Origin of the sequence: Streptomyces sp. SID14478 (assembly GCF_010548525.1) — a bacterium.
In the GTDB taxonomy this organism is placed as follows: Bacteria; Actinomycetota; Actinomycetes; order Streptomycetales; family Streptomycetaceae; genus Streptomyces.
In genome coordinates, this window is the sequence record NZ_JAAGMG010000627.1 from 56,987 (window position 1) to 102,505 (window position 45,519).

The 45,519-nt window shown below is 68.1% G+C and carries 38 protein-coding genes and 5 pseudogenes (1 of these 43 running past the window's edge); 26 read left to right on the top strand and 17 right to left on the bottom strand.

All coding sequences use genetic code 11. The annotated features are described in order from the left end of the window. Positions 1-517, top strand: a pseudogene (locus G3I40_RS20720) (SDR family oxidoreductase); it begins 266 nt to the left of the window's first position. A 187-nt stretch (positions 518-704) separates the two neighbouring features. On the opposite strand, the gene G3I40_RS20725 reads toward G3I40_RS20720, so the two are convergent. After that, positions 705-1,058: a YidB family protein gene (locus G3I40_RS20725; RefSeq protein ID WP_164303621.1), complete on the bottom strand. Its 354-nt coding sequence runs from the start codon at positions 1,056-1,058 to the stop codon at positions 705-707. Between the two features lie 324 nt (positions 1,059-1,382). After that, a complete protein-coding gene (locus G3I40_RS20730) occupies positions 1,383-2,504 on the bottom strand; it encodes a C45 family peptidase (RefSeq protein WP_164303622.1) in 1,122 nt (373 codons plus the stop codon). A gap of 1,009 nt (positions 2,505-3,513) precedes the next feature. Between G3I40_RS20730 and G3I40_RS20735 the strand changes: the two genes are divergently transcribed. The 5 genes from G3I40_RS20735 (at position 3,514) to G3I40_RS20755 (ending at position 7,956) form a co-directional block, all read left to right on the top strand. Then, the gene (locus G3I40_RS20735) at positions 3,514-4,614 is read left to right on the top strand and encodes a 3-oxoacyl-[acyl-carrier-protein] synthase III C-terminal domain-containing protein (RefSeq protein WP_164303652.1); all 1,101 of its coding nucleotides are present in this window, start codon (positions 3,514-3,516) and stop codon (positions 4,612-4,614) included. A gap of 85 nt (positions 4,615-4,699) precedes the next feature. Next, the gene (locus G3I40_RS20740) at positions 4,700-5,020 is read left to right on the top strand and encodes an acyl carrier protein (RefSeq protein ID WP_164303623.1); all 321 of its coding nucleotides are present in this window, start codon (positions 4,700-4,702) and stop codon (positions 5,018-5,020) included. A 58-nt stretch (positions 5,021-5,078) separates the two neighbouring features. After that, positions 5,079-6,299, top strand: a complete 1,221-nt coding sequence (locus tag G3I40_RS20745) for a beta-ketoacyl-[acyl-carrier-protein] synthase family protein (RefSeq protein ID WP_164303653.1) — start codon at positions 5,079-5,081, stop codon at positions 6,297-6,299. A 59-nt stretch (positions 6,300-6,358) separates the two neighbouring features. Then, the gene (locus G3I40_RS20750; RefSeq protein ID WP_164303624.1) at positions 6,359-6,892 is read left to right on the top strand and encodes an isoprenylcysteine carboxyl methyltransferase family protein; all 534 of its coding nucleotides are present in this window, start codon (positions 6,359-6,361) and stop codon (positions 6,890-6,892) included. Beyond that, positions 6,889-7,956, top strand: coding sequence for an NAD(P)/FAD-dependent oxidoreductase (locus G3I40_RS20755; RefSeq protein WP_164303625.1), 1,068 nt, complete (start codon positions 6,889-6,891; stop codon positions 7,954-7,956). The genes G3I40_RS20750 and G3I40_RS20755 overlap by 4 nt, the downstream gene beginning before the upstream one ends. Before the next feature lie 278 nt (positions 7,957-8,234). On the opposite strand, the pseudogene G3I40_RS47235 reads toward G3I40_RS20755, so the two are convergent. Next, a pseudogene (locus tag G3I40_RS47235) lies at positions 8,235-8,468 on the bottom strand (hypothetical protein); the annotation flags it as partial. 123 nt (positions 8,469-8,591) lie between these two features. After that, entirely contained in the window at positions 8,592-9,338 is a 747-nt protein-coding gene (locus G3I40_RS20760; protein WP_164303626.1) for a class I SAM-dependent methyltransferase, read from the bottom strand. A gap of 142 nt (positions 9,339-9,480) precedes the next feature. Between G3I40_RS20760 and G3I40_RS20765 the strand changes: the two are divergent. Further along, positions 9,481-10,300, top strand: a pseudogene (locus tag G3I40_RS20765) (transposase). On the opposite strand, the gene G3I40_RS20770 reads toward G3I40_RS20765, so the two are convergent. Then, the gene (locus tag G3I40_RS20770; RefSeq protein WP_239091845.1) at positions 10,294-10,602 is read right to left on the bottom strand and encodes a hypothetical protein; all 309 of its coding nucleotides are present in this window, start codon (positions 10,600-10,602) and stop codon (positions 10,294-10,296) included. The pseudogene G3I40_RS20765 and the gene G3I40_RS20770 overlap by 7 nt on opposite strands. Before the next feature lie 388 nt (positions 10,603-10,990). Between G3I40_RS20770 and G3I40_RS20775 the strand changes: the two genes are divergently transcribed. Further along, positions 10,991-12,622, top strand: coding sequence for a hypothetical protein (locus G3I40_RS20775; RefSeq protein ID WP_164303627.1), 1,632 nt, complete (start codon positions 10,991-10,993; stop codon positions 12,620-12,622). Between the two features lie 793 nt (positions 12,623-13,415). On the opposite strand, the gene G3I40_RS20780 is transcribed toward G3I40_RS20775, so the two are convergent. Both G3I40_RS20780 and G3I40_RS20785 read right to left on the bottom strand, forming a co-directional pair. Further along, complete coding sequence (locus tag G3I40_RS20780; RefSeq protein ID WP_164303628.1) at positions 13,416-14,048, bottom strand: uridine kinase; 633 nt, start codon at positions 14,046-14,048, stop codon at positions 13,416-13,418. 252 nt (positions 14,049-14,300) lie between these two features. Beyond that, positions 14,301-17,108, bottom strand: a complete 2,808-nt coding sequence (locus G3I40_RS20785; RefSeq protein WP_203644471.1) for a BTAD domain-containing putative transcriptional regulator — start codon at positions 17,106-17,108, stop codon at positions 14,301-14,303. 166 nt (positions 17,109-17,274) lie between these two features. Here G3I40_RS20785 and G3I40_RS20790 point away from each other — a divergent pair, with 166 nt between their 5' ends. The 8 genes and pseudogenes from G3I40_RS20790 to G3I40_RS20820 all read left to right on the top strand — a co-directional run bounded on the left by G3I40_RS20790 (position 17,275) and on the right by G3I40_RS20820 (position 22,882). Continuing rightward, a complete protein-coding gene (locus tag G3I40_RS20790; protein ID WP_164303629.1) occupies positions 17,275-17,646 on the top strand; it encodes a hypothetical protein in 372 nt (123 codons plus the stop codon). An 18-nt stretch (positions 17,647-17,664) separates the two neighbouring features. Then, positions 17,665-18,066: a hypothetical protein gene (locus G3I40_RS20795; RefSeq protein ID WP_164303630.1), complete on the top strand. Its 402-nt coding sequence runs from the start codon at positions 17,665-17,667 to the stop codon at positions 18,064-18,066. 553 nt (positions 18,067-18,619) lie between these two features. Beyond that, on the top strand, positions 18,620-19,090 hold the full coding sequence (locus tag G3I40_RS20800) for a hypothetical protein (RefSeq protein ID WP_164303631.1): 471 nt from the start codon (positions 18,620-18,622) through the stop codon (positions 19,088-19,090). Positions 19,091-19,192: 102 nt separating this feature from the next. Beyond that, positions 19,193-19,709 (top strand): annotated as a pseudogene (locus G3I40_RS20805) (transposase); the annotation flags it as partial. Between the two features lie 88 nt (positions 19,710-19,797). Next, positions 19,798-20,115, top strand: coding sequence for a hypothetical protein (locus tag G3I40_RS20810; protein ID WP_164303578.1), 318 nt, complete (start codon positions 19,798-19,800; stop codon positions 20,113-20,115). 86 nt (positions 20,116-20,201) lie between these two features. Continuing rightward, positions 20,202-20,471 (top strand): hypothetical protein, encoded by a 270-nt coding sequence (locus G3I40_RS47240; RefSeq protein WP_239091846.1) that lies wholly within the window; start codon positions 20,202-20,204, stop codon positions 20,469-20,471. A 104-nt stretch (positions 20,472-20,575) separates the two neighbouring features. Further along, the gene (locus G3I40_RS20815; RefSeq protein ID WP_164303632.1) at positions 20,576-22,078 is read left to right on the top strand and encodes a metallophosphoesterase; all 1,503 of its coding nucleotides are present in this window, start codon (positions 20,576-20,578) and stop codon (positions 22,076-22,078) included. 93 nt (positions 22,079-22,171) lie between these two features. Next, positions 22,172-22,882 (top strand): ATP-binding protein, encoded by a 711-nt coding sequence (locus tag G3I40_RS20820; protein WP_343244974.1) that lies wholly within the window; start codon positions 22,172-22,174, stop codon positions 22,880-22,882. 1,059 nt (positions 22,883-23,941) lie between these two features. Here G3I40_RS20820 and G3I40_RS47245 read toward each other — a convergent pair. Further along, on the bottom strand, positions 23,942-24,508 hold the full coding sequence (locus G3I40_RS47245) for a hypothetical protein (RefSeq protein ID WP_343244975.1): 567 nt from the start codon (positions 24,506-24,508) through the stop codon (positions 23,942-23,944). 341 nt (positions 24,509-24,849) lie between these two features. On the opposite strand from G3I40_RS47245, the gene G3I40_RS20835 reads away from it, so the two are divergent. Then, a complete protein-coding gene (locus G3I40_RS20835) occupies positions 24,850-26,574 on the top strand; it encodes a RecQ family ATP-dependent DNA helicase (RefSeq protein ID WP_164303633.1) in 1,725 nt (574 codons plus the stop codon). A 698-nt stretch (positions 26,575-27,272) separates the two neighbouring features. On the opposite strand, the gene abc-f is transcribed toward G3I40_RS20835, so the two are convergent. Beyond that, positions 27,273-28,898 (bottom strand): ribosomal protection-like ABC-F family protein, encoded by a 1,626-nt coding sequence (gene abc-f / locus G3I40_RS20840; RefSeq protein ID WP_239091849.1) that lies wholly within the window; start codon positions 28,896-28,898, stop codon positions 27,273-27,275. Between the two features lie 375 nt (positions 28,899-29,273). Between abc-f and G3I40_RS20845 the strand changes: the two genes are divergently transcribed. The 3 genes from G3I40_RS20845 (at position 29,274) to G3I40_RS20855 (ending at position 31,358) form a co-directional block, all read left to right on the top strand. Continuing rightward, positions 29,274-29,612 (top strand): hypothetical protein, encoded by a 339-nt coding sequence (locus G3I40_RS20845; protein ID WP_164303634.1) that lies wholly within the window; start codon positions 29,274-29,276, stop codon positions 29,610-29,612. A gap of 223 nt (positions 29,613-29,835) precedes the next feature. Beyond that, positions 29,836-30,171: a hypothetical protein gene (locus G3I40_RS20850; RefSeq protein ID WP_164303658.1), complete on the top strand. Its 336-nt coding sequence runs from the start codon at positions 29,836-29,838 to the stop codon at positions 30,169-30,171. A 5-nt stretch (positions 30,172-30,176) separates the two neighbouring features. Further along, positions 30,177-31,358 (top strand): glutathionylspermidine synthase family protein, encoded by a 1,182-nt coding sequence (locus G3I40_RS20855; RefSeq protein ID WP_164303635.1) that lies wholly within the window; start codon positions 30,177-30,179, stop codon positions 31,356-31,358. A 385-nt stretch (positions 31,359-31,743) separates the two neighbouring features. Here the strand turns inward: G3I40_RS20855 and G3I40_RS20860 are convergent, their stop codons facing one another. Together G3I40_RS20860 and G3I40_RS20865 are read right to left on the bottom strand one after the other, a co-directional pair. Continuing rightward, on the bottom strand, positions 31,744-32,793 hold the full coding sequence (locus G3I40_RS20860; protein ID WP_164303636.1) for a prevent-host-death family protein: 1,050 nt from the start codon (positions 32,791-32,793) through the stop codon (positions 31,744-31,746). 305 nt (positions 32,794-33,098) lie between these two features. Further along, the gene (locus tag G3I40_RS20865) at positions 33,099-33,599 is read right to left on the bottom strand and encodes an NUDIX hydrolase (protein ID WP_164303637.1); all 501 of its coding nucleotides are present in this window, start codon (positions 33,597-33,599) and stop codon (positions 33,099-33,101) included. Positions 33,600-33,724: 125 nt separating this feature from the next. Between G3I40_RS20865 and G3I40_RS48150 the strand changes: the two are divergent. After that, positions 33,725-33,811 (top strand): annotated as a pseudogene (locus G3I40_RS48150) (IS5/IS1182 family transposase); the annotation flags it as partial. Between the two features lie 368 nt (positions 33,812-34,179). Here G3I40_RS48150 and G3I40_RS20870 read toward each other — a convergent pair. The 5 genes from G3I40_RS20870 to G3I40_RS20890 all read right to left on the bottom strand — a co-directional run bounded on the left by G3I40_RS20870 (position 34,180) and on the right by G3I40_RS20890 (position 40,711). After that, positions 34,180-34,860: a restriction endonuclease gene (locus G3I40_RS20870; RefSeq protein ID WP_343244976.1), complete on the bottom strand. Its 681-nt coding sequence runs from the start codon at positions 34,858-34,860 to the stop codon at positions 34,180-34,182. A 1,220-nt stretch (positions 34,861-36,080) separates the two neighbouring features. Next, the gene (locus tag G3I40_RS20875) at positions 36,081-36,908 is read right to left on the bottom strand and encodes a sugar nucleotide-binding protein (RefSeq protein WP_164303638.1); all 828 of its coding nucleotides are present in this window, start codon (positions 36,906-36,908) and stop codon (positions 36,081-36,083) included. Between the two features lie 278 nt (positions 36,909-37,186). Further along, entirely contained in the window at positions 37,187-38,206 is a 1,020-nt protein-coding gene (locus G3I40_RS20880; RefSeq protein ID WP_164303639.1) for an aldo/keto reductase, read from the bottom strand. 36 nt (positions 38,207-38,242) lie between these two features. Next, entirely contained in the window at positions 38,243-39,142 is a 900-nt protein-coding gene (locus G3I40_RS20885) for a helix-turn-helix transcriptional regulator (protein WP_343244977.1), read from the bottom strand. A 369-nt stretch (positions 39,143-39,511) separates the two neighbouring features. After that, on the bottom strand, positions 39,512-40,711 hold the full coding sequence (locus G3I40_RS20890) for an MFS transporter (RefSeq protein WP_343244978.1): 1,200 nt from the start codon (positions 40,709-40,711) through the stop codon (positions 39,512-39,514). A gap of 138 nt (positions 40,712-40,849) precedes the next feature. Here G3I40_RS20890 and G3I40_RS20895 point away from each other — a divergent pair, with 138 nt between their 5' ends. Then, a complete protein-coding gene (locus tag G3I40_RS20895; RefSeq protein ID WP_343244979.1) occupies positions 40,850-41,407 on the top strand; it encodes a CGNR zinc finger domain-containing protein in 558 nt (185 codons plus the stop codon). 43 nt (positions 41,408-41,450) lie between these two features. Here the strand turns inward: G3I40_RS20895 and G3I40_RS20900 are convergent, their stop codons facing one another. Beyond that, positions 41,451-42,191, bottom strand: a complete 741-nt coding sequence (locus G3I40_RS20900; protein ID WP_164303641.1) for a dienelactone hydrolase family protein — start codon at positions 42,189-42,191, stop codon at positions 41,451-41,453. Positions 42,192-42,505: 314 nt separating this feature from the next. Here G3I40_RS20900 and G3I40_RS20905 point away from each other — a divergent pair, with 314 nt between their 5' ends. The 4 genes from G3I40_RS20905 to G3I40_RS20920 all read left to right on the top strand — a co-directional run. Further along, positions 42,506-43,267, top strand: coding sequence for a maleylpyruvate isomerase family mycothiol-dependent enzyme (locus G3I40_RS20905; RefSeq protein WP_164303642.1), 762 nt, complete (start codon positions 42,506-42,508; stop codon positions 43,265-43,267). Positions 43,268-43,374: 107 nt separating this feature from the next. Then, positions 43,375-44,058, top strand: a complete 684-nt coding sequence (locus G3I40_RS20910; protein WP_164303643.1) for a 2-phosphosulfolactate phosphatase — start codon at positions 43,375-43,377, stop codon at positions 44,056-44,058. A gap of 147 nt (positions 44,059-44,205) precedes the next feature. Continuing rightward, the gene (locus tag G3I40_RS20915; RefSeq protein WP_164303662.1) at positions 44,206-44,694 is read left to right on the top strand and encodes a hypothetical protein; all 489 of its coding nucleotides are present in this window, start codon (positions 44,206-44,208) and stop codon (positions 44,692-44,694) included. Between the two features lie 569 nt (positions 44,695-45,263). Beyond that, positions 45,264-45,519 (top strand): transposase (locus G3I40_RS20920; RefSeq protein ID WP_343244980.1); only part of this gene is annotated, 256 nt, incomplete at its 3' end.

Consider the following 45,519-nt stretch of genomic DNA (forward strand, 5'->3'; position numbering starts at 1 on the left):
CCACCTCCACGGCGCGTTCAACAACGCTGGTGGAGTCCTCGCACCGGGGCCGCTCGCCCAGATCTCCGATCGCGCCTGGCACGAGGAGCTGGAGCTGAACCTGACCACCGCGTTCTACGGCCTCAAACACCAGATCCCGGCGATCGGCGCGAGCAGCGGCGGGGCCGTCGTCACCAATGCTTCGACCGCCGGCGTAGCCGCGGTACCGGGCCTGGGCCCCTACACCGCCGCCAAGCACGGGGTCGTCGGTCTGAGCAGATCCGCGGCGCTGGAGTGGGCCGACCGCGGCGTACGGGTCAACACCTTGGTGACGGGCAACGTCGACACGCCGCTGTACCGCCAACTGCTCGGCGCATCCCCGCAACAACCCATCGGCGACCTCGATGCACCCAACCCCACGGGCCGCGTCGCCACCCCGGACGAGATCGCCGGACTCGTCGCCTTTCTGCTCAGCGATGACGCCTCCTTCATCACAGGTGCCGCGGTGCCCATCGACGGCGGGTCAACGGCCCAATAGCGCCGCCCGCACCGAGCGGCTCGCGGCGCCGGCACGACGCCCCGGGGGCCGCCCTCGACGTTCAAGGCGTCACAGACGATGTCGGCTGGAGAACGTGCGAGTCCCCCGGCGCCACGGGGCGCCGGAGGACGGTCCATTCCCGTTCCCCCGGCATCGTGACGGGCGACGGGTCAGACGGTTCGATCGTTCAGGCCGTGAGCTCTTCTTCGAGGGAATCGAAGAAGGCCTCGAAGGCGGCCTCGTAGTCGTCCTCGTCGTCCGTCAGTTCGCCCTGGGGGGTGACCGTGTCCACCAGGCCGGGCAGAGTCCGCGCCATCCCGGCTGTGTACTCGTCGACCGACAGGCCGGACGCCGCCGCCGCTTCCTCCAGGTCCCCCTCGTCGAGGACGGAACGCAGCTGCGTGCCGGTGGTGGGCTTGTTGGTCACGCTTGCAGTGACCCGGGAGCCGACTTCGTCGGCGAACCCCTGTTCCGCCAGGTAGACCAGGAACTCGGTCAGGTCGTCTCCCGATACCGACACCGCGGGCTGTTCCGTCGTCATCCCCCTTCCTTCTTCCCGTTCTTCCCGGCACGAGCCGCGAGATCCTTCAGCTTGGCGTGGTGGTGATCCGCTGTTCGGCCCCGTCGAGTGGACTCATACTCGTCTTTTCCAAGAGTCCCCTGACTGGAGGCTGAGCTCGCCCGTGGAGATCCGAACAAGCACGGTTGCGATCTGGACCTCAGGGTGGTCGGTCTTCTCCCATAGCCGCACCCGGGCGCCCGGTTGTAGCGTCGCGCGTCCGAGGACCTGCTCAGTCGTCCTCGCTCATCAGGCGCGTGTCCCGTGCCGCCGGGCCGGGGAAGAACACACATTGGCTGAACAGCTTCAGGCGCTCGTGTGCCTGCCGTGAGCGAACTCGTCCAGCAACAGTGCGACGGCCTTCCCCTCCGGCCCCCGCACGGTCAGGATTCGCGCCGAGAGGTCGGCGACGACAGAGCATACGGTCCGCAGCGGGTCGCCACCGACGGCCGTTCGCAGTACTCCGCCGGACGGCGCCGGTGACGTCAGGATGCGTAGGAACCACTCTGTGGACGGCTCCTGGCCGGGAACGGGAAGAGCAGCCAGCACTCTGCCTCGTGTGTGACTCTCCGTACGTGAGGTCCCGGTGCCTGACGCCGGAGTTCCGCCGTTGGGGACGGGCAGGTCAGGGGGATCGGGGAGGTGCCGCAGGTGGTTGGTGTGCCAGTGCAGCGGATGGTCTGCCCTCGCCTCGACCTCCGCGACCTGACCGGCGGCCGCCTCGACCACCCGCACGGGCCCCTGAGGTCCGCTGCCGATGGTGTGCGCATAGCCGCCCGCACTGGCATGCCGATGCAGATGGGTCACCGCTTCCTGTGGACTCGCTGCCTGCTGCATGGCCCGGGCAACGAAATGCCGGCCCGATCCCGACAGGTCCGGCCGTAAGACGGGAATGTGGTTCACGCCCCAGACGAGTCCGTGTCCGTTGACCGCGAAGGCATTCGCGGTCAACAGCCCCGGATACCACAACGCCGTGACCGGCACTTCTCCGTCAATGGCGAGTGTGACCACTCTCAGGCGGGCCACGGCGTGGGGAAAGGCGTCCTCGTTGTGCGCCAGGAATACGCCCCGGCGCCGCCAGGCAAGGGTGGAACATCCGCCGTCATCCTGCGCTCCCAAGTCCCCGCGGAGATTGAGCAGCACGAGTTCCTCTTCCGGGACGCCCGCGCCGCCCGCCATCGCGGCGAGCTCTGCCCACGGCCGGGCAAAACGGCGCCGCGTAGCGGCCGCCAACCGTGCCAGCCTCTCAGCTCCGGAACCGTCGTTCACCCACGCACGGAACTCCTCGTCGTCGGCGTCCGGTTCCGCCGCGGCCCGCGCCTCACTGCGCGTGACGTCACCCAGGCGATGGAACACCTGGTCGCGAGAGCCTGCGACGACCAACCAGGGCAGGCCTGCCAACTCCTGCTCTTGCACATGAGCTTTCATACCGTCACCTTCCCGCACGGCAAGATGCAAAGAACGCTCTGCCACGCCGCCTGACTCGCCTGCCCCCGCTCCCTCTTGCGGATCTCCTGAGTCTCCTGGCTCAGCAGATTGCGGGCGTAGTGCGACCGCACCGACCGAGACGGCCGGACGTTCGGCTTCTCAGCCGACCCGGTCCGATGTGAGAGAACCCTGCCTCGTCGTCTCCAGGGACCTGGTCCAGGGCCGTATCGAGCCGGTCGCGTTCCTCCCGGCGCCGACGACCGCAGGGCCGCAGCCTGATACAGGCCACCGACGCCCTCTGCGCTTCCTGACGGGTCCTGTCCGGCCAACTCCGCTACCGTCGCCGGACCCAACACACGCGATGATGACGTCTATCGTTGGGGCGTCAGGCAATTCTGGCCTTGGCTCCTCTGCGGCAGCGTGACGCCTACACCAGCTCGCCGCGGGTTTCGGCATCGGCACCGCTACGGCCCGATCTCGGCGGCCGTCGCATCGGTCACGCGGACATCACAGCCCCCGCCTGAGCCAACGCGGTACTCGTCGCCCCACGCAGCCGGATCGACGCGCTGGCGAACGTCGCCGGCCTGATGGACGAGGACGTCCCCGTGTACGAGATCGACAACGCGATCTGCAAGTGCGTCGTGCGGATCAACGTCGACGGACCATTGCGCCTATCGGTCAAGCACCTTCTGGAAGTCGAGTTGTGCCGCTCAGCTCTCCAGAGGAGACGAACACGAATGTGCTCAGTACTACAAGCCTGCGATGCCGACCTGGTACAGGCCTCCGGTGAAGGGAGGCTCCGGGCATCCCGCTCCCCCGCCCCAACACGGCCTGCCAAAAGCGCTGTTCCGCCTCCTCCTATGACGACGTGCGCCTTCGAGTCCGGCCTTCCCCAACTTGAATAGCGAGGCGTGTAAGGACTAGGAATACGCCGCCTCGGTGTTTTGCCAGGATTAGCGGAAGCTACGTCGTACAGTGCCCGGGACAGCATGCGAGCGTGGAGGTCAGGATGAGTCGTGGACTGGATCAGAATCCGCCGACGAACGATGCCGGACCTCGTATCGCGTCGACTGAATTGGTCGTGCCTGCGCACCAGTACAAGCAGGATCGGGTCACCTCGGCGTTCGCTGCCGGTGTTCTGGCAGACCGGCCCGAGTCGGGACGGGTTTTGTCGAAAATCTCGGCCAATGCAGGGGTGGGTACACGCAATTTGGGGCTGCGGCTGGAGGACTATCCCGCGCTGGACGGATTTACCGGCAGCAACCAGGCATGGTTGGAGTGCGCCATTGAGCTGGGGGAACAGGCGGTAAAGGGCGCACTGGACAGTGCGGGGATCGCTCCTGACGAGGTGGACGTTGTCTTCAGCACGTCGGTGACCGGCCTGACCGTTCCGTCCTTGGAAGCGCGCCTGGCTCAGCGGGTCGGCTTCCGGGAAGACGTCAAGAGGGTCCCGTTGTTCGGTCTGGGGTGCGCCGCCGGTGCCGCGGGGATCGCTCGCTTGCATGACTATCTGCGCGCCTTTCCTCGCCAGGTCGGGGTCCTGCTCGCCGTTGAACTCTGCTCCCTGACGGTGCAGCGTGAAGACCGGTCCATGGCTGGCCTGGTGGCCGCCAGCCTCTTCGGTGACGGCGCGGCGGCAGTCGTGGCGGTCGGCGCGCAGCACGCTCTTGACGCGTCGGGGCCGGAAGTGATGTCCACGCGCAGCCGTCTGTACCCCGACAGTACGGATGTCATGGGCTGGCGTATCGGGGGTGACGGGTTCCGCATCGTCCTGTCCCCTGAGGTTCCGCAGGTGGCGGAGCGGGAGCTACCCAAGGACGTCGTGGGTTTCCTGGCAGATCACGGCCTGGTCCCGGCCGAGGTAGAGCGGTGGGTGTGTCATCCCGGCGGTCCGAAAGTGATCGAGGCGGTCGAGCGGGCTTTCACTCTGCCGCCCGAGGCCCTCGCCCACACCCGGGAATCATTGCGCGCCTACGGCAACATGTCTTCCGTCTCCGTGCTCGACGTTCTGCGCAGAACACTGTCCTCTCCGCCGCCGGCGGGAGCCGTGGGTCTGATGACCGCGATGGGCCCCGGATTCTCCAGCGAACTCGTGCTATTGAAATGGTAGTTGGAGCGCAGAGCCCTAAGCGATCGTTGTTACTGCAGAACCGCTTTATAGAGATCACCCAGCAGTCCTGTTCTTGGAGGCACACGTGGACATTCCCGCCGCAGATCTGCAGAAGCGCTTGATCCAGGTGCTGGCGCAACAGATCGCCTGCGAGCCCGATTCGCTCACCCCGGAGATGACTCTTCGTGAGCTGGAGGTGGATTCGCTGGCGCTGATCGAGACGATCGTCATTCTTGAAGCAGAATTCGGCATCGACCTTCCGCCAGAACTCGACGGTGTCAACCTGGACACCACGCTCAGCCAGGCAGCCGAGGCCATTCGGTGCATGGCCGCCCAGGACAGCGAGAGCACTCAAGGCCCACTCGGCGTGGACAAGGTGACGACGCAACAGGTTGCAGCGTCATGAACACATCGGCCGGCCCGTGCCAGTCGCCGAGCAGCGACGCCCACAGGTGGTGAGCGGTGTGTCCCTTACACGCGACGTTGCTGTCACAGGCGTAGGTCTGATCACCGCGCCGGGCAGCGGAGCGGACGAGTTCTGGGACGGGTTGTGCGCGGCTCGCCCGCGCGTGACCGAGGACCCCATGCTCGCGGGTCTGCCCGTCAGCCATTCGTGCCGCAGCAGCACCTTCGAGCCCGAGCTGACACTGGGCGGTCGTCTCAGCAGACGCCTGGACCGCTTCACCCAATTGGCGCTGGTCGCTGCCGACCAAGCCCTCGCCGACGCCCGGCTCGACGCGGCTCAATGGCAGGCGCCCCGGGTAGGAGTCGTCCTGGGGGTGGGCAGCAACAGCATTGAGGGGTACGGCGATCAGTTCCGCCACCTGCACGCGGGGCGGCCCAAGCATGTCTCCTCCCTGGCCCTGCCACGCAGCGTACCGAACATGGCCGCAGGTGAAGTGGCCATGCGCGTGAACGCACAAGGCCCCAATTTCGTCACCAGCAGTGCCTGCGCCTCAGGTGCCACCGCCATCGGCGTGGCCCGGGACCTGCTGCGCTCGGGCACCTGTGACGTCGTCCTCACCGGCGGAAGCGAGACGGTGCGCACCGCCATGACCGCTGCTTGCTTTGCCCAATTGGGTGTTCTGTCCGACGGTCGACGCGGCCCCATCAGCTGTCGGCCCTTCGACCAGGACCGGACCGGGTTCGTCCTGGGCGACGGAGCCGCCGTACTTGTGTTGGAAACCCTGGAACACGCGCGGCGGCGGGACGCGCGCGTCCGGGCCAAACTGTGCGGCTACGGTGCCTCCGGCGACGCCCACCATCCCACGTCACCCCACCCCGAGGGGCGTGGTGCGGAAGCAGCCGTACGCAGCGCCCTGCTGGACGCCGGCAGTGACCCCGCTGACATCCACCACGTCAACGCGCACGGCACCGGCACGAAGGTAGGAGACCTCGTAGAAGCCTCCATGCTGGGCCGGGTGTTCGGCACCGTCCCGCCGCTCACCGCCACCAAGGCCATGACCGGCCACTGCATGGGCGCCTCGGCCGCCATCGAAGCGGCGGCCACGGTGCTGGCACTGGAGCACCAGGTGGTGCCCCCGGTCGCGAACACCAGCAGCGTCGACCCTCACATCGACGTGGACGTCGTGCTGGGCGCGCCCCGGGCCGTCCCGATGCAACGTGCCTTGACCACGTCATTCGGTTTCGGAGGGCAAAATGCCGCGCTGGTCTTCTCTGTCTGAGCCCTCACCAGACGCACGAGCGCGCACCAGGTTCACGATCATGCGCGGAAGGGACGACGATGCACGCTGATCTGTGGGACGTGCCCGTCTGGCTCGTCCTCGTCGTAGGCGCGGTTGCCGGCGAGCGGATGCTGGAACTTGTGGTGTCGAGTCGGCACGCCCGGTGGGCCCGGGCCCACGGCGGGATCGAGTTCGGCAACCGCCATTACCCTGTCATGGTCGCGATCCACACTGCTCTGCTCGCCGGGATGCTCCTTGAAGTCGCCCTGAGGGACCGGCCGTTCGTCCCTGCAGTGGGGCTCAGTGCCCTTGCCGTCGTCGTACTCCTGCAGGGACTTCGCTGGTGGTGCATCCGGTGCCTGGGCCCACGCTGGAACACCCGCGTCATCGTCGTTCCTGGGCTTCCTCTCGTGCGACGCGGCCCCTACCGCTGGCTGCGCCATCCCAACTATGCCGTGGTCGTCGCGGAAGGCATCGCACTCCCCTTGGTCCACGGCGCATGGCTCACTTCACTTCTGTTCACGCTCGCCAACAGTGCCGTGCTGGCCGTGCGTCTGCGTGTGGAGAACACTGCGCTGGGCATCGCGACATGAACCGCCGCCGCTATGACGCCGACCTCATCGTCGTGGGAGCCGGTCCGGCGGGTCTCGCCACCGCGCTGCACGCCGCCCGCGCAGGACTGGCAGTCACCCTCTTCGAACAGCGGTCGGGACCCGTCGACAAAGCCTGCGGGGAAGGGATCATGCCGGCGGGTGTTCGCCGCCTGCACGCCCTCGGTGTCCGACCGCCCGGTATGCCCCTGGCCGGTATCGACTACCTCGATCTGGCAGGTCGCCGCGCCCAGGCCCGTTTCACATACGGCACCGGCATGGGCGTGCGCCGTACGGACCTGCACCTCGCGTTGCGCACCGAAGCCCAAGAGGCTGGAATGCACAGCGAACAGACCCGGATTACCGAGGTCTCCCAGGACTGCGAGTCCGTCTCCGTACACGGCCTGCGAGCCCGGTGGCTCGTGGCGGCGGACGGCCTCCACTCCCCCATCCGCCGCCAACTTGCCCTGCCCACCCGGGCTGGCTCACCACGCCGGTTCGGCCTGCGCCGCCACTGGCGTGTCGCCCCCTGGAGCAACCGCGTCGAAGTGACCTGGGGGCCGCACGCCGAGGCCTACGTCACGCCGGTCTCGCACGACCTGGTCGGCGTAGCCTTCCTCTACTGCCCGGATGCTCTTCCCCACGGCGCCCAGTCGCTCGGCACATACGCCGCCCTGCTGGCTGGTTTTCCCGAGCTCAACCGGCGACTTGCCCGGGCCGCCCCCGCCTCTGCCGTGCGGGGGGCAGGACCACTACGGCAGACGACATCGTGCCGTACCAGTGGCCGGGTCCTTTTGGTGGGCGACGCCGCCGGCTATGAGGACGCCCTCACCGGCGAAGGCATCAGTCTCGCCCTCGCTCAAGCAGAAGCAGCCGTCGACGCCTTGGTGATGGATCGCCCAGCTCACTACGAGGAAAGCTGGCGTCGCCTGACTCGTCGCTACCGCCTGATGACACGCACCTTGGTGACGGCTACGACGGTGCCCCTCGCCCGGTCCTTGCTAGTCCCCGTCTGCTCGGCCCTACCTGCCGCCTTCCGGGCTGGTGTAGCTCAGCTGAGCCACTGAGGGGGGAACCGGCCGAGAGGAATCCGCGGCGTCAGGCGTGCGTAGCGGGCGGTCACGCGAGCCGGCCCCTCCGTTCAGAATGGCGGCACGGCGAACGGCTTGTGTCGGCTACGCGTGCCGATGGCGAAGCTTCAGCTCGCTCGTGGACACCTGGACACAGCGGCGTGAGAGCCCCGAGGAAGTAGCACCGGGCGGGAATCGCGGACAGCCGCATGGAGCGGTACACCGAGGAGTTCAAACGGGACGCAATCGCGCTTATGGACTTCACGGCAGCAAAGCCGCAGGTTCGGGCTCTCGGCATCCGCAGGACGGGCCCGCACGACCCCCGTACGAGGCACCGAAAGCACCGCCTCGCCCACGGAATGCTGGCTCTTCCAGCCCCTCTCAACTGCAAGATCGGGGACCGACTGCCAGTCCTCCACCGAGGCACCTGGGACACGAACATCCGGCGGCGACCCCATCAAGTCCGGATCACAGAAACAGCTCACGTCGTCCCACAGCAGATCAGCCATGCCGCCATGCTGCCCGCCTACCCGAGCCAACGCAGCCTGGTTTCCCTTGACCAAAGAGATAGGGGCACCCCTCGGGCGAATCCCCTGACGAGGCGAACAGACGCGCCAGCGAGCAGGACTGCGTCAGCTGACAGGATCGGACTCGCGTGCACGCCGGATGGCGATCGTCTCTTTCGTGGCATCGGCGATCTCCAGGCCAGCCACGTCCCATTCGTCGTGCAGGAGCGTCAAGGGCAGCGGGTGCAGTGTGAACGTCTCGCGGTGGCGCCGTAGGACGACTTCGTCGCGTGTGACGGTGTAGGTGAAGTGACAGGCGATGTGGTCACCGGCCGGTTCGGTCGTCCGCACCGCGCTGTAGGTGTCCTGGCCAACCCGTACCGGGACCAGTCGTTCGTCCTCGGCCTCCTCAGGCAGGGCCGTCGGCGGTCTCTGGAGCATCGCGTAACCGTCGGTCTGCAGGGTGCGGGCCAGCGCCTCCCATAGGGCGCGTCTGTCGACGTCGGACAAGGTAGCGATGATGTTGTGGCAGACAATCAGGTCGGCGGTGCCGGTGAGTGGGCACTGGTCCAACGGTCGGTCGTGCACGGTTACGCGAGCGCGCTGGTCGCTGCCCGCCGTGGCGAGGCGGGTTATCAGCAAGGCGCGCATCGGAGCGGCCGGTTCGACGGCGTGGACAAGCGCTCCCGTGGTGGCGAGCGCGAGCAGAGTGATCAGTCCGCTGCCTGCTCCGAGATCGACGACCACGCGGGCGCGATCGAGATGGGGGCCGTATAGCCGGGCGGTCCTACGGCGGTCGAATTCGGCGTGCAGGAGATCGTAGAACTCCGCGGTGACAGTGTACGGAGCGCTAGGTGAGCTGGAATCGATCATGCGGGGAAGATGCCCGCACCGAGCGCGAGCCCACGCATCGTCACACCGATGGCGCATCGTGCACTGCTGATGTGAAGGGCGATACTGAGTATTTGGGCTGGTTGTCGTGAGGTTGAGTCCGGTTGCGGCGAGGCATCCGTCGATGGCCAAGGGCAGTGTCGTGAGCGATCTTGCTCTGCTGATCTTGCCCGTCTCGGGTGTGATCACAGTGTCCGAGCCGTCCCGGATAGCCCCGTTTGCCGAGCTGAGCCCGCACGCCTTCGGCAAGTGGGTGACTGCGCTGCGTCGCGCAGAGTGCCGACTCCCCGAGCCGGGGGCGGCCGTGGAAGCTGTCGCTAGAGGACCGAGGGTTGCTGGTCGTCACGTTCTGGCGGACGAAATTGACGATGCGACAACTGGCCCCGCTGTACGGGGTGTCGAAGTCGGCCGCAGACCGAGTGATCGACGACCTCGGCCCGAGGCTCACGCTGCACCCCGCCAGCGGTTCGCCAAGGACGCGGCGCTGATCGTGGACGGCCACCTGGCGCCTACGCGGGACCACAAGGTGGCCGGGCAGTCGAAGAGCTATCGCTATTCCACCAACCCATCAGGTGGTCAGCGACGCTGACACCCGCCTGACCGTAGTGGTCGGCCGACCACTGCCGGGCAATCGCAACGACTGCAGGGCCTGGGCGGAGTCCGGCGCGAAGGCCGCCGTCGGTAACACGATGACCATCGCCGACGGCGGCCACCCGGGTACCGGGCTCGTGATGCCGCACCGTCGCCGCAAGGGGGAGGATCTGCCCGACTGGAAGCATGTCCACAAGAGGTCCCACAAGCAGGTTCGTGCACGCGTCGAGCATGCCTCCGCTCGGATGAAGACCTGGAAGGTCCTGTGCGACTGCCGCCTACGAGGCGACGGCGTGCACCACACGATGCATGGCATCGCCCGCCTGTACGACTTCGCCCTTACCGGTCAATAGAGTTGGCATTCCCACGGCTCGATGTCCGGCTCTCCTGGGGGTAGCTCCCCGGTGCAGCATCGGTAGAGCCAGGCTGCGGCCCTGCGCTCCGCGTGCTTCTCGTTGACCGGTTCTCCCTGCTCATCCAGTTCGAGGACGTTGGCGAAGATCGCGACGCAGATCTCCATCTGGGAGGGTGACTCGCGCAACTCTTCCCAATAGTCGACCCCTTCCAGCAGCGGGTGGCCTACCGACCCCCGGGCGAGCCATCCAGCGAAGCGTCGGAGGGCTCCGGAAGCACCATGGCTGAGATGCGAAGGCATGCGAAGAATCTAACCCCAGCCTGCCCCGGCCCTCCCGCCGGAAGGAATTGCATCGAGGGCATCGTTCTCCGTGCCGCCCCGGACGACGGCGGGCCGGTCGCGGGCCATCCCTCGGCATGCCAATCACACACAGACACCTATGTCGTATGGGTGTACGAAGTATCCGGGTGATCCTCACTCACCACCCCGGGAAGGGCACCCGGCCGCGCAACTGCCCTGACCTGCAGGGGTTATGGATTGCGTGCCTTCATCTCTCCAGCCGAGTCAGACGTCCGCTGCCTCTCTCGTTCCCAAACCCGCTGGGAGCCCCAGAGACGCTCCTCTCACCCCACGGAATCGTCTACGGTTGTGGTGGAACACCGGGGCGGTCGTAGCACCCGCCGCCGCGATGGCCGTACTCGGCTGGCGCCACCGCTGGCTCGGCGATGACGGGCTGATCTACAGCCGGGTCGTCCGGCAGATCACAGCCGGCAACGGCCCCGTCTTCAACATCGGTGAACGGGTCGAGACCTCGACGGGCACCCTGTGGCAATGGCTGCTGACAATCTGCGCCCTGGCCACAAACAGCGACCCAGCCATGATCGCGGTGGTCGCGGGATGTGTGTTCACCACTGCGGGCGTGGTCGTGGCCCTCGATGCGGCTCGTACCCTTCACCGCCCCACACATCTACTCGTACCGGCCGGGGTACTGGTGCTCCTGCCCGTGCAGGCCATGTGGGACTACAGCACATCTGGCCTGGAGACCGGACTGGCCTTCTTCTGGCTGGCCCTGTGCTGGTGGCTGTTGGTCCGGGCCCGTCACGGTGCCTCGACGCGTGCCGGTGCGGCGACCGCGCTGTGCTTCGGACTCGGCCCCCTGGTGCGCCCAGATCTCGCACTTGTCACAGCCGTCTTCACCGTGGCGTTCTGGTGGTTGACGCGCCCGAAACTCAAAAGCGCCGTGACCTGGATCGCCATCGGCTCTGCCCTCCCCGTGGCATACGAGATCTTCCGTGCCGGCTACTACGGACTGTTGGTGCCGCAGCCCGCCATCACGAAGGAGGCCTCATGGACGCTGTGGAGCCGGGGCCTGTTCTACCTGAAGAACTTCGTGGAGCCCTACCACCTGTGGATTCCCCTGATGCTGGTCGCCGTCCTCGCTGTCGAAGTCGCCGACCGCACCCGCCATCGGCCGGACCGCAGCCGCACGACAGTCGTGGCGGTCGCGCCCGTTGCGGCTGGGCTGTTGAGCAGCCTGTTCGTCACCAAAGTCGGTGGTGACTTCATGCACGGCCGAATGCTGCTTCCTTCACTTTTCCTCATTGTCCTGCCCGTCTTCCTGATCCCGCTCACCCGCACCACGCTCATGGCCACCACCGCCCTGGCCGTGTGGGCGACCATGTGCCTGCTGCTGTGGCGGCCTCCCTTCACCACAGCCGCCACCGGGCCGTTCGGCATTTACGACGAACACGGCGGTTACGGGGGCTTCGCGCTCTCGCAACAGGCACACAGCAGCAGGCGGATCCCCTTCACCCCGCCCGTCCGAGCAGCACAACAGCGCGGAGATCGGAGGCTGGTCATGGAGCTCAGATACAACCAGAAGTACCTTTCTCTCCCGCTGCGTTCACGGCTGAGCCCACATCTCGTGGGCGCGGAAGCCAGGCTGGGACATGCTGGAGCAGTGGTACCTCTCACCGACCACGCCATCGACACCCTGGGCCTGGCATACCCGGTAGGCGCTCACATTCACCCGACGAACTTCGTCAAGGCCGGGCACGAAAAGCACATCGACCCGGCCTGGATCATCGCCGACTACACCGCCCCGGCCAGCGATCGGGACCTCCCGTCGTCCATCGACCGTACGCAGGTCACCGCTGCACGCGCAGCGCTCCAATGCGGTCCCCTCGCCGAGCTCTTGGCCGCGACTCGCGAACCCCTGACCCCCCACCGCTTCTGGAAGAACCTCACCGGTTCCTGGCACCGGACCAGCCTGCGCATCCCCAACAATCCCACTGCGGCCGAGCGCTCCCTTTGCCGCTGACTGCGCGCCTTCACGGAACCCACAACGCACACCAGCCGAGGCAACCCTGGCGAGCAATTCCGCCATGCACCCTGGCCAGGGACGCCTCGACTGGCTGAACAACTTTCGGCAGAGCGGGGAGGTCTCGTCGGTGCCCTCTCTTCGCGCCACGGGCCGGGCGGCTGCCCTACCGCCGGTAAAGGCTGAAGTCGGCGCTGCCCCTTTTGCTTCGTCACCCCGGTGGTGATGCAGGCGTTGGGGGCCGCTTCGCTGGAGTTGGCATGCCACAGTGCGGGCGTCTCGCTCGGTTGAGGGTGCTTGAACAGCACCCTCCTTTACGTCCGCGCTATCCCTTTCTCGCTACGTAGAACAGGCACAGGATTATGCCGGGAAGTGCAGCAAGCGCACTGAAGATCCCAATTCTCCACTGCCCCAGTCCGAGAGCAGCAACTACGAGACATGCCATGAGCAACACGTACACGAGCATGAAGAGACGCAGCTTCGGGCCTGGTTTCCACTCACCGAGCATGATTCTCCTGAGCTTAGTTACGTACGGTGATAACAGTGATGGTGGTACCGATCACGTCGACTGCTCCACCGATCGCGGTACCCACAGCCGCTCCCGCGCCACAGCCGGGAAACGCTGCGACGAAGACCCCCACGCCGCCCCCGATCCCGGCCCCTACGGATGCAGCGGCACCGCCTCCGGCGGCAATGGTCCCGATGCCCGTTGTGAACCCGTCAGTTCCGTAGAAGCCGTGGAGGATGACGAGAACCGCGACACTGCGCGCGGCCAGCGGCGCCGTGCCGGAGTTCACGGCAGCTGCGTCGGTCGGAAGACGGGGCCTTCGGTGCCTGGTTCACCGGTGCCGTCGACGACGAGGTCCGCGTACGAGTACGGCTTCTCCGCCTCGGTGTAGCGGTCCTCCGCGGGCATCCATCCGTCCACCCACTGACTCTCCGCTTCCGCGCCGTCGCGCTCGAGCCCCCGGCTGAGCCGCAGTGCACGCGGGGTCTCGCAGTAGACCGTGAACGTGTACAGGTCGCGCACCGCGGCGCGTGTGCTGTAGACACCCTCGACGATCACCGGTACGCCGTCGGGCAGTTCGTGCCACTCGGCCAGTGCATCGGTGTCCCAGTCGAATCGCTGATAGCGGATCGGCCCGCCGTCGTGTGCCGGGCGCAGGACCTGCTCGTGCAGCCGCGTCAGGTCGAAGTCGGGGCCGAAGCCGTCGGCGGGACGCGGTTCGTCGCTGGGCCGGTAGAAGTCGTCCACGTGCACGATCCGCGCATCGGGCAGGCGCGCGGCGAGCAGTTCGGCGAAGGTGCTCTTGCCGCTGGCTCCCGGGCCGTCGATGCCGACCAGGACGCGGCGACCGGCGCCGGTCGCACGGGTCCGGATCTGCCGGGCGACCTCGTCGAGATCGAAGGGGGACTGTGTCTGCATGGTCGAGCCTTTCAGGTGCGGAACGACGGGCGGCTGCGGGCGGGGCATGCGGCGTCCTGACCGGTCCGGCGACGCGAGGCCAACCCCACCCTCGCGTCGGGGTGCTCGGTCTCGCATAGGTCGTCCCTGCGGTCAGTCATCGCCCCTGGTGCACAATGGGACAGTTCTGACGTCCGGCCGCGGCGGGCCGTCACGTCCTCGACGGCGAGCTGCCCCGCCAGGCCGGCGCGCGACAGTTGGGCGGAGCGACCGTCAAGTAGGCGTGCTGTTCGACAAGCGCTCTGTCATCTCGTGTGCTTCCGCCGTCCTCCCCTGTCCTCGGTACAACTCTCTTGCCGTTTTCCAGGCCTGGCGTGCTGCTTCGTCCTCGCCGGCTTCGGCGTGGGTGTCTGCCAGGGACGCCCATGTGTCTGCGGCGCGGTTGGCGTTGCCGATCAACTGGAAGTGGCTGAGGGCCTGTTGGTAGGCGTCGACCGCGCGGTCTGTACGGCCGGTGCGGCGGGCGATGTAGGCGAGCGTGTCCCACGTGGCCGCTTGGCCTTCCCCGTCCCCATGGGCCTGGAGCAGGGGCAGCGCCTGGAGACAGTGGGTCTCGCCGCTGGTGTAGCGGCCGAGTCGTGCCAGTGCCCAGCCGGTGCCGTTGAGGGTGTTCGACTCGCCTACCTTGTCGCCGAGTTCGCGGTATCCCGCCAGGGCTTGTGTGAAGTGCGGCAAGGCGTGCTCGTAGGCATTGATGCGGACGTGGACCTCGGCGAGCGAGTGGTGCGTACGGGTCAGGCCCGGGGCGTCGCCGTCGGCGCGGAAGTGGTGGAGGGTCTCGTCAAGGTGGGGCAGGGCTTCGGTGTAGCGCCCGGCCTGTGCCAGTGCGATGCCGAGCCGCTGGCGGGTGTGTGCCGCAAGTGAAGCATCGCCAAGGGCCGTGGCCGCCCGCAGCGCCGTCGACCAGGCCCTGATGCTCTCCTCGAACAGTCCGCGGCGCCAGCGATAGGTGTGCAGCGCCCAGGTCAGTCGGCATAACTCCAGGTGCATGCCGCGCTGTTCGGCGAGCGCGGTGATGTCGTTGAGGCAGACGTACTCGGCGTCGAACCAGGCCAGCGCGGCCTGCACGTCGGCGAAAGCGAGAGGGGCGGGCCCCGGGTCGTCGAGCGCGGGCGGGTCCTGTGCGGTGCGATGCGGCTCCAGCGTCCGGTGTGCTGCTCGCGCCGTACGTACGTAGAAGCCGACGAGGCGATGGGTATGGCGGTCGCGTTCCTCGACGCTCAGCGCCGCTGCCTGTTCCTCGGCGTAGAGGCGGACCAAATCGTGCATCTGGTGGCGTCCCGGCCGGTGCTGTCGGACCAGGCAGGCCTCTTCCAGGACGCGCAGGAGCCGTCGGGTCCGTGTCGGGTCGGCGTCGATGAGGTGGGCGAGGGCGGCGAGCGACACGTCCTGGTGCGGAACCAGGCCCAACAGCGTGAAGAACGCGGCCGGTTCGGCGTCCAGTGCGGCGTGCGACGCGGCGAACAGGACGCGGAGGCTGGCGGAGACATCACCCGCGTCCAGTACGTCCAGACGGGTCCTCGGGTTGCGCAGGTCCTGGGCGAGCTGGGCGAGCGTGGCGCCTGGCAGACCGTCCGCGTGCGCGGCCGCGATGTCGAGGGCGAGCGGCAGCCCGGCGCACCAGTGGACGATATCGCGCAGCGCTGGATCGGTCGCGGCCCGGTCCTTGCCCACCCGACGGGCGAAGAGCCGTGACGACTCCGCGGCGGGCAGCACACCCAGATCGACGATCTCCGCACTGGCCCGCACCTTGAGACTGCTCAACCGGTTTCTGCTGGTCACGAGGGTTCTACAGGTGGATGTTCCGGGAAGCAGCGGCATGACCTGCGTAGTGTCGCGGGCGTTGTCGAGCACCACCAGGAAACGGCGGCCGGCCATCAGCGTGCGGTACAGCGCCGCGCGGCCTTCCGTGTCCGCGGGCAGCTCGCTCTCGGCCGCGCCCAACGCCATGAGGAACAGATGCAGGATGTCGCCGGGATCTGCGGGCCGGGCACGGGGGTTGAAGCCGTTCATCTGGGCGTAGAGCTGGCCGTCGGGGAACTCGTCGACGTGCTGGTGCGCCCAGCGCAGCGCGAGCCACGACTTGCCGACCCCCGCCATCCCCGCGATCACGCTGACGTCCGCAGCCACGCGGTCCGCATGGCCTTCGCGCGCGTCGAGGAGGCGCAGAGCGTCCCCCCGGCCCACGAACCCCAAGGGGCTGATGGGGAGTTGGCGAGGTGTGCGGTGGTGGGATTCCGCCGGCGCCGGTGCGGCCAGCGCGTCGTCGGAGACGAGGATCTGCCGGTGGAGTTCACGCAGCCGGTGGCCGGGGTCGGCGCCCAGCTGTTCCACGAGTCGCTGCCGCAGTCCTGCGTACGCGGTGAGGGCGGCGGCCTGCTGTCCCGTGCGGTAGAGAGCCAGCATGTGCAGGCGTGCTACCTGCTCGTCGAGGGGTTCCTCGGCGGCCAGCTCAGTGAGGGATTGGACGACGTCGGCATGCCGGCCCTGTCGCAGCAGCAACTCGTAGTGGTCGAGGCGGGCACGACGGTGTTCCTCGCTCAGCGTGCGACGGTACGCGTCCAGCCACTCGGAGCGCAGCCCCGCGAACGGCTCGCCCCGCCACAGCGCCAGTGCTCGACCGTACGCGGCCTCGGCCTCCTGCAGGTCGCTCGCGCCGCGGGCCTGTTCGACCAGGGAGCGAAAGCGGAAGAGGTCCACGGCTTCCGCGTCGGCCCGCAATACGTATCCCGCCGAGGTCCGGACGATGTCCCACCGCTGCGCGTCGCCGGGGCCCGCACGCAAGGTGCGCAGCCGCGACACGTAGCTGTAGAGCGAGGCCATCGCGCGGGACGGGGCGTCGTCGCCCCACACGCGCGCGACGAGCGTCTGTGCGGACACCGGGCGGTTGACGTCGAGGAGGAGCAGGGCGAGAACGCAGCGCTGGCGCGGTGATCCAGGGGTGAAATCGACCCCCCGGGAGCGAATGGTCACCTCGCCGAGGAGAGTGAAGTCGATGCCGATGCCGATGCCGCTACTCATACCGGTCCCTCGTTCTGACGCGGTCCGCCAGGCCCGGGCCGACCTGTCCGACGCCGGCTCCGATGTCGGTCTGTGCGCCCCTGCAAGAAAATAGCAAGGTTCTTCCAGGGCGCGTACCGGACGCTGTGGGTGACCAGCACGTACCGCAAGGGGAAGGAACCTCATCGTGCCCCACCACGACGTACTGCTACGCGGACTGCTCGGCGTCACCGCCGCCGCGGCCCTTCTGGCGGCCGGGACGACGAGCGCCACGGCGCACAGCGCGCCCTCGGCCCACCCGGTCGCCGCACCGGCGAAGACGCTCGGCGCGCAGTCCTCCGCCGGTCACTATCTGGTGGACGGCGCCCGGATCCACACTCAGCCCAGCACCGGTTCCACCACGGTCGGTTACGGCTACACCAGCCACGATGTCACCGTCCAATGCCGACGGGTCGTCGCTGGTCAGGAGTGGTTCCACCACACCGACACCACCACCGGCGTGACCGGCTGGGGCCGGTGGGACGTCGTCGTTCCGTACATCGCTGTCGGCGACTGCTGACCCTGCCTCGGGAGAACCATGAACTTGCAGCTCTCTCACCGTTCCTCTTTCCGTCCCTACGCCGGTGCCGTCGCCGTCCTCGGCGCCACGGCCGCGCTGCTGATGTCCGCACCGGGCGCGGGCGCCGTCGAATCGGCTCCTGCCTCGCACAGCACCGCCCCGCGTACCACCGCCGCCTCCGCTCCGGGTGACTACCTGGGTACCGGGGTGCGGATCCGGGCCCAGGCCAACGGCGCGTCCACGATCAAGGGCCTCGGCTACGCGGGGCAGGGCGCGACCGTCTACTGCTGGCAGGACGGCCCCGCCGCCAACCCCAGCCTGACCATCAGCTGGTACTACCACCGCAATAACGCCACCGGGGTCACCGGTTGGTCGAGCTGGGACGTCTTCCGACCCTCCGGCGAGGTGCCGCACTGCTGACCCGACGCACAGCCGCGTCCGGCTCTTCTCCCACGGGGGTGGCGGAGGGCCGGACGCGGCCGTCGTGCAACGCTCGCTCGTGGCGCCGTCTTGCACTGTCGTGCGCCGCCATCCATCGGCCGCCTGCCGTACCAATGACGCACGGGTCCAGGCGGGCGGTTGCGCTGCGCCGGTGCAATCGGGCCCGTTGCGCCATCACCCCCGTCCGGAGGAAAGTGCAGAGCGGCCGGGGGGGCATAAGAACGCGGAGGGTGCGTCGCGGGCAGGTTCCATGTTGGCGCGGTGAAGCCGGCGTCCGTGCCACCCGCCTCGGCGGATTGGGGGCGGGCCAACTTCATGCCCCGCCCCGATCCCGAGTTCTCCAGGCCCATGTCGGCGGTCGGCACGTTCATGCGGGATCATGTTTCACCGCGCGCGCCGCACCGGCCGGCGGAGCGCCGGTGGCGGCCTGGCCGGTACTCGATCTGGGGGTTTCCTCCTCTTTTCAGGCATAGTTGGTGGGATTCGGGAATCCTGGCGAGGCACGTCTGACAGCCACTGCAAGGAGACCCAAGTGCGCCGCCCGACCCGGAAAGCTTTCGCCGCCCTCATGGCCGCAGCCAGCCTCGCCCTCCCCCTCCTCACCTCCACACCCGCCTCGGCTGCCACCACCAGCCGCCTCGCGAACTACCGCTACGGTGACTGCCTGCGCGAGGACTCCGAGACCGGCCTCCAGGGTGACCGCTGCACCACCGGACGCGGCAGCCTCCTGTGGCAGTGGAACGGGCGCCTCAACACCAGCACCACTTTGAAGAACAACTTCTGGGGCCGCTGCCTGGACAGCAATGACCGGGGCGACGTCTACCCCCTGCGCTGCAACGGCGGCTCGTACCAGAAGTGGCGCACTGTCCAGCCCGCTGCGCGCAGCGCCATCATGCTCCAAAGCGTCGGCACCGGCCGCTGCCTCTACCAGCAGGACGACGGCTACTACCGCACTGCCCGCTGTGACCGAGGAACCCAGAACCAGCGCTTCACCATCGGCTGAGCGGATCTCTCGGCCGCTTCGAGATGCCGCCAGGCAAGCAGCACTTCTCTTGTGTGCTCTTTGGAGGCCGGTGTTCACAGCACCGGTCGGGAAGGCACGCCCGTGCTCAGCGTAGTCAACGACGACGGCAGCATCGCCAACAGGTCCGCTTTGATCGACGAGGTCGTCCGGGAGGGGCGACGCGGATGCTCACGGCGGCCCTGTAGGCCGAAGTCAACGCCTAACTAGCCGAGTTCGCCGACCAACGGGACGCGACGGCTCGGCGGCTCGTGGTCCGCAACGGCTACCACCGGCCCAGGAGGGTCACTACCGCGGCCAGGGTGGTCGTCGAGGTGAAGGCGCCGCGGGTGAACGACAAACGCGTCGACCAGGCCAGAGGCGAGCACAAGCGGTTCACCTCGGCAATCCTGCCGCCCTGGTGCCGCAAGTCCCCGACGGTCAGTGAGGTGCTGCCACTGCTCTACCTGCACGGCCTGTCCTCGGGCGGCTTCGTCTCGGCACCGGAGCAGTTCCTCGGCTCGGCGGCAGGGCTTCCCCCGCGACGGTCACCCGGCTGACTCAGCAGTGGCAGGCCCACCATGCCGCGTTCATGGACCGCGACCTCGCGGAGGTCGACTACGCGAGCCCCGAATGTACGCGAATGCCGAGGGGCACCTGAAGTCCAACCCGCATGAAACGTCAGGAAGTCAACCAGGTTGGATAACTGCATGGCGAGACGGAAGCGGGAGAAGAAGAGGCGTCCGCCCTTCGGCATGCCGAAGGGCATCGTCCTGCTGGCGACATCGGAAGGCTGGCGCCACAGTGTCCTCACCGTGGACGGCGAGATGCACTGCGGGCGCCTCACCGACGTTCCGGTCAACGCCGTCCCAGCCGAGGCACGGGCCGCCGCTGCGGCCATGGTGGTGGGACTCGCGCACGACTTCCACCAAGCGCGCGTCGACGTGATCTGGGATCTGCCCCAGGACTCCGGGTCCTGGACCGCTCAGGTCACCGTTGCCGCGTCCCCGCCGAACGCCTTCGGTTAGCGGGACGCCAGGCTGCACTATGGCGCCGGCGAGCGGAAGGCTGCGATCCACACGCCTCGTTCCGGCCCTCGCGGCACCCTCGAGGTATGGCGAGCGCCGCATTGGTCGTGCACACGCCGTCGCGTTCCGGCGGTCGGCTAATGACTGCTAACGACTGCGCGGGGACAATCCTCGGCCTCGCACGCTCCGACCGGGATGTCGTGGAGTTCCTGCGGCAAGCCGGGCTGGAAGATGCGGAAGGGCTGCTTGATGCCCCGGCGTGGGTGACGTGGCGGGGTGGATGCGCCCACCATTACGAGGCTGCCTGCCTGCGGCAGTCGGCCTACTCGCGCGCCCCCTGCGCTGCCGGACGCTGAGGCGGTGGGGTAACCCGTCACTGTCGCGCTCGCACTCGCCGTATGAGTTCCGCCATGGGCCGCCCCCTGCTCCGGGTGCACGGACCGGTTGTTACCGTGCACCCGTGCCTCACTCCTCACGCGACACTCCAGAAGGCGCCGGCTGGGGCGACTCCCAACTCGGCACGTACAGAAGGCTGATGCCTGCACGGGTGAAGAAGCTCTCGTGGCTGGATCCGAGGACTCTGTGGCCCGCCCGCAACGGCGTTCTCGCCTCCTGGTTCGGGGACCCGACGGGCCAGACCCGCAGTCGCTGGGTGAAGCAGGCCGTGGCCGCGGGCGCGCCCACCGACGCGATCGTCCGCCGCACGGACGCCGACAACTTCTCATTCATGGTCATCGGTGACACCGGCGAAGGGGACGAACCCCAATACGCCGTAGTTCCAGGCTTCCTGAAGGTCAGTCAGGGAACGGACTTCGCGGTGCTCGCCAGTGACGTGATCTACCCCGTGGGCAGCACCGACGACTACGGCACGAAGTTCTTCCGCCCCTACCGCGACTACCCGGCACCCATCTACGCGATACCGGGCAACCACGACTGGTACGAAGGCCTCCAGGGCTTCATGCGGGTCTTTTGCGAGGCCCCACCACTGGCGCCCGAGGCGCAGCCGCGCCCCCTGACACGGGCCTGGTTCCGGTCGCTGCTCTGGCACTCTCCGGGCAGGACGGACGAGCAACGTCTCACCGAGGCACGGGCGTTGCGTTCGGAGTCGTCCCAACAGGCCGTCCAGCCGGGCCCGTACTGGGCCATCGACGCCGGGCCGGTGCGGATCATAGGCATCGACACGGGTCTGCTGGGCACGATCGACGCCGAACAGGGGCGCTGGCTCCGCGAGGTGTCGCGCGGCGACCGGCCCAAGATACTGGTGACCGGGTCCCCGCTCTACGTTGACGGCGAGCACCACCCGTGCGCCATCGAGGGCGGCGGCACAGTGGACGCCATAGTGCGTGACCCGGACCACCACTACGTCGCGGCGATCGGCGGCGACATCCACAACTACCAACGGTATCCGGTACGGGTGGACGGCGGGCGCACGATCCAGTACGTCGTCGCCGGTGGCGGCGGAGCGTTCATGCACGCCACGCACACCGTCCCGCGGGTCTCCGTCGCCAACGTCACGGAGGACGAGTTCCGCTGCTATCCGCTGCGCGGCGACTCGCTGGCTTTCTACAGCAGGCTGTACGGCCGCCGGCTGCGCATGACCCGTCTCTTCACGCTGACCGAGGCCGAGGCCATGGCGGTGATCGCCGAACGGCTCGGCGTCCCGCCGATCCGCGCGCAGGGGGGACCCGTTCGCGTCACCCGGCGTATCCGCCTGGTCGCCAGTCTCCTCGGCGCCGGCCGCCGCGCCGACCGCAACACGCTGCTCCGACTCCCGGTGCGCAAGGCCTACACACAGCTTTTCTCGCCGGGTTCGGCTACGTACAGCCCCCCGTTCTTCAAATGTTTCCTGCGGCTGGACGTCACGCCGGCCTCGGTCCGTCTGCGCTGCCACTCGGCGACCGGGACACTCGACCACGAAATCGATCCCCCGGTCGAGGACGAGGTGACCATCCCACTGTCCTGACGCCGTGCGCGGCGCGGGTCCGGTCACGGCAACAGGAGTGTTGCCCTCTTCGACCTGGCAAGCACATTTCCACCGCACCACGGACACCCCACTGTGGGCTGGAGCGCCGGACGCACGCCGGCACTGGCCCTGCCTCTGACCATCGGCAACGACATCGTCAGGCGGGATACTTGCCTGATGGACACGGTGAGGACTCCCTGGGTCAACACGACGCATGACTGGTCCGGCTTCATTGATGCGGATCATCTGGCGTATATCCGACAGCATCCTGCGGAGTTCGCTCCGGAGGGGCCTTGGCATCTCGTCCTTGAGGTACTTGCCTACGCCGCCGACGAAGCGTCAGCCAACGGCAGGGGGCGCTGCGTCGTCGTTCTCCATCCCGACGGTTCCCTGTCTGCCCGAGACAGTGGGCGGGGCACGGACACTCGTGTGGACAAGCACGGCCGGAGCGTGAAGAAGCCGGTCATGGCCACGAAGGACCTCCGGTTCTTCGATTTCCCACAGGCTGAGGTGCTGCCCGACGGTCATCCTCGGCGCGGCATGTCCGTCGTCGCGGCGCTCAGCGAGTGGCTCGTGCACACCAATCGTCGCCACAACGGGGCCTGGACCCAACGATACGAACACGGCATCCCCGTCACCGATCTCGAGCCCGTCGAGGACGACGGCACGACCGGGACACTGGTCCATTTCAGAGCGGATGCCTCGTTGTGCTCGGTGAGCGCGCCAGCGGTCGGCGATCTCTCGCGCCTGGCCACGGCCTGGCCGCACCTCGAAACGCGGGTCGACGACCGGCGAACAGCCTGACGAGTTTCCGAGGGACCCCGCGCAGTCCACAGCGACGGCGCCCAGCCACCCGTGACGGCCGGGGGTGGCAGGGCGCCGTTCGTCCGCCCGGAACCCTTCCTGGGCCGGTGCCGTCGCATGTACCCCGTGAGTAGCCGACGGCGACCGCCGCCATCACCCCGTCAACCTGCCCCGCCCGGCCAGCGCCCCCATCCGAACGCAGGTACGTGACGACCACGCCCGTGGGACCTACCCGGCACCAGTCGATCCTGAGCTCCTACTGCCGTGCGGCGGCACGGACAACGGCGAAACCCTGTTCTGGATCATGAACCCCAGGAACGACATCGCGGCGTGGAGGATCGCCGTCAACGAGGCCCGCGGACCCCGCTGGTGCGTTCGACGGCACCCTCACCCAATTCCTGTTCTCCCTCCTCAGCGGCACCACTTCCGTCCCGCAGTTGCCCAAGCCCCTGCTCCAGAGCGGGATCGGCTTCGAGGCGACCCGCCAGGACCGGCTGACCCCGCCACTGCACCCCGACGGCCCTCCCCTTCACACGACATTCGCGCCTGGGCGTGCACGAACGGCTTCACCGTGCCCACGCGCGGCCGCATCCCCACCGAGATTCGCCAAGCACGGGAGCAGGCACGGTAGGGAAATTAGCCACGGTGAACCCGCAGAACTGCACCTGATAGGGACTTGCGGTTCGTCGATCAGAAACCAGTGAGCCGCTCGAAGCCTGCTCGCCTTCTTGGCGATCCCAACCGCCTTCAGCGCCGGGTTCGGTACACGCGAGCTGCCGGTCTGGTTCCTCGCACTGTGCACCACTGTCTTCCTCTCGATCCGCCACCACCTGAGAAGGACGAAAACGCAGTAGGTACTCTCCGAGCCCGCGCTGCGACATCCCCCGCCCACGCCGGCCGCCATCTCCCTTGCCGGGCCTTCAACTTCCCGTCCCTGCGCCTCTGCTGGCTGCCCGCTCCCCAGGTGTATGCGGCACGGAGACCTGCGCGATCCGAGCGCCCGCAGGCGTCCGGAGCCCGGTCGGTCGCCGGAATGCGGGCCTGTGATCCTCGGGCCGCCTACAGGCCGAGCCAGCCGAACAGACGCGGGTGCTGGGTTTCCGCTCCGCAAGGGTCGTTGCTGCCGGAACCGAACAGGCTGGAGCCGGAGTCCGCACTGGGCAAGGACCCTTCACTCGGCACGTACTTGCCCTCGTACTGCACATCGCCGGACCCCTTGACAGCGTCGGGCGAGTCGTAGGTGGACCCATAGGGATCGGACGAAAGAGTCAGTCCAGTGTCCGCGCACGCGCCACCGACCGGTTGTACCGCCCACCAGGCGAAAGCACACAGAGCCGCGACGGCGGAGAAAGCTGCGAGCCGACGGCGACGGGTCGATATGAGAGGCGAGGTCACCCTGGGATAGTACGGACCGGAAACCTGCTGCCGGTTTCCGGGGCGGCTGGACGAACCGCCCGACGTCGGGGCGAGGCATTGGACCATGCCCAGGCAGTTCCACCCTGAGGGCAGCACGGGTTGACGCAGCGCATCGGTGTCGAGTCCGTCGAGGATGCCGAGAACGTGGCGGCGCTGCCCGTACAGGAAGGACAGCAGTGCCTGGATCTCGGTGGCTGGAGAGGTGGTCACTGGACGACCTCCCGGATGTGGCTGTTGGAGTCGGGGAAGCCTGTGGTCCCTTGAGCGTTACGCAGTCCAGGCGTGGCGGCTCCCGCGGTGAGTGACCGACCGCGGATCGCACGGCGGGGGTCCTGGCCGACAAAACGTCTTCGTCCTGGGTGATCCGCAGTCACCTGCGACGACGTGGCGACGCGGAAGGACGAAGGGAGGCGCTGCTGCGCGTGGTCGCCGAGTCCGTGTGGTCCGGAGTCGGACCGGCATCGCGACGATGTCGTCCATCTGCCGTGTTCATCGGCATTCTGGGTACGCGGCGACAGCACCCTGAAAAACTCTTCTGCTTCTGGAGATCCATGTCGCTCAGAAACCTTCCTCTCCGGCGGCGACTTCGTCGTACCGCCCGGGACGTATTCGGCTGGAAGCAGTTGAGGGCCCCGCAGATCGACGCGATGAGCGCCGTGATGACAGGGCAGGACACCATCGTCGTGATGCCCACCGGAGCCGGGAAGTCGGCCGTCTATCAAGTGCCGGGCGTTCTCCTCGACGGCCCCACCGTGGTCGTCTCCCCCCTCATCGCCCTGCAGCGCGACCAAGTGGCCTCGCTCACCGGGGCCCGGGGGCGGCCGGACGCGAAGGCCGTCAACTCCGCGCAGGGCAAGCGGGCCAACGCGGTGGCCTGGGAGCGGGTACGCGAAGGCGCCTTGGACTTCCTGTTCGTCTCCCCGGAACAGCTGGCCAAGAACGACGTCGTCGCCGAGATCGCCGCGGCGCGCCCCGCGCTGGTGGTCGTCGACGAGGCCCAGTGCGTCTCGACCTGGGGCTACGACTTCCGACCGGACTACCTGTCCCTGGGCCAGGCACGCGAACGGATCGGTCGCCCACCCCTGCTGGCCCTGACGGCGAGCGCCGCGGCGCCGGTCCGTGCCGACATCATCGAGCGGCTCGGCATGCGGGAACCCCACCAGGTGATCGCGGGCTTCGACCGCCCCAACATCGAGTTGGAGGTCGTCCGTCATCAAGAGGGCAGCGCGAAGCGCCGCTGGGTCGTGGAACGCGCGGCAGCCGAGGCGAAACCCGGAATCGTCTACGTCGGCACGCGGCGCGAGGCGGAGCAGTACGCCGAGGAACTGTCCGACCTCGGTTTCGACAGCGCCGCGTACCACGCCGGGCTCCAGACCGCCGAACGCACCCGGACCCACGAGCGTTTCCGCGACGGCACGCTGGACGTCGTCGTGGCCACCTCCGCCTTCGGGATGGGCATCGACAAGGCGGACATCCGCTTCGTGCTGCACGCCACGGTCCCCGGCTCCCTTGACGCCTACTACCAGGAGATAGGGCGCGCCGGACGCGACGGAGAACCGGCAGCCGCCATCCTCGCGTACCGGCCCGAAGACTTGTCGTCCCAGCGTTACCGCGCGGGAGGCGAACCCGACGCCGACACCCTCCTGCGCCTGATGGACGCCGTGCGGGCCCATGCCGACGGCGTCACCGGCCCGGTTCTGCACGACGAGCTGGAGATGTCGCAGACGGCGCTGACCTCGCTGGTGCACCTCTTGGAGGAGGCGGGCGGCATACGGTGCGAGGCCGAGGGAGTCATTCACGCGGTGCCCGGCGCCCGGCGCGACACCTGCGCCAAGGAAGCGTTGCGTATCGCCGCCGCCCGGGTGCGACTCGAGCGCTCTCGCCTGGAGATGATGCGGGCGTACGCCGAGACCACCAGCTGCCGACGACGTCATCTTCTGGGCTACTTCGGCGAACTCCTCGGCACCAGCAACTGCGCGAGCTGTGACGTGTGCGCCCCCGTGTCGCCCGAGTCCTTGTCCCGCGAGCAGCATCAGGGCGTGCTCGCAGGCACGGGCGGAACAACGCACCACAGTGAACCGTGCGACGTCGTGTTCCTTCCTGGTACGCGGGTGCGGCACAAGTCCTGGGGAGAGGGCGAGATCATGAGCCAGGAGGGAGATCGCGTCACGGCGCTTTTCGCCAGTGCCGGGTACCGCACCCTGTCGCTCTCGGCTGTCAGTGACCACGGTCTGCTGACGCCCATAGCTGTAGACGGGCAGAAGAAGACAGCCTGAGCCAGGTCCGTCTGGACCATCAGCAGGCGAAGAACCTTCTGGCGTCCTCTTCGGCACAGAAAACGGCTTCTCCAGAAGCAGGTGCTGACGCCCGTGATCCTGGTCGAGGCGCTGACCCAGTCCGACCGGGTCAGCGGCGCCCGCGAAGTCGGCAACAACCCGTGGTTCAGCCAGAAGCACAGGGTTTCGTCGGCCGCGCGCAGTCGTGTCCGCAATCCACGGCGGCCAGGAAGTCGGGCAGACTCCGACCCACGATCTCGAGGCGTCCGGAGGCCCCGTTATCTGGATCGGGCCAATACAGGACGATGCCGGTCGGGGTGACGACGACGCTGTCCCCCATCCAGAGACCGATCCCAGAGCACGGGCCCCCGGAAACGGCGTGGTCGCCCCCGTCCGACGGCGAGCGTCAGGGCGAGGCCGCAGCGCTGTCCACGGTCTCCGGGCACTCGCGCAGCAGCCGCTCGGGCCGGGGCGGCGGCGTAAAACGACATGCAGGATGGTCAGGCAACAGCAGTGCGAGATCCATCCCACATTCCCTGAGTTCCTCATCACCCAGAAGCATCATTCGCCGGCACAGGCGCGAAATGGACAACGTTCAGGGAGGCCACGGACAGGTCGATGGGGCCTTGTTGAAGCAGGTGTCACCGACGCGGATACGTTCGCTCTCGCCGGTGGAGCCGTATCGGCCCGTGGAGGACTCACCCCCGACGCCCGCCCCGCAACTCCAGCCGCTCCCCCACGAACCGCTCTCGGAAGCCCCGGTCGTGCGAGACCACGATCACCGCGCCCGGGTACTCGCCGAGCGCTGTCTCCAGGTCCTCGACGAGGTCGAGCGCGATGTGGTTCGTCGGCTCGTCCAGGACGAGCAGGTCCGAGGGACGGGTCACCAGCAGCGCGATCTGCAGCCGCCGCTGCTGCCCCGCGGACAGGGCCGCCACCGGAACCCACAGGTCCTCCTCGCGGAACAGGCCGAGGGAGAGCAGCTGTTCCGCATGCTCGTCCGGCAGCCCGGGCCGTCCGGCCGCGAAGGCCGCCAGGAGCGGGAGCCGGGCGATGTGCACCGGCAGCTCCTGTGCCAGGTATCCGATGTGCTCCGAGCGACGGACCGTACCCGCGTCGGGCTCCAAGTCGCCCGCGAGGACGCGCAGAAGAGTCGTCTTGCCGGCCCCGTTCTCGCCCGTGACCAGCAGCCGCCGCCCGGGCATGACGGTCAACTGGCCCTCCAGATGGAGCCGTTCGCCGACTCGCACGTCATCGAGGCACACCAACGCGCGATCAACGGCGCCCCCGGCCGCCGCAGGCAACGGCGCGGCGAACCGCAGCGGCACCGGCGGCGCCGCCACCGGATGGCGTCGCAGCTGCGCGAGCCGTTCACGGATCGCCCGCACCTGCCCGCCGAGCTTCGCCTCGTGGGAGCGACGGTGCTTGCCGAAGCCCTGACGCGGATCCTTGCCGGTCCCGCCGAGCCGCCGCCCGGCCGCCTCCAACAGCGCCTCGGTACGGGCGACTTCGTCCAGCCACAGGAGATGGTTCTGCTCCGCACGGTGTCGGGCGGAGGCCTTCGCCGTGCGGTAGCCGGCCCAACCGTCACCGTACCGGCGTACGGCGCGCGTATCGCGGTCCACCTCCAGGATCGTGGTGGCGATGCGCTCCAGGAAGCCGCGGTCGTGGGTGACCGCGATAACGGTGCCGCGGTGAGCGCGCAGCTGATCCTCCAGCCAGCGCACGGCTGTCACGTCGAGGTGGTTCGTGGGTTCGTCGAGGAGCAGCAGCTCGGGGGCGGCGGCGAGGACGCAGGCGAGCGCGAGCCGCGACTGCTCGCCGCCGGAAAGCGAGCCGAGCACGCGCTCGCGAGTGATCCCTGAGAGTCCGAGCCCGTGCATCGCCGCGTCGAAACGGGAGTCCGCCTCGTAGGCGGTCAACAGCTCGCCGTACGCTGCGAGTTCCACCTCGGTCGCGTCTCCGAGCAGCTCCTCCGCCGTCCGTAGCTCGCGCTCCATGGCGCGCAGTTCGGCGAGCGCAAGGTCGACGGCATCCTGGACGCTGCAGTCCGGGTCCAGGTCGAGGGTCTGGGCGAGGTGGCCGACCCTGCCGGGGAAGGCGACGGTGAGTTCGCCGGAGTCGGGCGTCTCGGCCCCGGCGAGCAGCCGCAGCAGGGTGGACTTGCCGGAGCCGTTCTCTCCGATCACGGCAGCCCTCTCGCCGGGCCGGATCGTGAACGTGACCTGCTCGAGGACACTCCGGGTGCCGTACGACTTCGTGACGTCCTTGACGGACAGCTGCGCCACGGCAGCGGGCATGACGGCGGGAACGCGTTCGCGCATGATTCTTCCCTGGGATACGAGGGGTCTACGGGCAGTAGAAACGGCGACGTGGGCCGCGCCCGGACTCAGAGAAAGAAGTAAAGACGCATGCCGCCACTATACAAGACGATCCGTCTCGTCTCAGCCCTGTTCCGCCACGATCGTCAGTGGCCTGGGGCGGCTCCTAGGTGAACGGGCCGCATGACCGCTCACGACATGGCCCGCCCGGCCAACGCAGGGCCTCAGGCGCATCGGCCAGGGCATCCGGGCCAAGCACCGCTCGCTCGAAGAGATCTCGCCTCCGAGCCCGACCATCCAGAGGCCGAAATAGTCGACGTCGTCGTCAGAACACCAGCCGCCGAATGTCCGCCAGGCGCAACCTGCAAGAATCGCGCCGTGCGCGAACGTAAGCTGTCCGATGTCGAGTACGCCTTCGTGCTCAATGCGAGCGAGATAGACATTCTTCCTGGAGTCCGGGGCGACCTGCCGGAACCCTTGGCGTCCGGGCCGGCCACGGACTTGGCACCCATCCTCCTGTCCCTCGTTGATCGCGGGACGGTTGAGGTCCGCCGCTATATCCCGTGGACCGCACCGGATGGGGCGGCCGGCTGCCAGCCGGGCCCGCCGATCCCGCGGGCGGACCTCCCCGCAGTACTTGCTGGAGCCGAGGAGTGGGAGTACCCGGACGATTTCGAGTGGCTGGGCAGGCTGACACTGGTACGCACCGAAAGCTAGCGATCAGGCCGGTAGCCTGCGCGACGCGTGCCATTGAGGAAGCTGGGTCCCTTCCACCAAGCGTCCGAAATGAGCGCCGAGGACTGTGAGTCGAGGGCCGGTATCGCGGGAATCCGGGACCCTGGGGCCGTTTGCATGGGGCCTGCTTCTACCCTGGACGTCGTGCAAGCCGCGTACGGCACGCGGATCATCAACATCACACGGGGGATCATCAGTGGCGGACATCAAGGCGAACCGACGACGCTTGCGCTCGGGGACTGTTGTGCTCGGTGGTGTGGGGCTGCTTGCGGCCACGCTCACCGCTTGCGACTCCGACCCGGACAAGCGCTGCGTGGATCGTGACAGCTACACGGCGGCCAAGGGCTACAAGGTCGTTGACGACAAGTACTGCAAGAGCGGGTCGTCGAGCGGGCACGTCGGCTGGTACTACGGTGGCTCGAAGAGCGGCAGCCGGGTCGGTGGCGGCTCGTTCGGCAAGTCGTCGGGTGGTGGCGATTCCGGCGGATCCGGCGTGTCACGAGGCGGCCTCGGTGGCGGCGAGGGAAGCTCGGGCGGCTGACCATCATGCACAGGCACCTCATCACCCCCCGCCCCGACTGGCAGCGCACGGTCGAGGCGCAAGGTCTCATCTATCCCCTGACCCGGTATCCCGACGACTCGTTGCGGCCGTACTGGGACGAGAGCGCCTACTACGCGTTCTCCCTGCCCGAAGTGGAGGCACTGGAGGAGGTCGTCGAAGAACTTCACGGCATGTGCCTGGCGGCGGCCGCGCACATCGTCGATGCGAACCGCTTCGGCGACCTCGGCCTCACGGACCCGCGCGTGATACACGCGGTCACCGACTCCTGGCGCCGCCGCACTGAACTCCCTTCGCTCTACGGCCGGTTCGACCTGCGTTACGACGGCACGGGGCCTGCGAAGCTCCTTGAGTACAACGCGGACACTCCCACTTCGCTCGTCGAGGCGGCCAGCCCGCAATGGTTCTGGATGGAGGAGTGCTTCCCCGGCGCAGACCAGTGGAACTCCCTCCACGAACGCCTGGTCGCCTCCTGGAAACGGCAGTCTGATCTGCTGCCGCCGGGCAGTCCTGTGCACTTCGCGCATTCCGCCGTCGACGAACTCGGCGAGGATCTCATGACCGTCGCCTATCTCAAGGAGACGGCCGAGCAGGCGGGCCTGGACACCGACTGGATCTCGGTCGAAGAGATCGGCTGGGACAGCCTCTCAGGACGCTTCGTCGACCAGCAACTCCGCTTCATCCGCAGTTGCTTCAAGTTGTATCCCTGGGAATGGCTCACCACCGACACGTTCGCCGGCCATGTCCTGGACACCCTCGACAACGGCGGCGGCACCGGCACCACGATGTGGATCGAGCCGGCCTGGAAAATGCTGCTCAGCAACAAGGCCCTGCTCGCTGTCCTGTGGGAGTTGTATCCAGGGCACCCGAACCTGCTGCCCGCGTACGTCGACGGCCCGCGGGACCTGGTCGACACTGGTTACGTGGCCAAGCCTCTGCTGGGTCGGGAGGGCGCGGGCATCACCGTGCATCCACCCGCGGGCCCCGCCGCGATCCGCGAAGACCCGTGCTGTTACCAGGAGTTGGCTCCCCTGCCCGACTTCGACGGGAATCGTACGGTCCTCGGTGCTTGGGTCGTCGACGGTGAGGCGGCAGGTCTCGGCATCCGAGAGTCCACAGGCCCGATCACGGACGAGTACGCCCGCTTCCTGCCTCACGTCATCCTGTGACCGAGAAGCAGGGAAGCGCACGACGTCGTCGGCAAATGTGCAAGGAGTGCCCTATACCCGAGTACTGCTGATGCTGAGGAGGGGCGGCTACTCCGCGAGCGGGTCCGCGGAGACCCGTCCGGGATCGGCCTTACCCCTGCCGACGCAAAGCGGGGCATGCCCGTCCGGGTTCTGCACAAGGTCGTGAAGGTTCACGCGGACCGCTCCTCGCGCTCGATCAGGGCGCCGTTCTCGAACCGAGAGCGCCGTTGATGCACATGGGAAGCCCGCCAGGCTGATGCCGAGGCGACGCCCGATCGCGGCCGGTGGACGGCCGAGGCACTCCCTCGTCGGGAGCTCACTGCAGGCAGCGGACGACCCTTCGCCGTCCGGTCCAACCGCGGGATCAGCGGCGGGCCGGGCGGGCGCAGCGCACGTGTCCGGAGGTGATCGCGTCCCGGGGCAGGGCGAGGCCGAAGGCTCGTTCCAGGCCTTCGAAGAACAGCGCGATGTTGTCCGTCCAGTTGCCTGCCTTCTCGGCGATGCGCAGGTGCAGATTCAGGAAGGACAGCGGCGCTTCCGCGGCGAACGGTGCCTCGCCCGGGGTGTACCAGATGAGCTCATACATGTCCCGCCGGTCTTCGGCGCCGGTCTCGATCGGGAAGGGGTTCTGATACACCCCGTTCTCAAAATAGCTGAATTCGTAGATGGCCTTGGCCGTGGTCGCACTGAGCGTGATCTGCTTCTCGGCGGGCGGGTCGAGGGAGCGCGAGAAGGCATCGTCGAAGTCGTCGTAGCCCAGCCATGTCCAGCCGTTCTCCTCCCCGAAGGCAAGTACGCGAGTGAGATCGTCGGTGCCCTCCCGTGCGTCTCGCTCCTCGACCTGGTGGAGCATCAGCCCGTCAGCGATGTCCTGCGCGTCGGCCCCGTAGGCAAGCGCCACGTCCTCGGCGGCCGGCCCCCTGAGGAACACGAGATGCGTGAAGGGCTGTTGGCACCGCCAACTGGCCGCGATCCATGCCACCCCGTCGCCCACCGGACCCTGGCGCGCGAGGAACTCTTCGAACGCAGCTGCCCGCTTCGGCGACATGTAGCCCTGGCGAGCGGTGCGCGTCCTGCCCTCCAGCCAGTCGAGTTCCGCTACCGACCTCAGCTCGGCTACGACCACCCGGTCTCGCACGAAGGTCATCCGTGCCCCGTCGGCGTGCACGTACCGGAGGTAGGGGCCCTGCGGGTCCGGACCGAACGGTTGCCCCTGCCCCGCTCCGGACCGGGGCCGCACGCCGCCCTCAACCCGCCCGGCGAAGTGCTCCAGTTCCGCGAGTTCCGCCGCCGCAAGGAGCACACTCGTCGGCTCCCCGCCCTCGACGAGACACACGCGCTCGCCGGTCTCCTCGACGCGACCGACGAGACCCGTGAAGTCGGCTATGGCGTCACTCAGTTCAACGTTGTCCATGCGAGGGGACGATACTGGCAGCGACCGCGGCCAGGCCGAGGGGGCGTACCAGCCAGGCCTGGAGCGTAGCGGCCGCCGACGTCTGGATCAGTGAGATGTCGCGCAGCCAAGGAACAGGCCGAGTCCACGCAGTGCGCGCTGGATGCTCTACGCGCTGGACAAGCGGCGGAGACTGGGGGCTGGCCAAAACCACGGCCCAAGGCACCGTTGTGCTCCTCCCCTCGCTGACCGACCGGATGCTTTCCGGCTCCAGGGCAATTACCGGGTCGAGTTGGGGTGTGCCGCGTGCGAGTCAGGACTGCTCCCTACTCGCCCTCTCCGAGCCGCAGGGCGCACTGTTTCATGCGGAGACGATCGTCAGGGAACCATCCTTGCCAGGGCTCATCCAGCCGGTGCCAGGCAGCGGGCTGACCGCTTTCAGACGCCAACTGCGTTCGCCTATCGATCACTGTCACATAGGAAAGTCCCGCGGTGACTGGCCAGTTGGGGTGATATGAGCGCACCGTAGCGGCCGCTGGCGTCCCCATGAGTTCCGCCTGCACGCCGGTCTCCTCGAACAGTTCCCGACGAGCTGCCTCCCGCGGTGTCTCGCCCGGATCCACCTTGCCTCCCGGTGGTACCCAGCCTCGCCAGCGGTGCCTCACGAGCAAGACATGGGTCAACGCGTCATCAAACACCCACACCTCGGCGGCGAGTGGGCCCTCCAAGGACACATCGGGGCGGAGAAGCCACTCCAACGTGCCGTCGTAGTCAGATAGAGCTTCACGCGCATCGCACATAGCGGCCTCAAGTGTTCGTGCCTCCATCGGGTGTCCTCTCAGCTGCGGATGTCCTTCTCACCTGCCGCAGAGTACGACGCCGCACCGACAGCGCCGCATCGACAGCAACGCGGCCTGGACCGTGCCCGCTGAAGGCGCCGCGTCTGCTTCACAGCTGCGGCATGGTCACCCCACACGGCGAACGCCTCCGACGAGCCCTGCTGCCGGGCGAAGAGGTCGACAACGCCGCGCATCCCAAGTCACCTCACAACAGTCCCATCCGGCCCAGCGCGTTTCGCCATCGCCTGTACCGGCCGCACTCCACCTCTCTGCCCGCCCAATCCGGGCCCGGCGGCAAGCCGCCGTTTCGGCGGGCGGAGATCTGTCATGCGCGGTGCGCTGTGCGTGCAGGCGTTTTCTGTTCATTCCGCTGGTCGCGCTCCCCTCGCTCCTCGCCGATCGCATCGCCCCGTGCCACGAGTGAAGGTGGCCACGGTCATGGGGGCGCGAGAGCCGGGCCAGTCACCGCACAGCGAGTCGGCAGCACGAAGCCCCGGGGCCATGACGAAGGTCGCCAAGGGGGCCTGTGGTGCACTGCGACAGACTCGATGACACGGTAGGCGGGGAGTCACCTGCCGGCCGGTTCGGCAGGTGGCTGGTTCCGCGGACTGCGAGGTGCGGGGAGCGCGGGCAGGACCTCCCACAACGGCCGCCGGCCCCGGGCCCACTGCTCCAGCAGACTCCGGTCGACCAGGTGCAGACGCTGCTGGCGGGCGAACTCGCGGGCCGGGGCGGAGATACGGCCGTTGGTGACGAGTACGACGACATCGCCCTTGTGCACCGGCCGGCCGGTGCCGTTGAGCGTCTGCAGGTCCGGGGTGCCGACTGCCGAACCACTCAGTCCGTTGCGGCGGTGCTTGCACTGGATCACCCAGTAACGGCCCAGCGGGTCATGGCCCTTCACGTCGGCACCGAGGTCCCCGCGTCCGCCGCAGCGCAGTGCGTCGCGCGAACCGTCCCTGGCCAGCAGGTCGCGTATGGCGTGCTCGAAGGCACTGTGGTGCATCGCGTCGAACTGCCCGAGCGAATACGTCAGGCCCTCGACCCGTAGCTGCGCGGCCCGCATCTGACCGATCTTCCGATAGACCAGTGCCGCCACTGTCAGCACGACGAGCAGCCCGAGGACCACCAGGACCCACCAGTGCGCCCACACCCACTGGCCCACCTTCACCAGCACGATCCCCACCAGGACGAGCGCGCCCAAGGCGACCAGCAAGTCCTCCTCGCTTTTGCGGCGCCTGCGGCTCACCGTGCCGTCTCCGGCCGTCCGCCGCGGCACACGCCACTGCGTCCCCCGATGCTGCCCATTACCGGCCCCCCTCATCCCGCCATGGCTTGCCTCCACCTTCATGACAGCACCCGACACTGACAACGCGCCCGGCCGCGCGTCCACCCGACTGGAATTCGCCCTATGGGTCAAAGGGCCTGCTGTGGAGGCGAGTTGTGGCGAGTGACGATGCCGGGGGCGCTACCGTCGCATTGTGCGCCGAGGAACACCCGGCCCCGGCGGGGACGACGTCCGCGTACCGTCACCGTCGCGGCGGACTGTGGGTGCACCACTGTCACGCCGACCCTGCTATGGGCGGCACCACTCCCACGGCTCCTCCGGTGACAGCGGTAAGAGTCCCAGCGGTGTGACGTCATCGCCCGCGTCGACACCGGCGAGCAGCCATCGATTGAAGCGGCGGGCCACGTCTGCGCCCTAACCCGTCGATGGCAGCAGGGCCCTGCCGTGTCGGCGGTCAGTCGTCGAACCTGATCGGGTAGGACACCGTCGGCTCCGGCTTCTTCGGTTCGTCCCATCCCGGAAAATGCACCGGATAGACGCCCGTCTGGTGTGGTCGGGGCTGTCTGACGTCCGTGCCGGTCTGTGCTCCACCGCCTTGGTGAAGGGAGCCGAACCCCCACACGATCGCGCACGTCACGACGAAGATGGTCACCTGTCGGCGTGCGCCTGGCGGCCACCGCGTGTGCGCGGCAACAACCCTGCCACCCCTGATGTATTCCCTCACCTGCACGAGTGGCATGGCCCCTCCGATGGCTCATCTACGGGAGTAACCCGAGCACCCATCCAAGCACTCACCACCGACACTCCCTCTCACGTTTCACTCTTCAACTGCGTTGGCAGGCGCGCGAATTGACCAAAACACGTACCGAGGGCACCCTGACGCCGCGATGCGCGACCGACGCACCCGCAGACTGGGCCGCGCCGAGAACGCGTCGAACCGACGTGAGCCGGCAGCTTCGCGAGTCGGCGCGCACGAGGCAGCGGATGTTCAACCCCGGCGTTCGACGGCGGGCGGTCTCCATGAGTACGGCAGGCCTTAACACCACCGTCTCGATACGCATCCATCGGCGCGCCCCGGCCGCGCGGGTTCGCCCCCTGGACCCCGAAGCCCGACACCCCGTCGGCGAGCCGACGACCGGCCAGGTACGTTCTGAACGTGGCGGGGCGGGTTCAGGAAGTGCTCAATCCGAGACGGCGAGGAACTGACGGGCGCCACGCAGGACGGTACGCAGTCCGTGCTGCGTGGCACGGCTGTCGAGGCGGACGTCGATCGCCCCGGCAAGCGCGCTTTCTGCGCGCAGACCCGAGCGCAGTCGAGACACGTCGAGTCCGTCGCGCCGGGCGATGAGGGTGCCGAGTTCGTGACGGCTCACGGCATCGGAGCCTGCGAGATGGTGGACGCCGGTGGCGTCACGGGAAGCGAGTTCCAGCAGCGCGGCGGCCAAGTCGGCGACATGTACCGGGCAGCGAACGTCGTCGGTGAACAAGACGCCGTCCCGGATCCCGGCCGCGGAGTCGTGCACGGTGCGTACGTGCGCAGATTGCCGGTCACCGATGATGAGCGAGGTGCGAGCGATGACGGCCTGCGGGTGCACGAGGCCGACGCCTGTCTCAGCTGCGGCCTTCGCCGCGCCATAGGGCGTGATCGGGTCAGGGAGACAGGACTCGACGTAGTGGACGCGGGCGCCGGAGAAGACCGCGTCACTGGATACATGGATCAGGCGGCTGCCGTACCGCGCCGCGGCCATAGCCAGACGGACAGGACCCTCGGCCGTGACCGCCCAGTCCGATCCACCGCTCGTCGCGTTGACAATGAGGCGCGGGCCCACCGCTGCTACGACCGCCTCGATGCGCTCCGGGTCCCGCAGGTCGAGGGCGTGCCACATGGCCTCAGGAGCACTGCCGTGCCTGGTCGCGAACGTCGCGGCCGTCGGGTACCCGGACGCGAGCGCTTGGCGGACCAGTTCGGCGCCCAGGAATCCGCTGCCGCCGACGATCAAGACTGTCATGAGGTAACACGGTAGGTCACTGCACACCCGCTCTCGCGGTCTCCGTCTGACCCTCTGACCGTCGCGGACGAGACAGGTTCCTTGACGCCGCTTTCACCTGTGACGGCTGTTTGATCGCACCCATGCGTCTGTAACAGGGCTCGGGTGACTGACCGCTGCGGGTCCTGGCCTGCTTGCCTTCACTCATCCTCCGCACGTCACCGAGTGAGCCGTAGAACGCGGCGGCCGACTCCGGTGGCGAGTGTGGCCGGAGTCGGCCGGTGCGGGCGGGCAGGGGGTCAGCGTCGGCGCTGGTCGGCGCGGAGTTCGAAGTCGCCGTAGCTGTTGTCGACCGGGTTGACGGTGACGCCGGGGGCGACGATCTCGTCGATGGCGTCGAGCACGTCGGAGGACAGGGTGATGTCCGCGGCGGGCAGGAACGCCTCCAGTTGGTCCATGGTGCGCGGTCCGATGATGGCCGAGGTGATGCCCGGGTGGTTGATGACGAAGGCGACCGCCAGCTCGATCAGTGTGTGGCCGGCCTTCTGCGCCAGGACAGCGAGCTGCTCGACGGCGTCGAGCTTGCGCTGGTTGGCAGGGGTGCTCATGTCGAACCGCGCCTGAGGGCGGGCGGCGGAGGCCGGGCCTTCGGTGGCGTCCTTGCGGTAGCGGCCGGACAGCCAGCCGCCGGAGAGAGGACTGTAGGTCAGGGTGCCCATCCCGTGGCGTCGCACCGTGGGCAGCACGTCCTCCTCGATGCCGCGCACCAGGATCGAGTACGGCGGCTGCTCGGTGACGAACCGTTCCAGGTTCCGCTCGCGCGAGGCCCACTGGGCTTCGACGATCTGCGAGCCGGAGTAGGAGGAGGATCCGATGTAGCGGACCTTGCCCTGGCGGACCAGGTCGGTGAGGGCGCCGAGAGTTTCTTCGACGTCGGTGTCGGGGCTGGGGCGGTGGACCTGGTAGAGGTCGATGTGGTCGGTGCCCAGTCGGCGCAGCGAGTTCTCGACCTCTCGGATGATCCAGCGGCGTGAGCCGCCGCGCTGGTTGGGGTCGTCCTGGTCCATGGGCATGAAGAACTTCGTGGCCAGGAAGACGTTCTCACGGCGGTCCTTGAGCGCCTTGCCGACGATCTCCTCGGAGATGCCGGCGGAGTACACATCGGCGGTGTCGACGAAGTTGATGCCCGCATCCAGCGCGCGGTGGATGATCCGGATCGAGTCGGCCTCGTCCTCGTTGCCCCAGGGGCCGAACATCATCGCGCCCAGGCAGAGCGGGCTGACCTGGACGCCGGTGCGGCCGAGCGGTCGGTACTGCATGTGGATCTTCTCCCTTGTGCGTTCGGGTGTGCACGGTCAGTCGGTGGTGGTCGGGATGTCCGCGCCGGCGGTGGTCCAGCTGGCGAGGAGGGCGAGGGCCTGCTGTTCGGGCGAGTCCGGCTCCGGGACGTAGAAGTTCAGGCGCAGACCGGGGTCGGAGGGCAGCTCCATCGCCTCGTAGGGCAGCACGAGATCGCCCGCCAGCGGATGGTGCAGCTTCTTCACTCCGGAACGGTGGAACTTGACGTCGTGACGTGCCCACCGGCTGGCGAACTCACTGCTCTTGGTAGTGAGTTCTCCGATGAGGTCGGTCAGTGCTTTGTCGTGTGGTGCGCGGCCTGTCTCGGTGCGCAGGAAGGCGACCACGTCGTCGGCGCCCTTGTCCCATTCGGCCCAGAAGCCTTGGCTCGCCGGGTCCAGGAACATGTACCGGGCGGTGTTCACCGGCCCGCGCTGGGCGAACAGCGGCGAGTCGAACACCGGCGCGTACAGGGCGCGGCCGAGCGTGTTGGTGGCGACGGTGTCGAAGCGGGCGTTGCGTACGTACGCCGGGACCCCGGTCATCGAGTCGAGCAGCCGAAGGATCGTGGGGCGGACCCGGGAGGCCGTCACCGCGGGGCGCCGGCCCGCGGGGGTCGAGGCGCGGGCCAGGTCGTAGAGGTGGGTGCGTTCGGCCTCGTTGAGCTGTAGGGCGTGCGCGAGTGCTTCGAGGACGGCCTCGGAGGCGCCACTGAGGTTTCCGCGCTCCAGACGGACGTAGTAGTCCACGCTCATGCCCGCGAGCAGGGCGACCTCCTCACGGCGCAGGCCCGCAACCCGGCGGTTGGCGCCGTACACCGGCAGGCCGGCCTGCCCGGGGGTGATCCGGGCCCGCCGGGTGCTCAGGAACTCCTTGACTTCAGCGGCCAGCTTCTTCTTGTCGGGTGCCAGCGACACAGGTTCTCCTCGGGGCTCGGCATGGATCTTGCGCCGGCTTCTCCACCGTAGGCCGGTCTGCCGGCAGCTGCGAGGTACTGCCAGTACCTGGAACAGCAGTGACTCCCACCCGCGGACTCCAGCGTGTTCTCCTGGAGCAGGGCAGAGCAGGCCGAGGCCAGGACGCCCCGGAAATCGGTTCCCGTACCCGGACGGGCAACAGTCCGAAGGACACTGCACGCCGCACACGCGGTCGCGTCCTCGGCCCGCGCCAAGCCGCGCGGCCAGCAGGGCCCGGCCGTCCGCGACGACGTACTCGGCGAGGCCGCCGTGCGGCAGCGCCGGGCTTTCCACATGGGGTTTCCGTCAGGTTCGGCACGCGGATGCCGGTCAGCCAGGCCGTTGGCCCGATTCCTCGGCGAAGACCGGGCCGGGCTGGCGGCCGTCCCCTCCGTGGGAGACGGCGTGCCGGATCACCGCGGGCTGCAGTGCGGCAAGCAGCAGACACGCGCAGGCCATCGCGCTCCACAGCCCCGCCGGGCCGACATGTTCGATGAGCTGCGTCCCCAGCACCGGCGCGATGATGCCCGCGATGCCCCAACTGGTGCCGTACACGGCCAGGTAGTGCCCCTTCGCGCCCGCCGGGGCCAGCTCGGCGACGACCGCGTAGACACGGCCCACGAGGAGCAGGTCGCCCACGCTCCACACGATAGTTGCCGTCAGGTAGCCGGCCAGCGTGTGGGCGAGTGCGTATCCGCTCAGTCCCAGAGCCAGCAGTGCATACCCACCCGCGAAGACGGCGGGGGGCGAGAGTGCGGACAGGCGGTTCCAGCGCGTGAGTGGCGGGCCTGCGCAGATGGTGAGAGCTGACGCCGTGAACAGCAGCCCCGCGTCGGCAGACCGCAGACCTTCTCGGTCCATGGCGAGCGGCAGCGTGATCATGATCTGGAGGTAGATCACCGCGAACAGCATCCCTGTAGCCAGGAGGAGCAGAAGGGAACGGTCGCGCCAGGGGGTGGCCTCGGCGCTGCGTTCGGGCGTGGCGGGCCGGGCCGTGCGGTGGTCGGCGGGAAGGGTCAGGTGCACTGTGAGGGCGCAGAGCAGGCAGGTCAGCGCGTCCGCGACGAACAGCCAGCGCAGGTCCCAGCGGCCCAGGCCCGCCGCGATCAGTCCGGCACCCATGCCGGCGGCGGCCAGGGCTGCGTTCAACAAGCTGTAGGCGCGCACGTGTTCACTTGGCGCAACGACATCGGCGATCATGGCCTGGCTCGGCGGTTCGTAGAGTTCGAAAACCAGGCCCAGCAGGACGGTGCAGCAGACGGCCAGAGTCAGGCTGTCGGCCGCGGCGAGGCCCAGCTGGGCCACCGCGCATCCGGTCAGGCCTGCCACGATCGTGCGGCGCCGGCCGATCCGGTCGGCCAGGCGTCCCCCGGCCAGACGTGAGGGGATCGTGGCGAGGCCGAAAGCGGCGCCGATGCCTCCGGCGACCGCGGCGGAGGTCCCGAAGCTGGTCACGAGGAGAACGGTGAGGAAGGACATCGAGAACGCGCCGAGCCGGTTGACCGCCCGCGCCACGATCAGCAACCGCACCGCAGGCGGCAATCGCTTATTGCCTTGCACGGGCCCCACCCCCGCTCCTCGTCCGTGACCAGCGAAACGGCTATCGTTGGTGACGGATGGACGCTAGGACCTGAAGGAGTGACCGGTCAAGTGATGTTCGATGGTCACGTGCTGACGCTACTCGACGCCGCTGTCTCGCTCGTGAATGCACTGACCGACGGCTTCCGACAAGGCCGCCCCTACACCGCCCCGCACGGCGACCAACTCCCTCGGGCCGTCCACGACGCACTGCCCCTCGCAGCCGACCGTCCAGGTGTCGATCCAGTGCACGCGGCCTATCTGGCCCACACCGCCCAGCAGTTGAAGGCCGTATTCGTAGCTGTCGACCACGGTCACACCGGCCAGGCAGCAGAACTCGTCAATGCCCTCCTGCGCACCACCGGCGCCCGCCCGCAACTCGACCGCGTCGACGACGAGCCCTGGCAAGTCCATTTCCACGGCGCCGAGGACACGCTCGCCGTGGGCTGGAGCGCCGGATGCGCAACTGCCCTCGCCCTGGCCATTGGCAGCAACCTCGCCGGACGCCTCGGCGTCTGCACCGCGCCGCAATGCGACCGCGTCTACGTCGACAACTCCCGCAACGCCGCACGCCACTTCTGCTCGAACGCCTGCCGCAGCCGCGTCAAAGCGGCATCCTTCCGGGCACGCAAGAACGAGCAGGGCTGATGCAGCCGGGGGCGCCCACCGTCAGCCACCGGATGCGCTGGGTCTACGGCCTCGAAGCCGGCAGGGTTCGGCTCAGGAGCGGCAGCAGGCGATCCCAGTGATGCTTCAGCCCCGAGGCGCTGAAGGCATCCGTGTCGGACATGGTGAAGCCATGGGTGGTGCCGGGGTAAATCTCGGAGGTGTAGTCGGCCCCCGCGGAATCCAGCGTCTTGTTGAGCTCGTCGAGTTCCTCGGGCGTGATATCGCCTTCCGCATGGCCGAAATGGACTTGGGCGGTCAGCTCGGCGAAGAGGCCGGGGCCCACTGTGGCGACAGGCGCGTGGAAGGCGGCGAGAGCAGCCACCTGGTCGGGGTGATCCGCGGCCGTGCGCAGCGCGAGGAGGCCTCCGAAGCAGTAGCCAGTCACCGCGACCGGCCCGGCTTCGACCTCGGGCCGGGCGGTGAGAAAGCTGATGTAGGCGTCGGCGTCGGCCAGGACGCGTTCAGTGCTGTGCGCCTCGATCAAGGGCATCAACTGGCCGAAGACCGCGGGCCTGGCCTCTTCCCCGATGTACTCGGGAAGCTCGATCACGGGTGCCGGACCATGACGGTAGAAGAAGTTGGGGACGAGTACGTAGTAGCCGTGACCCGCCAGTTCGAGCGCCAACTCCCTCAGCACGGGCCGGATCCCGAACCCGTCCGGGTACATCAGCACCCCCGGGTGGCACTCGCCGTCGTCAGGGAACGCGGCGAAGGCGTCAGCCTGGCCATCGGCGGTGGAAATCTGCAAAGACGTGATGGGCATACCTGCTCCTGTCGTTGTTGATATGTCGAACCCGTGGTCAACACGACAGGGGCGGACCGCGCGCAGTGGCGCCTGTCCTTTGCTCCCATGGCGAGCCTGTGCCGGCCCGGGCGGCGCTCAGCGGAGCACCGGGGCAACAATCTGTGTGCGGCGCGCGGCCATCCCGGAAATCATGGCCAAAAGCCTAGTGCACCGATGCGTGGCCACGCCATGGTTCGAGGTGATTTCACAATGGCGCCAGGGGCTCCAGCTCATGCGGCGGACGGCTTGGAATAGAAGTGCGATCGGCTGAACTGCCGTGGTAGTTAAGCGATGTGACTGACCGTCTTGAGTATTCCGACCTGCTGCAACTGATCGACGAACGGTCGGCCGCGTTCAGGAATGCGGTTGCCGCCACGCCCAGCCTTGACGCGCCGGTGCCGTCCTGCCCCGAATGGACGGTGTCCGATCTGGTGCAGCACCTGGGTGCAGGCCAGCGCTGGTGGGCCGCGATCGTCGCCGCGGGCCCGGCCAAGACTCCGCCGGCCAAGGACATCACGGAGGTGCCGCACGAGCTCGAGGCGCTGCTGGCCTGGTACACCGAGTCGAACGAACTGCTCCTGACTGCGCTACGCCAGGCCGGCCCGGAGCGCGAATGCTGGGCATGGTGGAGTGCCGGCGTGTCACCGGCGAATTCCTGGGGCGTCGCCCGGCGCCGGGTGCACGAGGTGCTGGTGCACACCTACGACGCCCAGCTCACCGCCGACGTCCAGCAGCCGATGCCCACAGCCGTCGCGATCGACGGCGTGGCCGAGTTCCTCGACACCTGCAACTCCACTCCTGCAGCCTGGCCGCACCAGGCCGCCACCATCCACTACCACGCTACCGAGGGACGCTCCTGGCTCCTCACACTGGATGACACCGGCGCCTGGCCCGCACCCCTCCCTGACGACGCCGCGCCCGCCTCCGCTTCGGCCACGGGCACCGCCGAGCAGCTGCTCCTCTTGGTCTGGGGCCGCCTCCAGCTGAACGCCTTGCAAGTAGAGGGCAACCAGCACGTGTTCGAGCAGCTGATCGCCTGGGAGCCCGAGGAATAACCAGCCAATGCCGTCAACAGCAGATCAAGCCCACCGCCGCTACAGCCCGCCTATGCCCGCAGACCGAGTGACTGCGCCCCGGGACGGGCATGCGCGATCATGGCGCGATGGACACTCACTTCCTTGGCATCCCTGAGCTGACCAAAGCCCCGCCCGTGGCGGTCGTGATCGACGTCATGCGTGCCTTCACGGTGGCTGCCTGGGCCTTTGCCCAGGGCGCAGAGAAGATCGTTCTGGCTGAGTCGCTGGATGAAGCCCAAAGCCTCAAGGATCGCCACCCGGACTGGGTGACGCTCAAGGACGGTGCGCCTGCGCCCGGGTTCGACCTGGTCAACTCCCCTGGCCTGCTGCGATCTGTTGACCTCAGCGGACGAACGGTGGTGCAGAAGACCACCGCCGGGACAGTCGGCGCTCTCGCGGTCAAGGAAGCGTCACTGGTGCTGTGCGCCAGCTTCCTGGTGGCGGAGGCAACAGCTCGGCTCCTGCGAAACCACGAGTGTGACAGCGTCACGTTCGTGGTCACCGGCGAGGACGGCCAGGCTGACGAGGATCTCGCATGCGCTCAGTACATCGCTCGCCGAGCAACCCAGGCAGGAGCGGACGCAGCCGCGTTCCTCCATCGCGCAAGCGAATCGCGTGCCGCTGCCGAACTGGCGACAGGGGTCCGCCAGGGCGTCCACCCGGATGACGTCGCCCTCTGCCTGGAACTCGACCGGTTCCCCTTTGCCATGGTGGCGAGGTTGGAGGGCTCGTTCATGGTCCTGCGTCCGTGCGCTGCGCTTCCAGGGTGAGACCGGTGGAGGATTCAGCGCTGCTCTTGGTACGCAACCTCCGTCATGCCGAAGTACGGGGCTCCCCGTGCGTTCCCGGTCATCGGGCACGGCAAGGCGCCCCGCTATGCCGAACATGCGTCGGGTGGGCTGTCGCATACTGACGTCATGCTCTCGCCCCTGCGGTTCCGAGACGCACAGCACACGAAGTACCACTTCATTGATCATGTGCTCGTGCGCTGTCCGAAGTGCGCCGGGATCGCGCACGTTGCCCCGGCGGTGCCTGCGAGCGATGGCTCAGTCCCCTCGATGTTCGCGCGCCGCCGTCTTGTCTGTCGGGCGTGTGGACTGGCTCGGGATGCGGCCGAGGAACGTCTTGGCCTCTTCCGGGGACGTGGTGAAGCCACAGATCCCTACTTCAGGCTGCCGTTGTGGTTGCAGGCGCAGACACGGCACGGCTGGTTGTGGGCCTACGACCCAGAGCACCTGGAACTACTCCGGCAATTCGTACAGGCACCGCTGCGTGAAAGAGCCCCCTGGGACATACACGGCAAGAAGATGACGGTGGTCGCGCGGCTACCCACCTGGATCAAGAGCGCAAAGAACAGAGGTGAGGTACTGCATGCCATCGACTGGATCCGCTCGACACTCACCTGACTGACCACCTCAACCACACACCCACCCCAGCCCCGTCCCGTCCGCCATCGCCCCACAGCCGGCCGGCCTCGCCGGGGGGGTTCGGACCGCGCCCGGGCGCCGACGAGGGAGCAGGAGTCAGGGCAGGCTTCAAGCCCGCTGGCAATACGCTTCCGGCTGACCACCCCGACCCCGCATCCAGCCCGGCACCAGCAGCAGCGGCCGGACCACGGCCCGCTCCGCGTCCGTCCCGCCCGAGGGGCACCGTCGGACACGCTCGGGATGGTCGGCCGCATTTCCGAACCGGTGAACCACGCAATCACACGACAGGGCGGCCGGGTTGAACTGCACCGGCGCGAGCACATACAACTGCGGCAACAGGGGCCCCTGGTTCTCGGTCGGCTTCGCAACCCCGAGCTACCAAGAGGCCCCGTTCCCATTCCCGCAGCCAGCCGCGATCACCCGATCGAGACTCCCGTTCGACGCCCACTCCTCAAGAGCGGGACGACAACAGTTACTTACTGACCGTTTCAGAATGACTTTTGTTGTGGGGCTTGGTAGTTGGGTGTTGTGTCGGCAGGATTGGTTGGGTGACTGTTGAACTGGTGCCTGATGACCTGTGGGAACGTGTGGCGCCGCTCTTACCTGCTCGTCCGCCTCGGCGGCGTCGGTATCCCGGGCGGTTGCCGGCGGATGACCGGGCTGCGCTGAGAGGCATTGTCTATGTGCTGTGCAAGAGCGTGAGCTGGCGGGATGTTCCCGCTGAACAGGTCGGCTGCAGTGGCGTGACGGCCTGGCGGCGCCTGCGGGACTGGACCGAGGCCGGCGTCTGGCCGCAGCTGCACG

What these genes read in the sequence shown, in the direction of transcription:
- G3I40_RS20875 (WP_164303638.1), bottom strand. Translation starts at nt 36,908, where the DNA reads ATGACAGTCTTGATCGTCGGCGGCAGCGGATTCCTGGGCGCCGAACTG.
- G3I40_RS20760 (WP_164303626.1), bottom strand. Translation starts at nt 9,338, where the DNA reads ATGATCGATTCCAGCTCACCTAGCGCTCCGTACACTGTCACCGCGGAG.
- G3I40_RS20780 (WP_164303628.1), bottom strand. Translation starts at nt 14,048, where the DNA reads ATGCAGACACAGTCCCCCTTCGATCTCGACGAGGTCGCCCGGCAGATC.
- G3I40_RS47240 (WP_239091846.1), top strand. Translation starts at nt 20,202, where the DNA reads ATGGCGAGCGCCGCATTGGTCGTGCACACGCCGTCGCGTTCCGGCGGT.
- G3I40_RS20725 (WP_164303621.1), bottom strand. Translation starts at nt 1,058, where the DNA reads ATGACGACGGAACAGCCCGCGGTGTCGGTATCGGGAGACGACCTGACC.
- G3I40_RS20795 (WP_164303630.1), top strand. Translation starts at nt 17,665, where the DNA reads ATGAACTTGCAGCTCTCTCACCGTTCCTCTTTCCGTCCCTACGCCGGT.
- G3I40_RS20880 (WP_164303639.1), bottom strand. Translation starts at nt 38,206, where the DNA reads ATGCAGTACCGACCGCTCGGCCGCACCGGCGTCCAGGTCAGCCCGCTC.
- G3I40_RS20810 (WP_164303578.1), top strand. Translation starts at nt 19,798, where the DNA reads ATGGCGAGACGGAAGCGGGAGAAGAAGAGGCGTCCGCCCTTCGGCATG.
- G3I40_RS20900 (WP_164303641.1), bottom strand. Translation starts at nt 42,191, where the DNA reads ATGCCCATCACGTCTTTGCAGATTTCCACCGCCGATGGCCAGGCTGAC.
- G3I40_RS20910 (WP_164303643.1), top strand. Translation starts at nt 43,375, where the DNA reads ATGGACACTCACTTCCTTGGCATCCCTGAGCTGACCAAAGCCCCGCCC.
- G3I40_RS20860 (WP_164303636.1), bottom strand. Translation starts at nt 32,793, where the DNA reads ATGGACAACGTTGAACTGAGTGACGCCATAGCCGACTTCACGGGTCTC.
- G3I40_RS20785 (WP_203644471.1), bottom strand. Translation starts at nt 17,108, where the DNA reads ATGAGTAGCGGCATCGGCATCGGCATCGACTTCACTCTCCTCGGCGAG.
- G3I40_RS20770 (WP_239091845.1), bottom strand. Translation starts at nt 10,602, where the DNA reads ATGCCTTCGCATCTCAGCCATGGTGCTTCCGGAGCCCTCCGACGCTTC.
- G3I40_RS20865 (WP_164303637.1), bottom strand. Translation starts at nt 33,599, where the DNA reads ATGGAGGCACGAACACTTGAGGCCGCTATGTGCGATGCGCGTGAAGCT.
- G3I40_RS20735 (WP_164303652.1), top strand. Translation starts at nt 3,514, where the DNA reads ATGAGTCGTGGACTGGATCAGAATCCGCCGACGAACGATGCCGGACCT.
- G3I40_RS20750 (WP_164303624.1), top strand. Translation starts at nt 6,359, where the DNA reads ATGCACGCTGATCTGTGGGACGTGCCCGTCTGGCTCGTCCTCGTCGTA.
- G3I40_RS20855 (WP_164303635.1), top strand. Translation starts at nt 30,177, where the DNA reads ATGCACAGGCACCTCATCACCCCCCGCCCCGACTGGCAGCGCACGGTC.
- G3I40_RS20835 (WP_164303633.1), top strand. Translation starts at nt 24,850, where the DNA reads ATGTCGCTCAGAAACCTTCCTCTCCGGCGGCGACTTCGTCGTACCGCC.
- G3I40_RS20775 (WP_164303627.1), top strand. Translation starts at nt 10,991, where the DNA reads ATGGCCGTACTCGGCTGGCGCCACCGCTGGCTCGGCGATGACGGGCTG.
- abc-f (WP_239091849.1), bottom strand. Translation starts at nt 28,898, where the DNA reads ATGCGCGAACGCGTTCCCGCCGTCATGCCCGCTGCCGTGGCGCAGCTG.
- G3I40_RS20730 (WP_164303622.1), bottom strand. Translation starts at nt 2,504, where the DNA reads ATGAAAGCTCATGTGCAAGAGCAGGAGTTGGCAGGCCTGCCCTGGTTG.
- G3I40_RS20915 (WP_164303662.1), top strand. Translation starts at nt 44,206, where the DNA reads ATGCTCTCGCCCCTGCGGTTCCGAGACGCACAGCACACGAAGTACCAC.
- G3I40_RS20755 (WP_164303625.1), top strand. Translation starts at nt 6,889, where the DNA reads ATGAACCGCCGCCGCTATGACGCCGACCTCATCGTCGTGGGAGCCGGT.